The 57,671-nt window shown below is 71.3% G+C and carries 39 protein-coding genes and 1 pseudogene (1 of these 40 cut by a window edge); 27 read left to right on the forward strand and 13 right to left on the reverse strand.

The genetic code is table 11. From position 1 onward, the window contains the following. The first annotated feature begins 98 nt into the window (after positions 1-98). From treS to F0L46_RS06055, 4 genes are all read left to right on the forward strand, one after another. Positions 99-3,365 (forward strand): maltose alpha-D-glucosyltransferase, encoded by a 3,267-nt coding sequence (treS, locus tag F0L46_RS06040; protein ID WP_149816154.1) that lies wholly within the window; start codon positions 99-101, stop codon positions 3,363-3,365. Next, positions 3,362-5,800, forward strand: coding sequence for a 1,4-alpha-glucan branching protein GlgB (gene glgB / locus F0L46_RS06045; RefSeq protein ID WP_240539886.1), 2,439 nt, complete (start codon positions 3,362-3,364; stop codon positions 5,798-5,800). Before treS ends, glgB begins: the two co-directional genes overlap by 4 nt. Before the next feature lie 219 nt (positions 5,801-6,019). Then, positions 6,020-6,832 carry an SDR family oxidoreductase gene (locus F0L46_RS06050; protein WP_149816155.1) on the forward strand — a complete coding sequence of 271 codons (813 nt, stop codon included), beginning with the start codon at positions 6,020-6,022 and terminating at the stop codon, positions 6,830-6,832. A 141-nt stretch (positions 6,833-6,973) separates the two neighbouring features. Further along, positions 6,974-8,422, forward strand: coding sequence for an MFS transporter (locus tag F0L46_RS06055; RefSeq protein ID WP_240539887.1), 1,449 nt, complete (start codon positions 6,974-6,976; stop codon positions 8,420-8,422). Between the two features lie 39 nt (positions 8,423-8,461). On the opposite strand, the gene glgA is transcribed toward F0L46_RS06055, so the two are convergent. Next, positions 8,462-9,973, reverse strand: coding sequence for a glycogen synthase GlgA (gene glgA / locus F0L46_RS06060; protein ID WP_149816157.1), 1,512 nt, complete (start codon positions 9,971-9,973; stop codon positions 8,462-8,464). 220 nt (positions 9,974-10,193) lie between these two features. Then, complete coding sequence (locus F0L46_RS06065) at positions 10,194-12,686, reverse strand: glycogen/starch/alpha-glucan phosphorylase (RefSeq protein WP_149816158.1); 2,493 nt, start codon at positions 12,684-12,686, stop codon at positions 10,194-10,196. Positions 12,687-12,998: 312 nt separating this feature from the next. Between F0L46_RS06065 and F0L46_RS06070 the strand changes: the two genes are divergently transcribed. Further along, positions 12,999-13,955 carry a 1-phosphofructokinase family hexose kinase gene (locus tag F0L46_RS06070; RefSeq protein ID WP_149816159.1) on the forward strand — a complete coding sequence of 319 codons (957 nt, stop codon included), beginning with the start codon at positions 12,999-13,001 and terminating at the stop codon, positions 13,953-13,955. 210 nt (positions 13,956-14,165) lie between these two features. On the opposite strand, the gene F0L46_RS06075 is transcribed toward F0L46_RS06070, so the two are convergent. The 3 genes from F0L46_RS06075 to F0L46_RS06085 all read right to left on the reverse strand — a co-directional run bounded on the left by F0L46_RS06075 (position 14,166) and on the right by F0L46_RS06085 (position 16,496). Beyond that, positions 14,166-14,453 (reverse strand): acylphosphatase, encoded by a 288-nt coding sequence (locus F0L46_RS06075; protein ID WP_149816160.1) that lies wholly within the window; start codon positions 14,451-14,453, stop codon positions 14,166-14,168. Between the two features lie 304 nt (positions 14,454-14,757). Next, positions 14,758-15,258 carry a gamma-glutamylcyclotransferase gene (locus F0L46_RS06080; RefSeq protein WP_149816161.1) on the reverse strand — a complete coding sequence of 167 codons (501 nt, stop codon included), beginning with the start codon at positions 15,256-15,258 and terminating at the stop codon, positions 14,758-14,760. Next, on the reverse strand, positions 15,258-16,496 hold the full coding sequence (locus F0L46_RS06085; RefSeq protein WP_149816162.1) for an SAM-dependent methyltransferase: 1,239 nt from the start codon (positions 16,494-16,496) through the stop codon (positions 15,258-15,260). The genes F0L46_RS06080 and F0L46_RS06085 overlap by 1 nt, the downstream gene beginning before the upstream one ends. Positions 16,497-16,621: 125 nt before the next feature. Between F0L46_RS06085 and F0L46_RS06090 the strand changes: the two genes are divergently transcribed. The 6 genes from F0L46_RS06090 (at position 16,622) to F0L46_RS06120 (ending at position 21,981) form a co-directional block, all read left to right on the forward strand. After that, a complete protein-coding gene (locus F0L46_RS06090; protein ID WP_149816163.1) occupies positions 16,622-17,008 on the forward strand; it encodes a YsnF/AvaK domain-containing protein in 387 nt (128 codons plus the stop codon). Positions 17,009-17,137: 129 nt separating this feature from the next. Then, positions 17,138-17,521 (forward strand): hypothetical protein, encoded by a 384-nt coding sequence (locus F0L46_RS06095; RefSeq protein WP_149816164.1) that lies wholly within the window; start codon positions 17,138-17,140, stop codon positions 17,519-17,521. Positions 17,522-17,566: 45 nt separating this feature from the next. Beyond that, positions 17,567-18,748, forward strand: a complete 1,182-nt coding sequence (locus F0L46_RS26790; protein WP_240539888.1) for a YsnF/AvaK domain-containing protein — start codon at positions 17,567-17,569, stop codon at positions 18,746-18,748. A gap of 317 nt (positions 18,749-19,065) precedes the next feature. Then, the gene (dctP, locus tag F0L46_RS06110; protein WP_149816165.1) at positions 19,066-20,052 is read left to right on the forward strand and encodes a TRAP transporter substrate-binding protein DctP; all 987 of its coding nucleotides are present in this window, start codon (positions 19,066-19,068) and stop codon (positions 20,050-20,052) included. Positions 20,053-20,086: 34 nt separating this feature from the next. Further along, positions 20,087-20,683 carry a TRAP transporter small permease gene (locus tag F0L46_RS06115; protein WP_149816166.1) on the forward strand — a complete coding sequence of 199 codons (597 nt, stop codon included), beginning with the start codon at positions 20,087-20,089 and terminating at the stop codon, positions 20,681-20,683. Next, on the forward strand, positions 20,680-21,981 hold the full coding sequence (locus tag F0L46_RS06120; RefSeq protein WP_149816167.1) for a TRAP transporter large permease: 1,302 nt from the start codon (positions 20,680-20,682) through the stop codon (positions 21,979-21,981). The genes F0L46_RS06115 and F0L46_RS06120 overlap by 4 nt, the downstream gene beginning before the upstream one ends. On the opposite strand, the gene F0L46_RS06125 is transcribed toward F0L46_RS06120, so the two are convergent. Beyond that, entirely contained in the window at positions 21,978-22,865 is an 888-nt protein-coding gene (locus F0L46_RS06125; protein ID WP_149816168.1) for a hydroxymethylglutaryl-CoA lyase, read from the reverse strand. The two genes, F0L46_RS06120 and F0L46_RS06125, sit on opposite strands and share 4 nt — an antisense overlap. 13 nt (positions 22,866-22,878) lie before the next feature. Further along, on the reverse strand, positions 22,879-24,882 hold the full coding sequence (locus tag F0L46_RS06130) for an acetyl-CoA carboxylase biotin carboxylase subunit (RefSeq protein ID WP_149816169.1): 2,004 nt from the start codon (positions 24,880-24,882) through the stop codon (positions 22,879-22,881). A 273-nt stretch (positions 24,883-25,155) separates the two neighbouring features. On the opposite strand from F0L46_RS06130, the gene F0L46_RS06135 reads away from it, so the two are divergent. Both F0L46_RS06135 and F0L46_RS06140 read left to right on the forward strand, forming a co-directional pair. Further along, positions 25,156-26,076: a ring-cleaving dioxygenase gene (locus F0L46_RS06135; RefSeq protein ID WP_149816170.1), complete on the forward strand. Its 921-nt coding sequence runs from the start codon at positions 25,156-25,158 to the stop codon at positions 26,074-26,076. A 66-nt stretch (positions 26,077-26,142) separates the two neighbouring features. Further along, positions 26,143-26,751: an alpha/beta hydrolase gene (locus F0L46_RS06140; protein ID WP_210247611.1), complete on the forward strand. Its 609-nt coding sequence runs from the start codon at positions 26,143-26,145 to the stop codon at positions 26,749-26,751. A gap of 168 nt (positions 26,752-26,919) precedes the next feature. Here F0L46_RS06140 and F0L46_RS06145 read toward each other — a convergent pair whose 3' ends face one another. The 4 genes from F0L46_RS06145 to F0L46_RS06160 form a co-directional block, all read right to left on the reverse strand. After that, positions 26,920-28,824, reverse strand: coding sequence for a TRAP transporter large permease (locus F0L46_RS06145; protein ID WP_149816172.1), 1,905 nt, complete (start codon positions 28,822-28,824; stop codon positions 26,920-26,922). A 36-nt stretch (positions 28,825-28,860) separates the two neighbouring features. Beyond that, positions 28,861-29,508, reverse strand: coding sequence for a TRAP transporter small permease subunit (locus tag F0L46_RS06150; protein ID WP_149816173.1), 648 nt, complete (start codon positions 29,506-29,508; stop codon positions 28,861-28,863). A 131-nt stretch (positions 29,509-29,639) separates the two neighbouring features. Next, on the reverse strand, positions 29,640-30,836 hold the full coding sequence (locus F0L46_RS06155) for a multidrug effflux MFS transporter (protein ID WP_149816174.1): 1,197 nt from the start codon (positions 30,834-30,836) through the stop codon (positions 29,640-29,642). Continuing rightward, positions 30,833-31,720: a DMT family transporter gene (locus tag F0L46_RS06160; RefSeq protein ID WP_149816175.1), complete on the reverse strand. Its 888-nt coding sequence runs from the start codon at positions 31,718-31,720 to the stop codon at positions 30,833-30,835. Before F0L46_RS06160 ends, F0L46_RS06155 begins: the two co-directional genes overlap by 4 nt. A 159-nt stretch (positions 31,721-31,879) precedes the next feature. Here F0L46_RS06160 and F0L46_RS06165 point away from each other — a divergent pair, with 159 nt between their 5' ends. Together F0L46_RS06165 and asnB are read left to right on the forward strand one after the other, a co-directional pair. Next, positions 31,880-33,622, forward strand: coding sequence for a methyl-accepting chemotaxis protein (locus F0L46_RS06165; protein WP_149816176.1), 1,743 nt, complete (start codon positions 31,880-31,882; stop codon positions 33,620-33,622). A 132-nt stretch (positions 33,623-33,754) separates the two neighbouring features. Next, positions 33,755-35,575, forward strand: a complete 1,821-nt coding sequence (asnB, locus tag F0L46_RS06170) for an asparagine synthase (glutamine-hydrolyzing) (protein ID WP_149816177.1) — start codon at positions 33,755-33,757, stop codon at positions 35,573-35,575. A 2,002-nt stretch (positions 35,576-37,577) separates the two neighbouring features. Here the strand turns inward: asnB and F0L46_RS27585 are convergent. Further along, positions 37,578-38,456: pseudogene (locus tag F0L46_RS27585) on the reverse strand (ABC transporter transmembrane domain-containing protein); the annotation flags it as partial. A gap of 178 nt (positions 38,457-38,634) precedes the next feature. On the opposite strand from F0L46_RS27585, the gene F0L46_RS06180 reads away from it, so the two are divergent. The 11 genes from F0L46_RS06180 to F0L46_RS06230 all read left to right on the forward strand — a co-directional run bounded on the left by F0L46_RS06180 (position 38,635) and on the right by F0L46_RS06230 (position 53,374). Next, positions 38,635-39,906: a glycosyltransferase family protein gene (locus F0L46_RS06180; protein ID WP_149816179.1), complete on the forward strand. Its 1,272-nt coding sequence runs from the start codon at positions 38,635-38,637 to the stop codon at positions 39,904-39,906. A gap of 4 nt (positions 39,907-39,910) precedes the next feature. After that, positions 39,911-41,173 (forward strand): glycosyltransferase, encoded by a 1,263-nt coding sequence (locus tag F0L46_RS06185; protein WP_149816180.1) that lies wholly within the window; start codon positions 39,911-39,913, stop codon positions 41,171-41,173. Further along, the gene (locus F0L46_RS06190) at positions 41,170-42,294 is read left to right on the forward strand and encodes a glycosyltransferase family 4 protein (protein WP_149816181.1); all 1,125 of its coding nucleotides are present in this window, start codon (positions 41,170-41,172) and stop codon (positions 42,292-42,294) included. Before F0L46_RS06185 ends, F0L46_RS06190 begins: the two co-directional genes overlap by 4 nt. Next, positions 42,285-44,204 (forward strand): glycosyltransferase, encoded by a 1,920-nt coding sequence (locus F0L46_RS06195; RefSeq protein WP_210247612.1) that lies wholly within the window; start codon positions 42,285-42,287, stop codon positions 44,202-44,204. Before F0L46_RS06190 ends, F0L46_RS06195 begins: the two co-directional genes overlap by 10 nt. Further along, on the forward strand, positions 44,204-46,057 hold the full coding sequence (locus F0L46_RS06200) for an ABC transporter ATP-binding protein (RefSeq protein WP_188311871.1): 1,854 nt from the start codon (positions 44,204-44,206) through the stop codon (positions 46,055-46,057). The genes F0L46_RS06195 and F0L46_RS06200 overlap by 1 nt, the downstream gene beginning before the upstream one ends. Then, positions 46,057-46,935, forward strand: coding sequence for a hypothetical protein (locus F0L46_RS06205; protein WP_149816183.1), 879 nt, complete (start codon positions 46,057-46,059; stop codon positions 46,933-46,935). The genes F0L46_RS06200 and F0L46_RS06205 overlap by 1 nt, the downstream gene beginning before the upstream one ends. Further along, a complete protein-coding gene (locus F0L46_RS06210; protein WP_149816184.1) occupies positions 46,916-48,838 on the forward strand; it encodes an ABC transporter substrate-binding protein in 1,923 nt (640 codons plus the stop codon). The genes F0L46_RS06205 and F0L46_RS06210 overlap by 20 nt, the downstream gene beginning before the upstream one ends. Next, the gene (locus tag F0L46_RS06215) at positions 48,835-49,857 is read left to right on the forward strand and encodes an ABC transporter permease (RefSeq protein WP_149816185.1); all 1,023 of its coding nucleotides are present in this window, start codon (positions 48,835-48,837) and stop codon (positions 49,855-49,857) included. Before F0L46_RS06210 ends, F0L46_RS06215 begins: the two co-directional genes overlap by 4 nt. Then, positions 49,854-51,011 carry an ABC transporter permease gene (locus F0L46_RS06220; protein WP_149816186.1) on the forward strand — a complete coding sequence of 386 codons (1,158 nt, stop codon included), beginning with the start codon at positions 49,854-49,856 and terminating at the stop codon, positions 51,009-51,011. Before F0L46_RS06215 ends, F0L46_RS06220 begins: the two co-directional genes overlap by 4 nt. Before the next feature lie 16 nt (positions 51,012-51,027). Next, complete coding sequence (locus tag F0L46_RS06225) at positions 51,028-52,386, forward strand: nucleotide sugar dehydrogenase (RefSeq protein ID WP_149816187.1); 1,359 nt, start codon at positions 51,028-51,030, stop codon at positions 52,384-52,386. Between the two features lie 85 nt (positions 52,387-52,471). Next, positions 52,472-53,374, forward strand: a complete 903-nt coding sequence (locus F0L46_RS06230) for a LysR family transcriptional regulator (protein ID WP_240539889.1) — start codon at positions 52,472-52,474, stop codon at positions 53,372-53,374. Here the strand turns inward: F0L46_RS06230 and F0L46_RS06235 are convergent. After that, positions 53,356-54,573, reverse strand: coding sequence for an MFS transporter (locus tag F0L46_RS06235; RefSeq protein WP_149816189.1), 1,218 nt, complete (start codon positions 54,571-54,573; stop codon positions 53,356-53,358). The genes F0L46_RS06230 and F0L46_RS06235 overlap by 19 nt on opposite strands. A gap of 393 nt (positions 54,574-54,966) precedes the next feature. Between F0L46_RS06235 and F0L46_RS06240 the strand changes: the two genes are divergently transcribed. Next, positions 54,967-57,671: the 5' portion of an ATP-binding protein gene (locus F0L46_RS06240; protein WP_149816190.1), read on the forward strand. It continues 151 nt past the right edge of the window; 2,705 of the gene's 2,856 nt are visible here — the first part of the coding sequence; the start codon lies at positions 54,967-54,969; its stop codon lies off the right edge, out of view.

Below are 57,671 nucleotides of genomic sequence, written 5' to 3' on the forward strand. Positions count from 1 at the left end.
GGATCCCCGTGGTACCCCCTCACCCCCGGCCCCTCTCCCCATGGGAGAGGGGAGACGCGGCTCACCCCGTCCTTCCGCCCTCACAGCCTGAGACGCCCATGATCGACCGCAGCGACGCGCAATGGTATCGCGACGCCATCATCTACCAGATCCACGTGAAGTCGTTCTTCGACTCGAACGACGACGGGGTCGGCGACTTCGCGGGCGTGACGGCGAAGCTCGATTACGTGAAGGATCTCGGCGTCAACGCCATCTGGCTGATGCCCTTCTATCCCTCGCCGCTGAAGGACGACGGGTACGACATCGCGGACTACCGGGGCATCAACCCGGCCTACGGCTCGATGCGCGACTTCAAGCGCTTCGTGAAGGAGGCGCATGACCGGGGCCTGAGGGTCATCACCGAGCTCGTGATCAACCACACCTCCGACCAGCACCCCTGGTTCCAGAAGGCGCGGCTGGCGCGCCCGGGCTCGGCGGCGCGGGACTTCTATGTCTGGTCCGACACGGACGAGAAGTACGAGGACACCCGCATCATCTTCCTCGATACGGAAGCCTCGAACTGGACCTGGGATTCGACTGCCAAAGCCTATTTCTGGCACCGCTTCTACAGCCACCAGCCCGACCTCAACTTCGACAATCCCCGGGTGCTGGAGGCCGTCACGGAGACGATGCGCTACTGGCTCGACATGGGGGTCGACGGGTTGCGCCTCGACGCGATCCCCTACCTCATCGAGCGCGAGGGCACGAACTGCGAGAACCTTCCGGAGACCCACACGGTCATCAAGGCGATCCGCTCGGCGCTGGACGAGAACTATCACGACCGCATGCTGCTCGCGGAGGCCAACCAATGGCCCGAGGAGACGGCGCAATATTTCGGCGACGGGGACGAATGCCACATGGCGTTCCACTTCCCCCTGATGCCGCGCATGTACATGGCGGTGGCGCAGGAGGACCGGCACCCGATCACCGACATCATGCGCCAGACGCCGGAAATCCCGGAGGGCTGCCAATGGGCGATCTTCCTGCGCAACCATGACGAGCTCACCCTCGAGATGGTCACCGACAAGGAGCGCGACTATCTCTGGTCGTTCTATGCCGGCGACCGGCGCGCCCGCATCAATCTCGGCATCCGCCGCCGCCTCGCGCCGCTTCTGGAGAACGACCGGCGCAAGATCGAGCTCTTGAACTCGCTCCTCCTCTCCATGCCCGGCACGCCCGTGCTCTATTACGGCGACGAGATCGGCATGGGGGACAACATCTATCTCGGCGACCGCGACGGCGTGCGCACCCCGATGCAATGGTCGCCCGACCGCAACGGCGGCTTCTCGCGCTCCGACCCCGCCCGCCTGTTCCTCCCCGCGATCCAGGACCCGATCTACGGCTTCGACGCCGTGAACGTGGAATCGCAGCTGCGCGCGCCCGCGAGCCTGCTCAACTGGACGCGGCGGATGATCTCGCTGCGCCGCGCGAGCCTCGCCTTCAGCCGCGGCACCTTGCGCTTCCTCTACCCCCAGAACCGCAAGGTGCTCGCCTATATCCGCGAGCACGAGGACGAGCGCATCCTGTGCGTGGTGAACCTCTCCCGCGCCCCCCAGGCCGTGGAGCTCGACCTCGCCGACATGAAGGGCAGCTCCCTCGTCGAGATGACGGGCGGGTCCGTGTTCCCGCCCATCGGCGACCTGCCCTACCTCCTCACGCTGCCGGCTTACGGCTTTCTCTGGTTCAAGCTCGCCGCCGTGCCCCACGAGGAGAACCGCTTCGGCCCGGCCCTCTCGCCGGAGCTCTTCACCCTTGTGCTCACGGGCAAGCCCGAGACCATCCTCCAGGGGCGCGAGCGCACGGCCTTCGAGCGGACCATCGTGCCGCGCTTCATCGCGAGCCGGCGCTGGTTCGCGGGCAAGGGCTCGCCGCTGAAGAACGTGCGCGTCCTCGACTTCGCCTCCATGAAGAACCGGAGCGGGGGCGACGCCTTCCTGCTGCCCCGCGTCGAGGTGGAGCTCGGCAACGGCGAGCGCCACGCCTATTTCGCGCCGCTCGCCGTGGAGGAAGGGCGCGAGGAGGAGTCGATCCTCGCCTACGCGGTGGCCCGCGTGCGGCGCGGCCGCCAGCTCGGCCTCCTGTTCGGCGCCGCCTCCTCCCCGGAATTCGCGCTGTCGGCGCTCAAAGCCATGCGGGCGGGCGACGAGATCGCCACCGACGGCGGCGGGCGCATCCGCTTCACGGCCACGAGCCGGCTTGCCGAGATGCCGGACGTCGACGCCGAGGAGATCCGGCGCATGGGGGCGGAGCAGAGCAACACCTCCATCGCCTTCGACCAGAGCATGATCCTGAAGCTCTTCCGCCGTCTCCAGCCCGGCATCCAGCCGGAGATCGAGGTGGGGCGCTTCCTCACGGAGGTGGCGGGCTTCGCCAACGCGCCGGAGCTGCTCGGCGTCATGGAGCACGAGGACGCGGACGGCACCCGCACCGGGCTTGCCGTGCTCCAGCGCTTCGTGCGCAACCAGGGCGACGCCTGGTCCTACACCCTCGACACGCTCCGCCGCGAGCTCGACCACCTGGCGCTCATCCCCGACGACGGCGGGACGCCGCTGAGCGAGGTGTTCGCCACCTATCTCGTCTATGCCCGCATCCTCGGCCAGCGCACGGGCGAGCTGCACCGGGCTCTGGCGACGCCGACCGACGACGAGGCCTTCCGCGCCGAGCCGATGACGGGGGCCGATCTCACCGCGGTCGCGGCCGACGCGCGGGCGCAAGCGGAACGCGCCTTCAAGGCGCTGACGGGCGTTCGGGGGCGCGTCCCCGACGAGACGGCGGCGGCGATCGACGCCCTCCTGGAGCGCCGCGACGAGTGCCTCGCCCTCGTCGACCGGCTTGCGGGCGCGGTGCCCGACGCCATGAAGATCCGCATCCACGGCGACTACCATCTCGGCCAGGTGCTCATCGTCCAGGACGACGTGATGATCGTCGACTTCGAGGGCGAGCCCTCGCGCAGCACGGAGCAGCGCCGCGCCAAGGGCTCCCCCTTGCGCGACGTCGCCGGCATCCTGCGTTCCTTCGCCTACGCGGCCGAAACCGGCGCCCGGGAGGTCGGCACGCGCTTTGGCGAGACGGAGGCGGTGCGCGTCCAGGCTGCGGCCGCGACCTGGCGCGAGCTTGCGGGCGAGGCCTTTTTGAGGGCCTATGAGGAGGCGGCCGCCGGCTCGCCCGGCTGGGTGGCCGACGAGGCGGCGCGTGCGCGGCTGCTGCGCCTGCACCTGCTCGGCAAGGCGCTCTACGAGATCAACTACGAGGCGGACAATCGCCCCGATTGGATCCAGACACCGGTCCACGGAGTCTTGTCGATCCTGAACGAGGAGACCGCATGAGCGACGAGAACGATCTGAAGAAGATGGACGAGTCGCGCAGCCCCCGCGTCGGCGCCAAGGCAAGCCAGGCCGCCGCCCTCCTGGCGACCGTCGCGGAGAGCGCGGCGACGCCCGTGCCGTCGGCCGGCGACACCGTCGAGCCCCCGGTGCCGGATACGACCCTCACGCCGCCGATCCTGGAGGTGCGCCCGCCGGCGCAAGGTCCGCGCGGGCGCCGCGGCGGCCGCGTGGAGCGCGTCACGGGCGCCGTGCAGCCCGACGCCATCGCGGCGATCCTGGCCGCGCGCCACGGCGACCCCTTCGCGGTGCTCGGCCCCCACCAGATCGAGCCCGGCACCTGGGAGGTGCGCGCCTTCTTCCCCGGCGCGCAGGGCATCACGATCGTCGGCTGGCACGACGAGACGGCTTTGGGCACCATGGAGCGCGCCCACCCGGAGGGCTTCTTCGTCGGCCGCATCCCGTCCAAGGAGCGGCCGGGCTACCGCTTCCGGATCGAGTATCCGCTGGCCACCCGGGTCGTGCACGACATCTACGGCTTCGGCGACATCCTCACCCCTGCCGAGCTGAACCAGGTCCGGGAGGTGGGCTCGGACGCCACCTACCGCGTGCTCGGGGCGCAGCGACGCAACGTCGGCGGGGCGGAGGGCTTCCTCTTCGCCGTCTGGGCGCCCAACGCGCGCCGCGTCAGCGTGGTCGGCGACTTCAACGACTGGGACGGACGGCGCAACCCCATGCGCCTTCGCCACGACGGCGGCATCTGGGAATTGTTCATCCCCGACCTCGTCGAGCGCATGAACTACAAGTACGAGATCGTCGGTGCGGGCGGCGACATCCTGCCCCTCAAGGCCGATCCCGTGGCCTTCGCGGCCGAGCATCCGCCGGCGACGAGCTCGGTGCTCACGGGCGCGCCGGACTACGCCTGGCGCGACGCCGCCTGGATGGCGGGCCGGGGCACGCACGATCCCCGCAAGACGCCGATCTCGATCTACGAGTGCCATCTGGGCTCGTGGGCGCGGGTGCCCGAGGAGGGCAACCGCTATCTCACCTATCGCGAGCTCGCCGAGCGGTTGATCCCTTACGTGAAGGAGCTCGGCTTCTCTCATATCGAGCTCCTTCCCATCACCGAGTTCCCCTTCGACGGCTCCTGGGGCTACCAGCCGATCTCGCTCTTCGCGCCGACCTCGCGGCACGGGAGCCCGGAGGACTTCAAGGAGTTCGTGGAGGCCGCCCACGCGGCGGGCATCGGCATCATCCTCGACTGGGTGCCGGGCCACTTCCCCAACGACGCGCACGGCTTCGCCTATTTCGACGGGACGCACCTCTACGAGCACGCCGACCCGCGCCAGGGCTTCCACCAGGATTGGGGCACCTACATCTACAATTACGGGCGCCAGGAGGTCTCGGCCTTCCTCGTCTCCAATGCCCGCTTCTGGCTCGAGCGCTACCACCTCGACGGGCTTCGCGTGGATGCCGTGGCCTCCATGCTCTACCTCGACTACTCGCGAAAGCACGGCGAGTGGGTGCCCAACCGCTATGGCGGCAACGAGAACCTCGAGGCGATCGACTTCCTGCGCAAGATGAACGAGGCGGCCTACGCCCATTCGCCGGGCGCCATCACGGTGGCCGAGGAATCCACCGCCTGGCCCGGCGTCTCGCACCCGACCTATACGGGCGGCCTCGGCTTCGGCTTCAAGTGGAACATGGGGTGGATGCACGACACCCTGCGCTTCATCGGCAAGGAGCCCGTGCACCGGCGCTACCACCACCACGACCTCACCTTCGGCCTGCTCTACGCCTTCTCGGAGAACTTCGTGCTGCCGCTCTCCCACGACGAGGTGGTGCACGGGAAGGGCTCGATCCTGGGCCGCATGCCCGGCGACCAATGGCAGCGCTTCGCGAACCTGCGGGCCTATTACGGCTTCATGTGGGGGCATCCGGGCAAGAAGCTCATCTTCATGGGCGCCGAGTTCGGCCAGGAGCGGGAGTGGAACCACGACGCGGGCCTCGACTGGGACAGCCTCGACGATCCGCTGCACGCGGGCGTGAAGGGCCTCATCGGCGACCTCAACGCCGCCTACCGCGCCATCCCGGCGCTCCACGAGCGCGACTGCGACGCGGAGGGCTTCCGCTGGCTGGTGTCGGACGACGCCGAGAACAACGTCATCGCCTGGGCCCGTCACGGGCTCGAGGACAGCCTCGCGGTGGTCGTCTCGAACTTCACCCCCGTGGTACGGGAGGGCTACCGCATCGGCGTGCCGGAGCCCGGCTTCTACCGCGAGGCCGTCAACACGGATGCCGGCATCTATGGCGGCTCCAACGTCGGCAATCTCGGCGGCGTGCAAGCCGAGCCGACCCCGAGCCACGGCCAGCCGTATTCGCTGACCCTCACGCTGCCGCCGCTCGCGACGCTGATCCTGGAACGGACGGAGGGGTGATGGATTTCACCTCTCCCCGCCGGGCGGGGAGATGGCTTCGGCTGCGGACCGGCAGCCGAAGCAAGCCCGAAGGGCGAGGGTGAGGGGGTCTGGACACGACCGCTCGACCGTCCAAGCCCCCTCACCCTTGCGCTGCCGCGCTCGTCGCAGGCCCCGGCGAGGGGGCCTGCGACCCTCTCCCCGCACGGCGGGGAGAGGTGAACCTCGCTGGAGCCGCCCATGTCCCCTCCCGTCCTCGACCTCAAAGGCCAGCCCGCCCTCGTCACGGGCGCCTCCTCCGGCATTGGGCTTGCCGTCGCGAAGGGCCTCGCCCGCGCCGGGGCGCGTGTGGCCGTGAACTACCACTCGGACCGGGAGGGCGGCGAGCGGATTGCCCGCGCGATCACGGACGAGGGCGGCACGGCGATCGCGGTGGGCGGCGACGTCTCGCGGGAGGAGGACGTCGAGCGCATCGTGGCCGAGACCGTCGCGGCCTTCGGCACGCTCCACATCCTCGTCGCTAATGCCGGCCTACAGCGCGACGCGGCCTTCCACGAGATGAGCCTCGACGACTGGCGCCGGGTGATCGACGTCAACCTCACGGGCCAGTTCCTGTGCGCCCGCGCGGCGGTGCGCGAATTCCTGCGCCGGGGCCGCGAGCCGGAGGTGAGCCGGGCGCTGGGCAAGATCGTCTGCATCTCCTCCGTCCACGAGGTCATCCCCTGGGCGGGCCACGTGAACTATGCCGCCTCCAAGGGCGGCGTGATGCTCATGATGAAGAGCCTCGCCCAGGAGGTGGCCGAGCAGGGCATTCGCGTGAACTCCATCGCGCCGGGCGCCATCCGCACCCCCATCAACCGCGAGGCCTGGGAGACGCCGCAGGCCGAGGCCGCGCTCCTGCGGCTCATTCCCTACGGCCGCGTCGGCGATCCCGACGACATCGCCAAGGCCGCAATCTGGCTCGCCTCCGACGAGAGCGACTACGTGACGGGCGCGAGCCTGTTCGTCGATGGCGGGATGACGCTCTATCCGGGCTTCCGGGACGGGGGTTGAGGGGGCTGATCTGCGGCTGTGCCGCGCGGTCTTGCGCTGGATCCCAGCCCTGCATGAAGCCGCCGCGCAGGCGGCTCCGCCCACTGGGAACTGCCAAGCCGCCCTCCCGTTCTCCCCTGAACGACCATGGGAGGAGAGCCGATGACGTCGCGGGCCACGGCCGCCGGGGCCATCGTCGAGACCGACATTCCGGCCCGGCTCGACCGGCTGCCCTGGAGCCGATTCCATATGCTCGTGGTGGCGGCGCTGGGGATCACGTGGATCCTCGACGGGCTGGAGGTGACGCTCGCGGGAGCCGTGTCGGGCGCCCTCAAGGAGAGCCCGGCGCTCCAGTTCACCAACACCGATATCGGGCTCGCGGCCTCCGCCTATCTGGCCGGCGCGGTGCTCGGCGCCGTGTTCTTCGGCTGGCTCACGGATTGGCTCGGGCGCAAGAAGCTCTTCTTCATCACGCTGTTCGTCTATCTCGCGGCGACGGCTGCGACGGCGTTCTCCTGGAACATCTGGAGCTTCTGCTTCTTCCGCTTCCTCACGGGAGCGGGGATCGGCGGCGAGTACACGGCCATCAACTCGACGATCCAGGAGCTCATCCCGGCCCGGGTGCGCGGCTGGACGGACCTCGTCATCAACGGGAGCTTCTGGGTGGGCGCGGCGGTCGGCGCTGGCGGCACGGTGATCCTGCTCGATCCCACCATCATCAACCCGGATTACGGCTGGCGCCTCGCCTTCTTCATCGGGGCGGTCCTCGGCCTCGTGATCCTGTTCATGCGCCTGTGGATCCCCGAGAGCCCGCGATGGCTCATGACGCATGGACGCGCCGAGGAGGCGGAGCGGATCGTGGCGGGGATCGAGCGCCGCGTGATCGCGGAAGGGCATACCCTTGCCGAGGGGCCGTTCGAGACGGTGCGCCTTCGCGCCCGCACCCATACGCCGTTGATCGAGGTGTTCGACACGCTCTTCCACCGGCACCGCTCCCGGGCGCTGGTGGGCCTCGCTCTCATGGCGAGCCAGGCCTTCTTCTACAACGCGATCTTCTTCACCTACGCCCTCGTGCTCACCGACTTCTACGGCGTGGCCTCGGACCGGATCGGCCTGTTCCTGCTGCCTTTCGCGCTCGGCAATTTCCTCGGGCCGCTCATCCTGGGCCGGCTCTTCGACACGGTGGGCCGGCGCCAGATGATCGCCTTCACCTATGCGATGTCGGGCATCCTGCTCACCGTGACGGGATACCTGTTCCAGCAGGACGTGCTGACCGCGACGACGCTGACGCTCTGCTGGATGGTGGTGTTCTTCTTCGCCTCGGCGGCGGCGAGCTCGGCCTATCTCACGGTGAGCGAGACCTTCCCCCTGGAGATCCGGGCGCTCGCCATCGCGGTGTTCTACGCCTTCGGGACGGGGCTCGGCGGGGTCGCGGGGCCGTGGGTGTTCGGGGCGCTCATCGAGAGCGGCAGCCGCACCAGCGTGTTCGGCGGCTACGTGTTCGGCGCCGTCCTGATGCTCGTCGCCGCCGTCATCGCCGGCCGCTGGGGCGTGGCGGCTGAGCGAAAGTCGCTGGAGCACGTGGCGCGGCCGCTCGCGGCGGCGGACTAGCGCCGCCTCCCCTCCCCCATGGGCGAGCGGGAACGCGCCCTAGCGCGCCGCCATCAGGCGCCCATACACGTCCTTGTAGCCGAGCGCCGACTGGCTCCAGCCGAAGGAGCGGGCCATGGCGGCGCGGCGCATGGCGGTGAGCTTGGAGCCCGAGCCGAAGGTCTCCATGCCGCGGCGCACGGCGTCGAGGAGGCCGCCGACGGACGGCTCGCGGAACAGGAAGCCCGTGACCCCGTCCTCGATCGTGTCGGCGAGCCCGCCCGTGCGGTGGGCGATGGGCAGGGAGCCGTAGCGCTGGGCGTACATCTGCGACAGGCCGCAGGGCTCGAAGCGCGAGGGCATGAGCAGGAAGTCGCTGCCGGCGAACATGCGCCGGGCCTCCGTCTCGTCGAAGCCGATGCGCACCCCGACGGAGCCCGCATGCTGCTGCGCGAGCCCGCGCAGCGCCTCCTCGAACCGGCCCTCGCCGCGTCCCGTCACCACGATCTGCCCGCCCTGCGCCACGATGGTCTCGGCCGCCGCGATGGCGAGGTCGACGCCCTTCTGGTGCACGAGGCGCGAGACGACCGCGAAGAGGGGCCCACGCGACACGGCGAGCCCGAAGGCCTCGCGGACATGGTCGGCGTTGGCTTGGCGGCCGTCCCAGTCGTCGGCGTCGAAGGGCGAGGCGAGGTGCGGGCAGGTCGCCGGATCCCAGCTCTCGTCGATGCCGTTGAGGATGCCCGAGAGGCAGCCCTGGTCGGCCTTGGCGCGCAGCAGGCCGTCGAGACCGCAGCCGAATTCCGGCGTCAGGATCTCCTGGGCGTAGGTGTCGCTCACCGTCGTGACGTGCGAGGCGTAGAAGATGCCCGCCTTGAGGAAGGACAGCTTGCCGTAGAACTCCACGCCGTCGATCTGGAACGCGCTGTCGGGCACGCCCAGAGGCGAGAGGCGCTCGGCGCCGAACAGGCCCTGGTAGGCGAGGTTGTGGATGGTGAGGATGCTCGGCGTGCGCTGCCCGCGCCAGGCGAGATAGGCGGCGGCGAGCCCGGAGGGCCAGTCGTTGAGGTGGAGGAGCGTCGGGCGCCACAGCGCCTCGCCGCGACCGCAGGCGATGTCGGCGGCGGCGAGCCCTAAGCGAGCGAAGCGGACGTCGTTGTCGTGCCAGTCGACGCCGTCGCGGTCGCCGTAGGGCGAGCCTTCGCGGTCGTAGAGGTCGGCACAGAGCAGGACGTAGACCGTGAGGCCGTCCTCCGTGTCGATGCGCCCGAGATCGCAGGCCGGAAGGCCAAAGGCGGCGGGCAGGCGGGCCACCACGGGGATGTCGGGATGGGCCTCCAGGATGGCGCGGTAGCCCGGGATGAGAACGCGCACGTCGTAGTGCTGGCGCAGCGTGCGCGGGAGCGCCGCCGACACCTCGCCGAGCCCGCCGGCCTTCACGTAGTCGGCCATCTCCGACGTGACGTAGAGGATCGGTTGACGTGCGTTCTCGTTCGCCTCGATGCCGCCCGCGGACGCATGCGCCCGGAGCGGCAGAGCCGCGCCGCAAGCCGTAGCCTGGATTGTCGCCATGTGATGTTTCGAGAGCGCCGCTGCCCCAAGGGCCCTGCCGCGCTCGAGCGGGACCGCACCCCTAACGCGCGCGCGACCCATTGGTTTCAGCTCGGCCGTAGAAAATTTTTGCGGTGCGGCAGAATATCTCGCATCTGCGAGGAAGGGTGAACGTTCGGTGAAGATCCCCGCCCCGTGCGGATGCGAAAAGGCCGCCCGGAGGCGGCCTCGTTCGCGTCGCTCAGCCCCGCAGCGGCACCCGCCAGATCTCCTCGGCATATTCGCGGATCGTGCGGTCGGAGGAGAACCAGCCGATGCGGGCCGTGTTGAGGATGCTCATGCGCCACCACGCCGCCGGATCGCGCCACAGGGCGTCGACCGCGCGCTGGGCGTTCCAGTACGAGTCGAAGTCGGCGGTGACGAGGTAGCGGTCGTTGTGGGTGAGCGCGTCGACGATCGGCCGGAAGCGCCCCGTGTCCTCGGGCGAGAACAGGCCCGACGACAGCGCCTCCATCACGCCGTGGAGCCGCGGCGAGGCCGCGATGGCGCCTTCCCCCTTCGCCCCGCCCCCGCGCAGCCGCACCTCGACCTCCTCGGTGGTGAGGCCGAAGATGAAGATGTTGTCGGCCCCCACATGGTCGCGGATCTCGACGTTGGCGCCGTCCAGCGTTCCGACGGTGATGGCGCCGTTGAGGGCGAACTTCATGTTGCCCGTGCCGGATGCCTCCATGCCGGCCGTGGAGATCTGCTCCGAGAGGTCGGCTGCCGGGATGATGCTCTCGGCGAGGCTCACGTTGTAGTTCGGCAGGAAGGCCACCTTCAGGCGCCCCGCCACCACGGGGTCGGCGTTCACGGTGCGGGCCACGTCGTTGGCGAGCTTGATAATGAGCTTCGCTTGCGCGTAGCTCGCCGCCGCCTTGCCGGCGAACACCTTCACCCGGGGCACGTGGTCGGCCTCGGGCTCGGCGCGGATCGCCTGGTAGAGGGCGATCGTCTCGAGGATGTTGAGGAGCTGGCGCTTGTACTCGTGGATGCGCTTGATGTGCACGTCGAACAGGGCCGAGGGGTCGAGCGCCACGCCGATGCGCTCGCGGGCAAGCCGCGCGAGCGCCTCCTTGTTGGCGCGCCGCTGGGCCTCGAAGCGCGCCTGGAAGGCGGGATCCTCGCTCAGGGGCACGAGGCCCTGGAGGGCCGCGGGATCGTCGAGCACACGCTCGCCAAGCGTCTCGACGAGGAGCCGGGTCAGGGCCGGGTTGGCCTGCTGCAGCCAGCGGCGGAAGGTGATGCCGTTGGTCTTGTTGGTGATCCGGTCAGGGTAGAGGGCGTGCAGGTCCTTGAACACGGTCCGGCGCATGAGGTCCGTGTGCAGCGCCGAGACGCCGTTGACCTTGTGGGCGCCAAGGAACGCCAGGTGGCCCATGCGCACCCGCCGGCCGTTGCTCTCGTCGATGAGGGAGATCCGGGGCAGGAGCTCGTCCGTCATCCGGCCGGCCTTCGACAGGCTCTCCAGGTGCAGAAGGTTGATGAGGTAGATGATCTGCATGTGGCGCGGCAGGAGCCGCTCCATGAGGCCCACCGGCCAGGTCTCCAGCGCCTCGGGCAGGAGGGTGTGGTTGGTGTAGTTCAGGGTGCCCCGGGTGATCGCCCAGGCGGGCTCCCAGGCCATGCCGTGCTCGTCCACGAGAAGCCGCATCAGCTCCGCCACCGCGATCGCCGGGTGGGTGTCGTTGAGCTGGATCGCCGCGTGGTCCGCGAGCGTCGCGAGGTCGCCATAGACCCGCACGTGGCGGACGATGAGGTCCTGGAGCGAGGCGGAGGTGAAGAAATATTCCTGCCGCAGGCGCAGCTCCTGGCCGGCGGGCGTGGCGTCGCTCGGGTAGAGGATGCGCGAGATCGCCTCGGCCCGGGAGCGGTGGGCGATGGCGCCCACATAGTCGCCGAGGTTGAAGGTTTCGAGCTCGATGGGGTCGGGCGCGCGGGCCGACCACAGGCGCAGCGCGTCGACGTGCCGCCCGCGCCAGCCCACCACGGGGGTGTCGTAGGCGACCGCGAGGATCGTCTCGGCGGCGTGCCACACGGCGCGGCTCGTGCCGTCGGGCTGGGGCGCCAGCTCTACGGCGCCGCCGAAGCGGATCGGGAACACCACCTCGGCCCGCTCGAACTCCCACGGATTGCCGAAGGACAGCCAGTCCTCGGGCACCTCGCGCTGCCAGCCCTCGGACACGATCTGGCGGAAGAGGCCGTAATCGTAGCGGATGCCGTAGCCGATCGCCGGGATACCGAGGCTCGCCGAGCTCTCCATGAAGCAGGCCGCGAGGCGCCCAAGGCCCCCGTTGCCGAGCGCCGCGTCGGGCTCCACGGCCCGCACCGCGTCGAGGTCGACGCCAAGATCGGCGAGCGCCTCCCGGGCGACCTCGGTGAGCCCGAGATTGCCGAGCGTGTCGGAGAGCAGGCGCCCGATGAGGAATTCCAGCGAGAGATAATAGACGCGCTTGCGCTGCCCCGAATCGGCTTCCCGGTTCGAGGCGGTCCAGCGGTCGACGATGCGGTCGCGCACCGCGAGCGCGGTCGCCACGAACCAGTCGTGGTCGCGGGCGCTGCCCGCCTCGCGGCCGACCGCGTAGGTGAGCTTGTCGAGGATGGCCTCGCGGAAGGCCTCGACGGCGGGATCCGGCTGCCTGGATTGGCGGCGCACGCGCACCGCGGCCTCGTCTCGGTTGTACACTGCGCTCATCCTCGTCGCTGCGGCCTGTGGAGCGGGTGAGCTCCACGCGCCTCGCATGGTCATGCCAGAATGGACCACAGAGATTGACGCTCTCTGACGCCCGGCGATCACGGTCAACCGATCCGATGCCCCCGGCAGGATTTCACTCCGGCCCATGTTGCACCTTAGACCACATTCCCAATACCGCAGATGAACGAAAGCGGCTCGTAGGATTCGTGCGGATCTCGTTAGGACATGCGGCAAGAAGGTTCGGCGGTCGAGCGAACCCGCCGCGCCCGGCGCCGTTCCCCGGGGCGAAGCGCCGGCTTCTGCGAGGACGCCATGACCCGAATCGCCACCCTGACCCTGAACCCGTCCATCGACGGGGCCAGCGAGGCGGATGCCGTGCGCCCGATCCACAAGGTGCGCACCACGAACGAGCGCTACGATCCGGGCGGCGGCGGAATCAACGTGGCCCGCGTGATCCACGCGCTCGGCGGCGAGGCCACCGCCCTCTATCTCGCGGGCGGCGCCACGGGCGCGGTGCTCGACGAGCTTCTCGAGGGCCGCGGGATCGCGCGCCGGCGCATCGAGATCGCGGACCAGACCCGGGTGAGCCACGCCGTCTTCGAGCGCTCCACGGGCTTCGAGTACCGCTTCACGCCGGAGGGGCCGGAGATCCGCGAATCGGAGTGGCGCGCCTGCCTCACGGCGATCGAGGCGACCCCGTGCGACTATCTCGTGGCGAGCGGCAGCCTGCCGCGCGGGGTGCCGGCGGGCTTCTATGTCGAGGTAGGGCGCATCGCGGCGCGCCGGGGCACGCGCTTCGTCGTCGACACCTCGGGCGAGGCCCTGCGGGCGGTGCTGGCGGAGGGCGGGCTCCACCTCGTGAAGCCGAGCCTCGGCGACCTGGAAAGCGCGGTCGGCCGGCGCCTGCGCGAGCCCGGCGAGGAGGACGCCGCCGCCCTGTCGCTGGTGGAGAGCCGGGCCGCCGAGATCGTCGCCGTCACCATGGGCCACGAGGGCGCCCTGCTCGCGACCCAGGCGGGCGCCCTCTACCTGCCGGCGCCCGACGTGCCGGTGCAGAGCGCGGTGGGCGCGGGCGACAGCTTCCTCGCGGCCCTGGTGCTCCGCCTCTCGCAAGGGCGCCCCCTGGAGGAGGCGTTCCGCTGGGCGGTGGCGGCCGGCACGGCGGCAGTGCTCACCCCGGGGACGGAGCTGTGCCACCGGGCGGACGTGGAGCGGATCTATGGGGCGGTGGCGGCGCCTGTGGCGCGGCCGGTGCAGCGGAGCGCTTGAGCGATTAGGCGAGGGCCCAAGGAGGCCATTCCTTCACCCTCCCCCCTCGTCCTGAGGTGCCCTGCGTAAGCCCGGCCTCGAAGGGCGCTCCAGGGGTCTCCCTCCGGCTCACGCCAGTGGTGCGTGCTTCGAGACGGCCTGCGCCGCAGGCCTCCTCAGCATGAGGGGGTGAAGGTGCCCTGGTTTGGGGTGAGAGAGGGGCAGCCCCCCTCACGCCGTCGGCCGCTCCTCGAAGGCGCCCTCCCCGGCCGAGGCCGGATCGGTGTCGGCGACCTCCATGGAATCGACCCGCGCCATCATCGGCCCCGCCCCGCAGGCCTTGAGCATCATGTCGACGGCGTCCGGCGCGCCCGCGAACACTATCTCGACCCCGCCGTCGCCAAGGTTGCGCACCCAGCCGCTCAAGGACCGAAGCTCCGCCTGATGCCGCGTCCACGCGCGGAACCCGACGCCCTGAACACGGCCGCGAACGATGACGTGGACGGCTTTGGGGGGCATGGGGCCTCCTGAGGGCGGATCACTCGGCGGGGAAGTGTACCACACTCCCCTCTCCCGGATGGGAGAGGGGTCGGGGGCGAGGGTGCACGCCGGGACGGGCGCACCACAGGTCCGTGCTCCCACCGTCATTCCCGGGCTTGTCCTTCGACAGGCTCAGGATGAGGCCGGGGACCCAGGCGCCGAATGGATGGCCGGGTCAAGCCCGGCCATGAAAAGCGAGAGGGATTGGGCGCGAGTTGGTCTGAGCTGGCCACCCTCACCCGCTGGCACCGTGCGCATCCCTCTCCCATCCGGGAGAGGGGAGTCAGCCCCTGGTCAGGCGCACCGTGCTGCCAGGCGCGGCTTGCGTCGGGCGGACTTTCGGACGAGGCGCGTCGCCTCCCGTCTCGCCAGCATAGACCCCCAGCTCGCGCAGGTACTCCGCCGGGAGGCCGATCTCGCGGGCTGCGGCGAGCACGCCCTCCATGTAGCCCGGGCGCGGCGGGCCGGGCTGGTGCGAGCGGGCGATGTAGAGCACCGCCTTGCGGGGGCCTGATTCCGTCAGCACCGGCTGGACGAGCTTGGCGTAGAGGCCCGTGTGCAGGCTCTCGAATCGGTCGAGGGCGGGCATGTCGGCGAGCGCGAGGTCCCACAGAAGGCCCCAGACGGCGCGGCGCGGGTCGCGCGCCACCGTGGCGTAGCCCTCGCTCATGATCATGAAGCGGTGGCGCACGAGGCGGGCGGGGCCGAGGGGCTTCGAGGCGGGGCAGCGGGCCCGCATGGCGGCCCGGTCCATGTTGGCGCCGTAGGCGAAGTAGAGCGGCATCAGTACCCGATCTCCCGCTCCCGCTCGATCAGCGCCCTTTCGTTGTCGGTGATGAAGTCGCGGATCACCGGCACCGCGTCGCGGGTCTCGGCGAGGAGAAGCTGGAAGACCATGTTCGAGCCGTGCAGGAAGCCGAGCTCGACGGCCACGAGGTAGAACTCCCACATCCGGGCGAAGCGCTCGCCCATCTGCTCCACCACCTCGGCCCGGCGCGCCATGAAGCGCTCGCGCCAGTGCTTGATCGTCCAATAATAGTGGAGCCGCAGGATCTCGCAGTCCGCCACCCACACCCCCGTGCGCTCGGTGGAGGCGAACACCTCCGAGAGGGCCGGCACGTAGCCGCCCGGGAAGATGTACTTGCGGATGAAGGGCGCCGTGGAGCCGGGGGGCGACATGCGGCCGATCGCGTGGATCATGGCGAAGCCGCCGGGCTTCAGGAGCCGCTTCACGGAGCGGAAATACTCGTCGAAATAGGCGACGCCCACATGCTCCATCATGCCCACCGACACGACCCGGTCGAAGGTTCCCTTGAGCTCGCGATAGTCCTGCTCGACGAAGGTGATGCCGCCCGTGGCCCCCGCCTCCTCGGCCTTGCGCCGGGAGGCCGCGAGCTGCTCCGGCGACACGTTGATCGCGGTCACGTGCACGCCGCACACCTTGGCGAGGTAGATGGCGAGCCCGCCCCAGCCTGAGCCGATCTCGGCCACGCTCATCCCGGGCTTGAGGTCGAGCTTCGCCGCGATGTGGCGGAACTTCGCGACCTGGGCGTCCTCCAGGCTCTGGTCCGGCGTCTGGAAGTAGGCGCAGGAATAGGCCATCCGCTCGTCGAGCCACAGGGCGTAGAACGAGCCCGGATGGTCGTAGTGCCCGCGCACGTTCTCGGCGGCCTTGCCCAAGGGGTTCGCCTGGTGCAGGCGGCGCATGGAGCGCCAGGCCTGGCGGAGCGCCGCCTGGACCGGGTGGGAGCCCAGCCCCTTGCGGTTCACGGAGAACAGCTGGAGCAGGTCGTAGACCGTGGAGCCCTCCTCGAAGCTGAGGCGGCCGTCCATGTAGGCCTCCGCCGTCTTGAGCTCCGGGTTGAGGAAGATCTCCCGCTCCACCTTGTCGTCGGCGAGCCGCATCGTCACGAGCGGCCCGTCCTGCCCCGACCCGAAGGACTGAACCGATCCGTCGTGGTCGATCACGGTGAGCCGGCCATTGGAGACGAAGCGGCGCAGGAGGTGGGGCAGAAGGATCATGAGGGGTCCCTTGTGGCGGCGGGACGATGGAGGCAACCGCCCCCGATAGGCAAGCCGAAATCCGCCGCCCGCCGGAACCATCGCCCGGACCGGCTTTTATCCCCCTTGCGAACCGGAGACCCGCCATGGCTCGAGACGACGACAAGCCCGACGAGATCGTCGAGCGCATCCCCATCGTCGAGGAGCGCGCGACCATCGGGAAGCGCGCCGTCGAGGGCGGGCGCGTGCGGGTCCATTCCCGGGTGGAGGAGCGCCAGGAGCTCCTGCGCGAGACCCTGTCTCACGAGGAGGTCACCGTCGAGCGCGTGCCGATCGACCGGGAGGTCACCGAGGCGCCGGCGATCCGCGAGGAGAATGGGGTCACGATCGTGCCCGTCGTCGAGGAGATCCTCGTGGTGGAGCGGCGCCTTCGCCTGAAGGAAGAGCTTCACATCAAGAAGGTGCAGCGCACCGAGGAGGTCGAGGTTCCGGTCACGGTTCGCTCGACCCGCGCCACGGTCGAGCGCGAGTAAAGGCCAAGCTTCCGCGCCCGAGCTTCGTGTCAGGACAGAATACCGCACCTTTTCCTATGATCGTGGGAACAGATGGTCGCGCAAGTCTTTGTCTGAGCGGGTTCCCCATTGCTTAAGGAGGCACAACCGATGCAGCGTAGCATCTTGACGCTTGCCGCTCTCGCGGCTCTCGCCGTTCCGGCTCTCGCTCAGACCACCGTCACCGGCCAGCCGGCCCAGCCCGGCAACAACTCGGCGCAGCAGCAGGGCCAGTCGGCCGTCAGCCGCCCGAACACCGACGCCATGCCCCAGGGCGGGACCACCGGGTCCGTGAACATGAACGCCAAGCTCGAGCCTGGCGCGAACAGCTTCACCGAGGGCCAGGTCCGCTCGCGCCTCCAGGAGGCCGGGTTCAAGGACATCCAGGGCCTGCAGAAGGGCGAGAACGGCATCTGGCGCGCCCAGGTCCAGCACATGGGTCAGCAGATGACCGTGGGCCTGGACTACAAGGGCAACGTCGGAATGGTCCAGTAAGGCGTCGCCTCCGCACTCAATTCCCATTCCCGAAAGGACTTTCCGATGAAAACCGTTACCGCTCTCTTCGACCGCTACCAGGACGCCGCCGAGGCCGTACGCCGCATCGAGGCGCTGGGCGTTCCGCATGACCACGTGAGCATCGTCTCCAACGACGAGTCCCACAAGGAGCACTACGGCAAGGACCACGACACCGACGGCGCGGGCGCCGGCACGGGCGCGACGCTCGGCACGGTGCTCGGCGGCGGCGCCGGCCTTCTCGCCGGCCTCGGCGTGATGGCGATCCCGGGCGTCGGCCCGGTCGTGGCGGCCGGCTGGCTCGTCTCCACCCTCGTCGGCGCGGGCGCCGGTGCGGCGGTCGGCGGCCTCGTGGGCTCGCTCACCGATGCCGGCCTCTCGCACGAGGACGCCCATGCCTATGCCGAGGGCGTCCGCCGCGGCGGCACGCTCGTCTCGGTGCGCACCGAGGACGCCATGGCGACCCGCGTCGCCGACATCCTCGACGACGAGGGCACCGTCGACATGGACCGCCGCGAGACCGAGTGGCGCTCGTCCGGCTGGTCCGGCCAGTTCACCCACGCCGACGCCGACCGGACCAAGACCGGCATGGGCACCTCCGGCATGGGCCTGACGGGCACCACCACGGATCGCGGCACGGCGTCGGGCACCAGCGGCTCGGGGCTCGGCGGCGCGGTCGCCTCGGCGGCGTCCCGCATGATGGGCGGCTCCTCCGACACCGCCCGCTCGACCACCGGCACCACCGCCGGCATGGGCGCCACGGGGGCCCGCACGGGCATGACCGGCAACGAGGAGCACATCCCGATCGTCGAGGAGGAGCTCCATGTCGGCAAGCGTGAGGTCAACCGCGGCCGCGTGCGCGTCCACTCGCACGTGATCGAGCGTCCGGTCGAGGAGCAGGTCCGCCTGCGCCAGGAGCACGTGGACGTCGAGCGCCGTCCCGTGAACCGTCCGATCACCGGCGAGGAGAACTTGTTCCAGGATCGCACCATCGAGGCGACGGAGCGCAACGAGCAGGCCGTGGTCTCCAAGGAGGCCCGGGTCGTCGAGGAGGTCGTGGTCCGCAAGAACGCGACCGAGGAGGTCCAGAACGTGCGCGACACGGTCCGCCGCACCGAGGTCGAGGTCGACCGCGACGCGGATGCCGACCGCACCGGCACGACGGGCACCACGGGCACGTCCGGCACCACCCGCCGCGACGGCTTCTAAGCCCTCATCCATCTGACTTGACGCGAGCGCCGGCCCCCAGGGCCGGCGCTTTCTTGCGTTCAGGGGGCCGCCGCCGCTTGCTTGACACCCCCAGGGCCTGGCGCCACGGTACACGAAAGAGCCGGCTCCGCCGGCCGCATCAGGGACGGGATCATGCAGCCGGGGGACGGGGATCAGCGCCTTGAGGCCATGCCCGTGCCGCCGGCCGTCTCCCGCACCCGGATCTACAGGATCCCGAGCCGACCGGATCCGGCGTGCCACGCCCCGCGAGCGCGTGGCACGACCCCAATGATCGGCACCCACAAGGAGGACCCCGCATGACGCCGTTCCGCCGCCTCGGCCTCGCCGCCCTGGCCATCGCGCTGACGACCACCCTTGCCCAGGCCCAGAGCGTGATGCGCCTGAGCCATCCGGTCCCCACGGGCCACCACATCCACAAGCTCCTCGAGGGCTTCGCCGCGGACGTGAAGGGGGCGACGAACGGCGCCGTCGAGGTGCAGATCTTCCCCGCCGAGCAGGCCGCCAAAGCGAACGAGAACCACCCGTCCGTGGCCCGCGGCGGCATCGAGGCGGCCTCCTCGACGAACTTCCAGTGGGGCAACACCATCCCGGAGATGAACGTCACCGTCATCCCGTACTACTTCACGGACCTGAAGAAGATCCGGAACTGGTTCGACAGCCCCGCGGCGAAGCTCCTGGAGGCGAAGCTGGAGCAGCGCGGCGTGAAGAACATCATGTGGCTCTACACCACGCGCTCCACGGTGTTCACGGCCAACAAGCCGCTGCTGAAGCCCGACGACTTCAAGGGCGTGAAGATCCGCGGCCTCAACCGCCTCGCCGACACGGCGCTGACCGCCATCGGCGCCGCGCCTTCCGCCATGGCGGCGCCGGAGGTCTACCAGGCCCTGCAATCGGGGGTGCTCGACGCGGCGCTCACCGACGTCTCGGCGGGCGTGAGCCGCCGCTTCTTCGAGGTGCAGAAGTTCGGCACCGTGACGCCCTATTTCATGGTCTGGTACCACGTCTACGTGAACCCGGCCTGGTGGAACAAGCTCTCGCCCGAGCACCGCGAGGCGGTCCAGAAGGCCGCCCGCAAGACCGAGCTCGCCGCCTTCGACCTGACGGAAGCCACCGCCGCCGCGGCCGTGGACGAGCTCAAGAAGCGGGGCATGAACCTGCACGTGAACTCCGCGGCCGACGACGAGACGTGGAAGAAGTCCATGCAGAAGCCCGTCCTCGACGAGTTCCTGAAGGCCGCGCCCAGCGACGGCCAGAAGCTCCTCGACGCCATCGACAAGCTCTGATCCGGCTCGCCGCCGGCAGCCTGGGGGACAGCCCATGCAAGACCAGCCCGGCGGCGGCAACGCCGCCGCTCCCGCGGACGCCGAGCGCCCCGCCGCGCGCGTCCTGCGGGTGATCGAAGGGGCGGTCTCCCTGCTGACCCGGGGGGCGCTCGCGCTCTCGGGCGGTCTCCTCCTCGCGATCCTGGGGCTCATCGCCTATTCGGTGATCTGGCGCTACCTCTTCAACGCGCCCAAGCCCTGGGTCGACGAGGTGGCGGGCTGGCTTCTCGTGGCGTCGGTGATGCTGGCGTTGCCGGAGGTGCAGCGGCGCAACGACCACATCGGCATCGACTTCCTCCACCAGCGGCTGCGCGACAGGCCCGCCGCGCGCCTCGTCCTCGGCTTCGGCGTCTTCACCGTGCTCGTCTCCAGCGCCATCCTCGTGCGCGAGGGGGTCACGATGGTCGAGTTCACGCAGATGCTCGGCATCCTCTCCAACCAGATCCCGGAGGTGCCGCTCTGGGCCGTCCAGGCCTTCGTGCCCCTGGGCTTCGGCCTCATGGCCCTTGTGGCGCTGGTGCAGCTCGCCTGCCTGTCGCTCGGCATCCTGCCGCATGCCATGCGCGATTCGCTCCATGGAGAGGTCGCGTGACCTTCCTCATCGTGCTCGCGGCGCTCATCGCCGTCCTGTTCCTCGGCATGCCGATGTTCGCGGGCATGTTCGTGTTCTCGGTCGCCATCATGGCGGTGGCGAAGGGCACGCTCGGCGCCATGGGCGAGTTCGTGTTCGGAAACGTAAACTCGTACCTGCTCGTCGCCATCCCGCTCTTCATGCTCATGGCGGAGTTCATGGTGCGGGGGAAGGTCGTGGACGACCTCTACGACTGCGCCCACACCCTGGTGCGGCACCTGCCGGGGGGCCTCGCCATCGCGACCGTGGGCGCCTGCGCGATCTTCGCCGCGATCTCGGGCTCGAGCGTCGCCACCGCGCTCACCATCGGCTCCATCGCGATCCCGCAGATGCTGCGCTACAATTACAGCCGCAGCACCACCTTCGGCACCGTGGCGGCGGGGGGCACGCTCGGCATCCTGATCCCGCCCTCGCTCCCCATGGTGCTCTACGCCTTCGTGGCCGAGACCTCCATCGGCGCCCTGTTCATGGCGGGCGTGCTGCCGGGCCTGATGCTCGCCGCGATGTTCGCTGGCTATGCCGTGATCGTCGAGACGCGGCACGAGCGCACCCTCGGCCCCGCCTATGCCCGCCCCGTCCGCGCCACGGGGCCTGAGATCCTCTCGGCGTTGCGCCGCTCGGCCTGGGCCCTCACCCTGCCGCCCTTCGTGCTCGGGGGCATGTATTTCGGGATCTTCACCGCCACCGAAGCCGCCGCCATGGGGGCGCTCTACGCGCTCTTCGTGGGCGGGGTCGTCTATCGCAACCTCACGCCGGCGGTCCTGTGGGACTGCGTGCTCAACGCCTGCCGCACGAGCGCGATGCTGCTCCTCATCGTGATCGGCGCGGGCGTCTTCGGGCACATGCTGACGCTCCTGCGCATCCCGCAGGCGGTGGTGGAGCTCGTCACGCAATACGACGTGTCGGTCTACACCTTCCTCGCCGCCGTGATGGTGATCCTGATCCTGCTCGGCCTCGTGCTGGAATCGCTCTCGATCATCCTCATCACGACGCCGATCCTCGTCCCCGTGCTGGCGCATCTCGGCATCGACAAGGTCTGGTACGGGGTGCTTCTCACCATCACCCTGGAGATGGCGCTGATCTCGCCGCCGGTCGCCCTGAACCTCGTGGTGATCAAGTCGCTCACCAAGGCGCCGAGCCTGGAGATCGACAAGGCGGCGGTGCCCTACATGATCCTGATGCTGCTCGCGATCGTGATCCTGATCGCCGTCCCCGGCATCGCCCTGTGGCTGCCGCGCACCATGAACCTGGTGGACTAGGAGGCGGGGAGCGGCGGCACCCGGGCCGGCGCCCCGAAGGTCGCCGCGATCCGCCCGGCCCCGGCGAGCGCCGCCGCGTCGAGCCCCGTGGCGATTCCGCGTGCCTCGAACAAAGCCGCCACGGCCTCCGTCGAGACGTTGCCCGCAGCTCCCGGCGCATAGGGGCAGCCGCCGAGACCCGCGAGCGCCCCGTCGAACACCCGGCATCCGGCCTCGTAGGCCGCCTCGATATTGGCGAGCCCCCGCCCGAGCGTGTCGTGTGCATGGAAGCCGAAGACGAGCCCCGGATAGCGCGCGGCCGCCGCGCCGAACAGGGCGCGGGCCTCGTCGGGAACGGCGTGGCCGATCGTGTCGGCGAGCACCGCCTCGCGCAGCGCCCCGCTCTCCGCCGCGCGGTCGAGGATGCGGAACACGGCCTCGTGCGGGGTCGGGCCGTCGAAGGCGCAGTGGAAGGCGGTGGCGATCGCGAGGCGCAGATGCACGCCGTCCGCCCGCGCATCCGCCAAGACGGGCATCAGCTCGGCGAGCGAAGCCTCGACGGTGCGGCGAAGATTGGCGCCGTTGTGCCCCTCCGAAGCCGACACAACCCAGACCACCTCCGGCGCGCCCGCCGCGAGGGCGAGGTCGAAGCCCCTGCGGTTGGGCACCAGCACCGAGGGGCGCAAGGCCGGTCGGGCTGTCGCCGCCGCGAGCACATCCGCGGTGTCGGCGAAGCCCGGCATCAGGCGCGGGCTGACGAAGGAGCCCACCTCCAGGCGCCGCACGCCCGCGGCCTCGGCGGCGTCGAGCAGCGCGAGCTTGCGGTCGAGCGGCACGGGCGCGGCGAGAAGCTGCAATCCGTCGCGGAGCGTAACGTCCAGGATCTCGACGGCGGGCCCGGTCATGGGCGGGCGCGCGTCAGGCGAATTCGAGGATGACGGCGTCGACGGCGAGGCTGTCGCCCTCCTTGGCGTGGATCTTCGACACCGTGCCGTCGCGCTCGGCGCGCAGCAGGTTCTCCATCTTCATCGCCTCGACCACCGCCAGCGGCTCGCCCGCCTTGACCTCCTGGCCCTCCGCCACGGCGATGGACTTCACGAGGCCCGGCATGGGGCAGAGGAGCTGCTTGCCGGTGTCGGCCGCGACCTTCTCGGGCATCAGCGCCGCAAGCTCCGCCTCGCGCCGCGTATAGACCCGGGCCATGGCGCCCGCGCCCGCATGGGAGAGCGAGAAGCCGTTGAGGATCGGGCGCACCTGCACGGCGATCGCGGCACCGCCCACCGTGCCGGTCCAGACCGGGTTGCCAGGCCGCCACGCGCTCTCGACCGGCCACGCGGTGCCGTCCTCGAAGGCCACCGCGATCCCGCCGTCCACGTCCTCCACGGTTACGTCGTAACGGTCGGCGCCGAGCATCACGGCGCGCTGGCGGTCGAAGCGCACGGGCATGCCCGGGCGCATCTGGCCCGAGATGCGGCGCTTGCGCTCGTTGTGGTGATGGTCCACCGCCGCCGCGACCGCCGCCATGCGCCGCGCGATCTCGCCGGCGGGCGCCGGCGCGTGGAAGCCCTCCGGGAACTCCTCGGCGATGAAGCCCGTGGAGAGGCGCCCCTCACGCCAGCGCGGATGCGCCATGAGGGCGGCGAGGAAAGGTATGTTGTGGCGGATGCCGTCGATGGCGAAGGCGTCGAGCGCCCGCCCTTGCGCCTCGATCGCCGCCTCGCGGGTCGGCGCGTGGGTGACGAGCTTGGCGATCATCGGGTCGTAATAGATCGAGATCTCGCCGCCCTCGCCCACGCCCGTGTCGTTGCGCACCGTGACCCCGCCCTGCGTGCCTTCCGCCGGCGCGCGGTAGGTGACGAGGCGGCCCGTGGAGGGCAGGAAGTTGCGGGTCGGGTCCTCGGCATAGATGCGGCTTTCCACCGACCAGCCGTCGAGCCGCACGTCCGCCTGCGCCAGCCGGAGCCGCTCGCCCGCCGCGACCCGGATCATCTCCTCCACGAGGTCGATGCCCGTGATCATCTCCGTGACCGGGTGCTCCACCTGGAGGCGGGTGTTCATCTCGAGGAAGTAGAAGGAGCGGTCCTGGCCCGCCACGAACTCGACCGTGCCGGCCGAATCGTAGCCCACGGCCTTCGCCAGCGCGACCGCCTGCTCGCCCATGGCTCGCCGGGTCGCCTCGTCGAGGAGGGGGCTTGGCGCCTCCTCGATCACCTTCTGGTTACGGCGCTGGATCGAGCACTCGCGCTCGCCGAGATAGATCACGTTGCCGTGCTTGTCGCCGAGCACCTGGATCTCGATGTGGCGCGGGTCGGTGATGAACTTCTCGATGAAGACCCGGTCGTCGCCGAACGAGCTCGCGGCTTCCGATTTCGCGCGGGCGAAGCCCTCCGCCACCTCGTCGGCCGACATGGCGATGCGCATGCCCTTGCCGCCGCCGCCCGCCGAGGCCTTGATCATCACGGGGTAGCCGATGTCGTCGGCGATGCGGACCGCGTGCTCGGGGCTGTCGATCACGCCGAGGAAGCCCGGTACCGTCGAGACGTTCGCGGCGGCCGCCGCCTTCTTCGACTCGATCTTGTCGCCCATGGCCGCGATGGCGTGCGGGTTGGGACCGATGAAGGTGATGCCGGCCTCGGCCAGCGCCTTCGGGAAGGCCTCGCGCTCGGAGAGGAAGCCGTAGCCCGGATGCACGGCTTGCGCCCCAGTCTTGCGGCAGGCCTCCACGATCCGCTCGATCACGAGATAGGACTGCGCCGCGGTCGCGGGGCCGATATGCACCGCCTCGTCCGCCATCTCGACATGGAGCGCGTCGCGGTCGGCGTCGGAATAGACCGCCACCGTCCTGATGCCCATCCGCCGCGCGGTCTTGATGACGCGGCAGGCGATCTCGCCACGATTGGCGATGAGGATCTTGTCGAACATGGAGCCCTGCTGGCGAGGCGAACGTAAGGGGACGGCCACGGTACTTAGCCGAGCCCTTCCCCGGCGACAACCGAACGGCATGTGGAATGGCGGGGATGCCGGATGGGCAGCGCCGCCGGGCTCTGGCGGCGCTCGTGGAACCGCCGGAGCAGCCATGCAACGAACAAGACCAGACCGTGACGATAGCTTGCAGCGATGCAAACCGTGCTTTCTCGACTTCCGTCCCCCGCCGGCCCTCCCATCTGAGCCGTAGTCGCTCTCAGGAGACCAGCCATGCCCCGCCTTCCCGGCATCCACCACGTCACCGCCATCGCCTCCGACCCCAAGCGGAATCTCGACTTCTACACCCGCACCCTCGGCCTGAGGCTCGTGAAGAAGACCGTGAACTTCGACGATCCGAGCGCCTACCACTTCTATTACGGCGACGAGGCGGGGCAGCCCGGCACGATCCTCACGTTCTTCCCCTGGCCCGGCGCCCGGCAGGGGCGGAACGGCCTCGGCTTCACGCACGAGACCGTGTTCCGCGTGCCCGAGAGCGCGCTGGCGTTCTGGACCGGCCGCCTCGTCGAGCACGGCGTGGCGCACGACGCCTCCGAGCAGCGCTTCGGCCGCAAGGTTCTGCCGTTCCAGGACCCCGACGGCCTGCGGCTCGCGATCGTCGGCGTTCCGGAAGCGGGTGCGCAGCCGGGCCGGGCCGCGGGCGACATCCCGGCGGAGGCCGCCATCCGCGGCTTCGACGGCGTGACGTTGCTCGTCGGCGAGGAGGCTCCCACGGCCGCCGTGCTCACCGAGGCCATGGGCTTCACGCCCGCCGGCCGCGACGGCGCCCTCGCGCGCTTCACCTCGCCGGGCGGGACCGTGGACCTGCGGGTCGCGCCAGGCTTCCCGCGCGGGGCGTCGGGGGCGGGCACCGTCCACCACGTGGCCTTCCGCGCCGGCGACGACGCGGAGCAGGCCGCCATGGGCGAACGGCTCGCGGCGCTCGGCCTCCAGGCCACGGAGCAGAAGGACCGGACCTATTTCCGGTCGATCTATGCCCGCGAGCCCGGCGGCGTGCTGTTCGAGATCGCCACCGACGTTCCGGGCTTCGCCGTTGACGAGGCTTTGGGCGCACTCGGCACCATGCTCAAGCTCCCGCCCCAGTACGAGGCGCATCGCGCCATGATCGAGGCCGCTCTTCCGGCCCTGGACTGACGCCACGACGCGCGGGCTCCCCGGCCCGCGCGTCCTCCCCTGCCCTCCCCAATCCGCGAGGCCATGATGACCGAGCTCTCCCATATCCACCGCTTCGAGCCCGCCGCCGACTCCGCCCGGCCCCCGCTCCTGCTCCTTCATGGCACGGGCGGTGACGAGAGCGATCTGCTGGCGCTCGGGCGCACCGTCGCGCCGGGCGCCGCCCTGCTGTCGCCGCGCGGACGGGTGCTGGAGAACGGCATGCCGCGCTTCTTCCGGCGCTTCGCGGAGGGGCGCTTCGACGAGGCGGACGTGATCGCGCGCGCCGCCGAGCTCGCGGGCTTCATCGCTGAGGCGCGCGAGGCCTATGGTCTCGCGGCCCCGGTGGCGCTGGGCTACTCGAACGGCGCCAACATCGCGGCGGCCCTGCTGCTGCTCCACCCGGAGGCGCTCGCGGGTGCGGTGCTGCTGCGGCCGATGACGCCCCTGTCGCGCCCGCCCGCCGCGGATCTCGCCGGCACACCCGTGCTGCTGGTGTCGGGCGCCATGGACCCGATCGCGACGCCTGCCAGCGTCGCGCCCCTCGTCGAGACGCTGCGCGCGAGCGGCGCGGCGGTGCGCCACGAGACGCTGCCGGCGGGGCACGGCCTGACCTCGGCCGATCTCAAGCTGGCGGGCGAGGCGCTGGCGGGCTGAGGCGCTCCGGAGATCGCCGGACAGCTGTCGAGGCGTGGTGGGTGCCCCGAGACGCCCGCCTGCGGCGGGCTCCTCAGCGTGAGGCGCCTGGAGAGCACGCCCCGGCTCCTGAAAAAGGATCGGCCCTCCCCTCTGGTCGAGGTGGAGGGCCGATGCGTGTCGCGAGGCCTACTGGATCTTCGGCGGGCCGAGGTCGAGGGCCGGAAGCCCCGGGAGGCCGCCGCCTCCGCCGCCCGGCGCATCGAGCCCCGGGATGCTCAGGTTGTCGAGCTGGCGCTGCACCGCGGCCGGGTCGACCTGAGTCGCCGACGACTTGTAGTGCATCACCATGCCCGGGAAGATGATCACGAGCGCCACCATGATGCACTGGATCACCACGAAGGGGATGGCACCGTAGTAGATCTGGCCCGTGGTCACAGGATCCATGCGCCGCCCCGTCACCCGGTCGATATAGGGCTCCTTCGGCGCCACGGAGCGCAGGTAGAACAGGGCGAAGCCGAAGGGCGGGTGCATGAAGCTCGTCTGCATGTTCACGCCCAGGATGACGCCGAACCAGATGAGGTCGATGCCGAGCTTCTCCGCCGCCGGCCCGAGCAGCGGGATGATGATGAAGGCGAGCTCGAAGAAGTCGAGGAAGAACGCCAGCAGGAACACCATCACGTTCACGACGATCAGGAAGCCCGTCGAGCCGCCCGGGAGCGAGGTGAGGAGGTGCTCCACCCAGACGTGCCCGTTCACGCCGTAGAAGGTGAGAGAGAACACGCGGGCGCCGATGAGGATGAAGAGCACGAAGGCGGAGAGCTTCGCCGTCGCCTCGGTGGCCTGGCGCACGAGGTTGAAGTTGAAGCGCTTCGGGTTGTTGTCGAGGACGCGCTTGATCGCGGCCAGGATGATGGCGCCGAGGGCCCCCATGGCGCCGCCCTCCGTCGGCGTCGCGACGCCGATGAAGATCGTGCCGAGCACGAGGAAGATGAGCAGGAGCGGCGGCACCATGACGAAGGTGACCTGCTCGGCCATTTGCGACATGAGGCGAAGGCCCGAGAAGCGCTCCACGAGGCCGACCACCAGGGCATAGGCCGCCGCCGCGGCGAGCATCTCGACGAGCACGAGCCAGGTGACGCCGGCTCCCCGCCCGAGCAGGTAGATGTAGAGGCCGACGAGCGCCGCGAGGATCACGCCCGAGACGATCACGCGCCGGGCGCCGAGGAAGCGGTTCATCAGGGCGCAGAACAGCGCAACCACGACCGCGACCGAGATGAGCAGGATCACGAAATCCGCGCCGGCGCGGATGCCGGTCTGCAGCATCACGTAATAGCCCACCAGCCCCGAGAAGAGGGCGAGCACGCCGAGCTGCCAGACGCCACGGGCGCCGTTGGGCTCGCGGAAGCCGATGTCCTCCTTCGGCAGGCCGGGGCCCGCGTCCTTGAAGATCATCGTGGTGAGGAAGACGTAGCCCGAATAGAGCGCGGTGAGCACGAGGCCGGGAATGAAGGCGCCCTCGTACATGTCGCCCACCGAGCGGCCGAGCTGGTCGGCGAGCACGATGAGGACGAGGGAGGGCGGGATGATCTGGGCGAGCGTGCCCGACGCCGCGATCACGCCAGAGGCGAGGCGCCGGTCGTAGCCGTAGCGCAGCATGATGGGCAGCGAGATGAGGCCCATGGAGATCACGGAGGCCGCGACCACGCCCGTGGTGGCGGCGAGCAGCGCGCCCACGAAGATCACCGCGTAGGCGAGACCGCCGCGCAGGGTGCCGAAGAGCTGCCCGATCGTGTCGAGGAGGTCCTCGGCCATGCCGGAGCGTTCGAGCACCAATCCCATGAAGGTGAAGAACGGGATCGCGAGCAGCGTCTCGTTCGCCATCGTGTTGTAGATGCGTTCGGGCAAGGCCTGGAGCAGGGGCCAGGAGAGCGTGATGGAGCCCCCCGAGAGCGGCGCGAGCTCGACGGCGATGACGAAGAACAGCAGGCCGTTCGCGGCGAGCGCGAACGCGACGGGGTATCCCAGGAGCAGGAACACCACGAGCGCCGCGAACATGATCGGCGCCATGTTCTGGGCGAGGAAAGCAGCCATGGGAGAGGGGCTCCGGAGAGGGACCGCTACGAGGGATCAGAGCTTGTCGGTGGCGGGCTTCTCGCCCGGGAGATCGGCTTGGGTCACGAGCAGGCGCTCGGCTTCCTGCGCTTCGAGAAGGCGCGCAGCCTCGGCCTCGGCAGCCGCGGCATGGCCGCCGCCCGCCGCCGCATGGTCCTCGAGATCGCCGCGCATGATGGCGACGCGCTTGATGAGCTCGGAGAGACCCTGGAAGGCGAGCAGGATGAAGCCCGCCAGGATGAGGATCTTCGAGGGCCAGATGATGAGGCCGCCCGCGTTGGTCGAGACCTCGCCCGAGCGCACCGAGTTCACCACGAAAGGCCACGAGGTGTAGAGCATCACGGCGAGGAACGGGGCGAGGAAAAGGAGATGCCCGATCACGTCCATCCTGTCCCGCGCGCGCTTCGAGAAGCGGCTGGAGATGATGTCGATGCGGATGTGCTCGTTCGCCTTGAGCGTCCAGGCGGCGCACAGCATGAACACGGCGCCGAAGAGGTACCATTGCAGCTCGAGCCAGGCGTTCGACGAGGTGCCGAACACCTTGCGGATGATGGCGTTCACCGCCGACACCACGACCGCAACCACGATGGCCCAGGCGGTGATGCGGCCGATCCACTCGTTCAGCGCGTCGATGGCGCGGCTCAGTCCAAGGAGACCCGTCAAGATCCGCTCCTCCACACTACGCCGGCGGGCGAACCCGACCCCGGCGCATGGGTGATATGCTCTAGTGCCATAAGAGTAGCGCGGGTGGTATCCGAAGCCCGGCTGCTAGACAAGAGCGGCAAAGCGTTATGCTAGGCTTTTCGACGAAGGGCTAATCTGAAGGACAGAAGCCCCAGGGCGACGCTGGCGAACATCGCAACCACCAGTATAGGCGGCCAGGCCGGAACCATCGCCCCCATGAGGGCTGCCATCCCGGCGCCGATCCCGAGCTGGGTCGAGCCCAGGATGCCGGCGGCGGTGCCCGCGAGCTCCGGGCGGGCCGACAAGGCCGAGGCCGTGGCGCCGGGAATGGTCATGCCGTTGCCCACCGAGTTGCCGATGAGCGGCAGGAACAGGGTAGCCGGGGTCCAGGGCAGCAGGAAGGCGAGCACGAGGGCGACGCCGACGCAGACCAGCGAGACCAGGGTGCCGTAGGAGACGAGGCGCTCGCCCCCGAGCCGGCGCCCGAACCGCCCGGTGATGAAGTTGCCCACCATGTAGCCGCCCGCCACGCCGACGAAATAGACGCCGTAGACGTCCGCCGACCGGCCCATCACGTCGACGACCACGTAGGGCGCTCCCGCGATGAAGGCGAAGAAGGCGGCGGAGTTCGCGGCGAGCGAGAGCGTGTAGCCCACGAAGGTCCGGTCGCGCACGAGCACCGGAAAGCCGCCCGCGATGTCGGCGAACGAGCCCCGGCCCCGGTGCGGCGCCGTCTCGGGCAGGAGCGGAACCGCGGCGAGGCCCACCGCGAGGGTGAGGACCGCGCAGGCGGCGAAGATCGAGCGCCAGCCGAAATGCGCGTCGAGGAAGCCGCCGACGAGCGGCGCCAGCATGGGCGCCACCACCATCCCCATGGTGATGTAGCCGATGAGGCTCGCCGATTCCGCCGCCGACGCCGTGTCCCGCACCATGGCGCGCGACAGCGCGAAGCACGTGCCGCCCCCCGCCGCCTGGACGACGCGGGCCACCAGCAGCGCCTCGATGCTCGTCGCGAAAGCGCCGAGAACCGAGCCCGCGAGAAACAGCACGATGGCGGCGAGCACGCAGGGGCGGCGCCCGACGCGGTCGGAGACCGGGCCCACCACGAGTTGCGTCACGGCGACGGAGACGAGGTAGAACGTGAGGGTGAGCTGGATCGTGGCGTAATCGGTGCGCAGCGCCCGGCTCAAGGCTGGGGTCGCCGGGGCGAGCACGTTCAGCGCGAAGGGCTGGAGCATGGAGATGGCGATGAGGATCGGGAGCGGCGGACGCCGCCTCGCGATCGCGGCAGGGGTCTCGACCGTCACGTCGCGGCCTCCGCGAGGCGCCGGCGCGCCTGCTCGCGATGGATGGTGTAGAGGCCGCTTCCCGCGATGAGCCCGATGCCGGCGCCGGCCAGGAGATCCGGCAACTCGCCGAACAAGAGATAGCCGAGCCCGATCGCCATCGCCACGATGGTGTAGCGGAACGGCGAGACCACCGCGACGTCGGCGCGCCGGAAGGCCACGATGATGCAGAGGTTTCCCGCCGTCACGAAGGCCGCCGCCGCGGCGAGCAGGGCGATCTGGCCCGTCCCCAGCGGCTGCCAGACCTCCGGGATGCCGATCACGGCGCCCGAGAGCCCCACCGTCGTGGTGGTGGACAGCGTCACCACGCTGGAGGGCACGTGCCCGCCGATGCGCCGGGTGATGAGGTCGCGTACCGCGACGCCCGCCGCCGAGAGGAGCGCCACGAGGGCGTAGACGTCGAAGCGGGCGGGGTCGGGCTTCACCACGAGGAGCACGCCGCAGAACCCAACCCCGATGGCGCTCCAGCGCCGCCAGCCCACCCGCTCCAGCCCGAAGGCCACGGCGATGAGGGTCATGATGATGGGCGTCGCCTGGAGGATCGCCGTGATGTTGGCGAGCGGCAGGAAGGCGAGGCTCGTGATGTAGAGGAACGCCACCAACGCCTCGAGCCCCGCGCGGGCGAGCACCACGGGCTGGCGCAGCCCCCGCAGGCCCGCCGCCTCGCGCATGGAGAGGACGAGCCCCATGGCGAGCACCGTGGCGAAGAGGCCGCGCACGGTCATGATCTGGCCGGTCGGCAGGGTGGCGGTCGCGAGCTTGAGCAGGGCATCGTTCGTGACGAACAGCGCCATGGCGGCGCACATCGCCAGAATGCCCAGGCGGTTCTCGCCGGGGGCGGTCACGGGCGGCTCCGGGTGATCGGGCGCCCTCGTTACGCCGGATGAGGCGCGCCGTCGAGACCGGCGGGGCTCGGCGGGCGGGGGTCTGGAAAATCACCTATCATTAGGCTGACGTTAAGGCATCGGCCCCAAAGATGCCCTGACCAATAAACAGGCATTCCCATGCGTCAGATCTCCCTGTCTGCCCTGCGGCGGAAAAGCCCCCCGGTCGAAGCAGCCGAGGGCCTGGTCCAGGCGATCCCGGTCGAGACGCAAGCCGCCCCCGCCCGCCTCGACGGCGAGACCATCGATACCCTGGAGGCCGACGTCCTCAAGGCGATCGGCGCCGTCTCCGAGGCGATCGACGTGTCCAGCGACCGGGTGGGCGACGCCAAGGCCGATCTCGGCCACATCCAGGCCTGCCTTACGGCGCTCGCCGAGGCGGGCCGGGGCGCCTCGGAGCAGACCACCGCGCTCGCCGCCTCCACGGAGGAGCTCGCCGTCACCTCCGGCGAGATCACGGGGGCCATGACGCTCGCCACCGACCGCATCGGCGACGCCGTGGTCTGCGCCCGCGACGCCAATACCCTCATCGCCGAGCTCGCCCGCGCCACGGACGAGATCGTCGGCATCGTCGACACGATCGCCGCGGTGGCGCGCCAGACCAATCTTCTCGCCCTCAACGCCACGATCGAGGCGGCCCGGGCCGGCGCGGCGGGGCGGGGCTTTGCCGTCGTCGCCTCGGAGGTGAAGTCGCTCTCCGTCGAGACGGGGAACGCCGCCAACGACATCCGCACCCGGATCGCCCGCCTGCGCGAGAGCGCCGGCTCGTCGATCCAGGCGGTGGAGACCGTGGTGTCCCGCATCCAGGAGGTCGCGCCCGTGTTCGAGCGCGTCCAGGCGGCCGTCGACGGCCAGAGCGCCGCGATTCGCGACCTCGCCTCGCGGGCGAGCGACTCGTCGGATTTCGTGGCGCAGGTGAGCGCCCAGGCGCTCGAGGCGGACGCGGCGGCGAGCGACGCGGCGGCCCGTGCCGGGGAGGCGACCCAGGCGGCGGCGCAGGCCACGGGCCTCGCCAAGGCGCTCGGCCAGCGCTTCGTCGCGGTGATCCGCGCCAACGAGGTGGGCGACCGGCGGGCGCACGACCGCTTCCCGAGCGAGCTTCGCGTCGCCGTCCGCGGCACCACGACCCGCACCATCGACATCGGCCTGGGCGGCGTGCTCGTCGCGGCGCCCGAGGGCCTGCACGCCGCCGCGGGCGAGGTCCTCGATCTCGACGTGGAGCGGCTCGGCCCCGTGCGGGCCCGGGTCGTCGCCCGCAGCTCCATGGGGCTCCATTGCAGCTTCCAGGGTCTCGACGCGGAGACTGGCGAGCGCGTGGCCCGCACCGTCGGCGGCGTCGAGGCCGAGTACCGGCCGCTCATCGACGTGGCCCGGGGCGCCGCCGAGCGCACCTCGCAAGCCTTCGAGGCGGCGCTCCGCGACGGGCGCCTCACCCGCGAGGCCCTGTTCGACACCGACTATCGGGCTCTTCCGGGCACGGACCCGCAGCAATTCGAGACGGGGGCCATCCGCGTCCTGGAGGACATCCTGCCGGGGATCCTGGAGCCGCTGCTCGTCTCCGACAACCGGATGATCTTCTGCATCGCGGTGGACCGGAACGGCTACGTGCCCGTCCACAACCGCCGCGTCTCGCAGGCGCAGCGCCCGGGCGATCCGGTGTGGAACGCCGCGAACTGCCGCAACAAGCGCGTCTTCGACGACCGCGCCGGCATCGCGGCGGCCCGCTCCACCCGGCCCTTCCTGGTCCAGGCCTATGCCCGCGACATGGGCGGCGGCAACATGGTCATGCTGCGCGAGGTCGACGCGCCGATCCGCGTCGCAGGACGCCATTGGGGCGGCTTCCGCACCGCCTACCGGCTCTAGACGCCCCCGCGATCCTGCTCCGCCGGGCGCGATCTTGCGGTCGCGGCGGCGCCTGCGCTTGACGCGGAGCCCTCCTTCCGGTCGAGCTTGCGCGACGAGGCGGCGAGACCCGCCTCGTCGGAGGGTTCCCCCATGTGCGGCGTCCTGGCTTGGGTGTCCCGGCGCGGGCCGATCGACCCGGACCGGCTCGCGGCGGGGCTCGCCGTCATCGGCCACCGCGGACCGGACGGATCGGGCACGCTGATCCTCCCGGCGCAAGACGGCCTGCCCGCCATCGGCCTCGCCCATGCGCGTCTTGCCATCCTCGACCCGACAGCCCGGGCGGGCCAGCCCTTCCGGCGGGACGGCGACGCGCTCTGCTACAACGGCGAGCTCTACAATTTCCGCGAGCTCGCCGCCGGCCTCCCCCTGTCCACTTCCGGCGATACCGAGGTCCTGCTGGCCCTGCTGCGCGAGCGCGGGGTCGAGGCGCTGGCGGACGCGCGCGGCATGTGGGCGTTCGTCTGGCTCGACAGCCGGCGCCGCCGCCTCGTCGCGGCCCGGGACCGCTACGGCAAGAAGCCGCTCTTCTACGCCGCCGACCGGGACGGGATCGTGCTCGCCTCCGAGCCTGCCGCGATCCGGGCCGTGCGGGGCGGAGCCTTGCGGCTCACCGACGACGCGCTCGGCACCTACCTCGCCGAGGGCTGGCTCCTGCCCGACCCCAACGGCTCGACGCATCTAGAGGGCCTGCGCGAGGTCCGCCCAGGCCACGCGCTCATGGTCGACCTCGAGACGGGGGCGATCACCGAGGCGCCGGTCGAGGGCCTGTGGCCCCCCTCCCCTCCCGCGGGCGATCTCTCCGAGCACCTCGCCGCGGCGGTGTCCGATCGCCTGGTCTCCGACCGGCCGATCGGCCTCCTCCTCTCCGGTGGCGTGGATTCGAGCCTCATCCTTTCCGTGCTGGCCGCGCGCGGCTGGCTCGACCGGGTGACGTGCTTCACGGGCGACGCCGGCAAGAGCGACGACGCCACTTACGCCCGCGCCTGCATCGCGGCGACGGGGGCACGGGCGGTGGAGATCCCACTCGACTACGGAGCCCAGGGAACCGACAGCTTCCTCGCCGTGTGCCGGGCCCAGGCGAAGCCCTCCCCGCTCATCGGCAACGTGCTCGCGCTGCCCAGTCTCTACCGCGCCATCGCGGATCGCGGGGTGCGGGTGGTCCTCGACGGGACAGGCGCCGACGAGGTGTTCGGGGGCTATTGGACGCGCTACGCGGGGTTCGCCATGCGCGACGCCGCGCGAGCGGACGACGCGGCCTGGCTTGCGGGCGTGCGGGCCGGCGGCATGCTCCCGGCGCCGCTCGCCGCGATGTCGGACGGGGCGCTCGCCCGCGACGCGCTCCCGCTCCCCGGCATCCACGCGATGCCCGAGCCCGAGCGGGCCGCGCTGAGCCGGGAGGGCGCCGCTCTCCTCGCGGCCGCGCGGGCGGGGGATCCGCTGGTCGGCTTCAGGGGCGGCCTGGAGGATGCCCTCGTCCTCGATTCCCGCGCAGGCCGCCTACAGGAATGGCTGTGGCAGAACGACCGCAACGCCATGGCCGCGGGCGTGGAGAACCGCAGCCCCTTCCTCGACCACCGCCTCCTCGCCTACGCGGCGACGCCCTACCACGCCAAGATGGCCGGCCGCGAGAACAAGCGGGAACTCAGGGCCCTGTTCGACCGCTTCACACCCCTGCCCACCGCCCGCCGCTTCGAGAAGCAGGGCTTCCGCTGGGTCTACGGGCGCTTCCTGCGCGCCAACCGGCCATGGATCGCCGACCTCGTCTCCGGCTCCCGCCTCGCGCGCCGCGTCTGCGACATGGACGCGGTGACGCGCGCGATCCTCGACGATCCCGACGCCGACGCCCGCGCCCTCGTCCAGCGCCTCCTGGTGCTCGCGGGCCTGGAGGCGTCGGGCGCGATCGATGCGTGAGGGGATCGATGAGGGGCCTGGCATCATCCTGCTCCCACTTTCACCCTCGTCCTGAGGTGCCCCGCAACGCGGGGCCTCGAAAGGGGCTCCAGAAGTCTCCGGAGGGCTGCGGAAGGGTGGTGCGTGCTTCGAGACGCGCCCTTCGAGCGCTCCTCAGCATGAGGGGCAGCGAATCGCCCCCAGCCAGCCTCCAAAGAACCTACTGCGCCGCCGCGAGCGGGGGGGACTGCGCCACAGGCGGGGCCTCGACCGTCTCCAGGACGGCGCTCCCGCCCTTGAAGCGCAGCGCCAGCGGCAGCTTGACGGCGGCGGCCGTGGGCACGACGGCGATCAGGGTGCGGTCGGCCATCATGCCCCGGATGAGGGGCCGGATCGCCGCGGCCGCATTCTCGCCGAAGGGCGCGAGCGAACCGTCGATGACGAGGATCGCCGGGCGCTTGATGAGGACGCGGGCGAGGTTGACGGCGGCGCGCTGGGGCGGCGTGAGGAAGCGCCCGTTGGGGCCGACCTGCCGGTCGAGCCCCGCCCGCTCGATGTCGGGCACGAGCCCCGTCTCGGCCGCCACCTCCTCGATGAGGCGGGTCACCACGTCCTGCGCCTCCGCGACGCTCTGGTTCACGCGCCCGAAGAGGAGGTTGCACTTGAGGGGCGCCGCTGGGACATAGGCGTCGTTCTCGTAGAACTCGACGCCCGGGTCCGGCCGCGCGGCGAGGAGCGCCCGCACTTCCCGGCGCACCTCCACGACCCGGTGGCGGATCTCGTCGTCGAGGAGACCGAGGCGGTGGCGGGGCTCCAGGTAGAGGAGCGAGAGGGCCACGAGGCGCAGGCGCTCGTCGAGGGCGAGCCGCGCGCCCCGGTCGCGCCGCGCCACCATCGCCTTGAACTCGGCGATCTCGTCGGCGGGCAGGAGCGAGTAGCGTTCCACCAGCGCGTGGCTCGGCGGCAATCCCTCGAACAGGCCTGCCATGAAGGCGGCAAGCCGCGCCCCGATGACCTCCAGATCGTCGAGGAGGCCCGTGCGCACGAGGATGCGCCGCACGCCGGGATCGTCGATGAGCCCGCGGCCGGCGAGCGCCGGCCCCGTCGGGGCGCCGAACAGGATGTTCTCGCCGAGGCTCGCATGGAGGTTGAAGCGCTCCCAGTCGAAGGGCGCCACGAGGTGGGCCTGCCCCCGCTCGACGAGATGCTCGCGCAGGGCGTGCCGGGCCTCGACGATCCGCTCCGGGAAGCCCGCCCAGCGCCGGCCGTCCACCGTGCTGGCGAGCCCGAACGCGAAAAGCTCCTTCTTGAAGCCCAGCGATCGCAGGAGGTGGACGAGGGTCTCGTCGAGCCGGTCCGTGCTGTCGAGCCCCGCGAGGCTCGCGTCGACCCACTCGTCGTCGATCGTGTCGGTGGCGTTGCCCGTGCGCAGGGCCTCCTCCAGCCGGCGCGCGGCATCCGGGCCCGGCCGGGAGAGCCGGCGCACGACCCGGCGGCGCAGGCCGTAGGTGAGGTTGTCGCGCAGGGTGCCGGAGATCAGCATCGGGTCCGCCCCCGCATAGGCGACGAGGCGGCTCCCCGACAGCGGCGGCAGGTCGGCGAGCTCCACCCCGTCGAGGAGCACGGAGCCGTCGCGCGGGCGCGCCCTCTGGCCGACCATCCGGGCGAACGCGCTCGCCGCCGGCCCGTCCGACGCCACGAGGGCGACGTGGGCGGGCAGCGCGATGTCGAGGGTCACACCGTCGATGACGAGCGCGCCGGTCTGGTCCACGACGTGGAGGTCGCGCAGCGAGAGCGTTCCGGGCGCCTCGGCCGGATCGTCCGTGTCGTCCGGGGCTCGCGCCGGCAGGAGGCGGTCGGGGCCGAAGAAGGCGATGACCTGCTCGTACTTGATCTGCACGTCCTGGCGCTGCTGGTCCCAGTCGATGAGCTCCTTGAGCGGCGGCGGCAGCTCGCGATAGGCCGCGATGACGGCGACGAGCTGGCCGATATTGAGGGTTCCCTGTAGAGCCAGATAGCCGCCCACCGCGAAGAACAGGAACGGCGTGACCTGCGCCAGGAAGTTGTTGAGGAACTTGACCAGGAACTTCCGCTGGTAGATCCGCAGGCGCAGGTCGAACAGCCGGTGCAGGCGGCCCGAGAACTCCGCCTGCTCCCAGCCCGCGGTCTCGTGCACCCGCACCAGCTCCAGGCTCTCGATCGTCTCGCTGATCCGCCCCGCGAGCTGCCGCGATTCGAGCTGGCGCTCGCGGCCCAAGCGCAGGAGCTCGCGGCGCAGGCGCGGGATGACCGTGAACTGGGCGGCGATCACCCCCGCCGTCATGAGGCCGAGCCAGAGGTTCTGGACGAAGATGAAGGCGAGCGCCGTCAGCGCCTGGACCGACAGGAGGGCAGGCTGGATGAAGGCCTCGCCGACGAACCCGCCGATGGGCTCCACCTCGTCCTTCACGACGGTGGCCGCCTCCGCCCCCTTCACCGAGCGCAGGCTGTCGGGGCTGAAGCGCAGGGTGAAGCCGAACAGCTCGTAGCGCATGCGCCGCAGCATGCGCTCGCCGAGCACCCCCTTGGCGAGGTTGATCCAGTACTTGAAGGCACCGTTCACGACGACGAGGGCGAGATAGAGCCCCGCCAGGGTGAACAGGAGCTGCGACTGCGACAGCGCCACGCCGTCGGTGAGCCAGATCGGGCCGCCCAGCCAGCCGGGCAGCGGGATCGTGAGCGCGAGCGCCGTCACGGCGGGGCTCGCCGCGAAGGGCGTGCCGAGGATCGCCTCGTTCACGATGCGGCGCGGCAGGTCGAGCGACGCGAAATAGAAGGGCGTCGACAGGACGACGACCGCCAGCACCGTGAGCTGCTCGCGCCGGGTGTGGCGCCAGACGTAGCGGAAGAGGTTTCGTTCCATCCGACCTTGAGTGTATCATTCCCGGCGGCAGATCGAAATCGATCGGCTGCGGCGCCCGCCGAATCCGCAAGGACGCGCGCATCGCAGCAAGATCAGGCAAAACGAGCAGTCCCGCACTGCGTACAGTTCCGCTCCCGTCCCCTGCACGGGCCACGACACCGCGCCCCGGAATGACCGCATGTCGGATACCATCCTCGCCGGCTCCCACTTCGCCCAAGGCGCGCGTCCGACGCCCCGGGGCGGCGACGGGTCGCATCGTGTCCTGATCTACAGCCACGACACCTACGGCCTCGGCCACCTGCGCCGGGCGCGGGCCATCGCCAACGCCCTCGTGGCGGGGCGCTCCGACACCTCCGTGCTGATCCTTTCGGGCTCGCCCGTGGCCGGGAGCTTCGATTTCGGCAAGCGGGTCGATTTCGTGCGCATCCCCGGCGTGCGCAAGCTGTCGAACGGCGAGTACGAGTGCCCGAACCTCGACCTCTCCATCGACGAGGCGACGCGGCTGCGGGAGGCGATCATCCTGCAGACCGCCCGCTCCTTCCGGCCGGACCTGTTCATCGTCGACAAGGAGCCCACGGGCTTTCGCGGCGAGATCCTGCCGACCCTGTCGCATCTCGCCGGCACCGGCGCACGCCTCGTGCTCGGCCTGCGCGACGTGCTCGACGAGCCGGAGGTCGTTCGCGACGAATGGCAGCGCAAGGGCGCCTTCGACGTCCTCGACCTCTACGACGAGATGTGGATCTACGGCCTCCAGGAGATCTACGAGCCGCTGGCCGCCCTGCCGCTCACGCCGGCCCAGTGCGAGCGCATCCACTACACGGGCTACCTGCGCCGCGAGCTGCCCCGGCGGCGGACGGGCTCCTCCGAGGCCAGGGGCGCGGGCGCGCCCTTCGTCCTCGTCACCACGGGCGGCGGCGGGGACGGGGGCGACCTCGTCGACTGGGTGATCTCGGCCTACGAGACCGACCCGACCCTCGACCAATCGGCCCTCATCGTCTTCGGGCCGTTCCTCGACCGGGAGCGGCGGGCCGCCTTCCAGACCCGCATCGGCGCGATCTCCGCCCTCGACGCCATCACCTTCGACGCCAAGATCGAGCACCTGATGCGTCGCGCCCAGGCGGTGGTTGCGATGGGCGGGTACAACACGTTCTGCGAGATCCTGTCCCTCGACAAGCCGGCCCTCATCGTACCCCGGCGCACGCCCCGCCTGGAGCAGTCGATCCGCGCGCTGGCCGCCGACCGCCTCGGCCTGGTTGGCATGCTGGAGGACGCGGACGGGGTGCGCGATCCGGCCGAGATGGCGCGGGCGCTACGCGCCCTGCCGACGCGGGCTCCCCCGTCCAAGGTCGTGGTCCCGGGCCTCCTCGACGGGCTCGACGCCATCCGCTCCCGCTTCGAGGCGCACGTGCAGGCCCGGCGCGCGCCCCGCCCCTTGCGCGCCGCGGAGTGAACCCATGACCGCCGATCCGCAGCGAGGGCGCGTCGCGATCGTCCTGAAGGGATATCCGCGCTTGTCGGAGACCTTCGTGGCGCAGGAGCTCGAAGGCCTGGAGGCGCGCGGCCTCTCCCTCGAGATCTGGTCCCTGCGCCGCCCGACCGACCGGATCGAGCACCCGCTCCACGGCCGCATCCGCGCCCGGCGACACTACCTGCCGGAATATCTTTACCGCGAGCCCGGCCGGGTCGCCCGCGCCGCCGTGAGCGCGCTGCGCCGCCCGGGGCTCGTAGCGCTGCTGCGCGTCTTCGCCCGCGATCTTGTTCGCGATCCGAGCCCCGGAAGGCTGCGGCGCTTAGGCCAGGCCTTCGTGCTCGCCCGCGAGCTCGGCCCCGCGGCCCGGCACATCCACGTCCATTTCTTGCACACGCCGGGCTCGGTGGCGCGCTACGCGGCCCTTCTCACCGGGCGGAGCTGGAGCTTCTCGGCCCACGCCAAGGACATCTGGACGCTCCCCGACTGGGAGAAGCGCGAGAAGATCGCGGCGAGCGACTGGGGCGTGACCTGTACGGCTCAGGGGTATGCCCACCTGGAGGCGCTCGCGGAGCGCGGCAAGGTCCGCCTCGTCTATCACGGCCTCGATCTCTCGCGCTTTCCCCCGCCGCCGCAGGCGCGTGCGCCGCGCGACGGGCGGGATCCCGCCGATCCGGTGCGCATCGTGACGGTGGGGCGGGCGGTGGCCAAGAAGGGCTTCGACGATCTCCTCTGGGCGCTCGAGGCGCTTCCCAAAGGCCTCGACTGGCGCTGCACCCATGTGGGCGGGGGCGAGCTGCTGCGCTCGCTCAAGGAGCAGGCGGAGGCCCGGGGCCTCGCTGACCGCGTCACGTTCCGCGGGCCGCTCGGCCAGGACGAGGTCGTGGCGCTCCTGCGCGAGAGCGATCTCTTCGTCCTGCCCTCGAAGGAGGCGCGCTCAGGCGACCGGGACGGGCTCCCGAACGTGCTCATGGAGGCGGCCTCGCAGAGGCTCGCGATCCTCGCGACCGACTTCGCAGGGATCCCCGAGTTCATCCGCCCCGAACGCGAGGGCGTTCTCGTGCCCCCGGGCGATCGCGCCGCCCTTGCCCGCGCCATGGCGGCGCTCGCGGCCGATCCGGCCAGGCGGGCGGCGCTCGGGGCTGCGGCCCATGCCCGGCTGGTGGAGAGCTTTTCGGCGGGGGCGGGTCTCGACGAGCTCGCGACGCGGCTGCACGCGAGCCTCGGCGCGGAGGCCGTCATCCCATGAAGGTGCCCTCGCCCGTCGCGTTCTACCCGCCCCTCAAGAGCCCACGCCATCCCACGCCCTCCGGCGACCGGACGATGGCGCGTCTGCTCATGGCGGCCCTGGAGCGGGCGGGCGCGCGGCCCGAGCTCATGAGCGAGCTTCGCACCTTCGAGCCGGCGGGCGATCCGCGGCGGCAGGCGGAGCTGCGGGAGGCAGGCCTGCGCGAGGCGGAGCGGATCGTGGCGCAGGTCGGGGCAAGGCCTCCGGCTGAGCGCCCCCGCGCCTGGTTCACCTACCACGTCTATTATAAGGCGCCCGACTGGATCGGCCCCGCCGTCGCGGGGGCGCTCGGCATTCCCTATCTCGTCGCCGAGGGCTCGCGGGCGGGCAAGCGCGCCGGCGGCCCCTGGGCGATCGGCCACGAGGGCGCGGAAGCCGCGCTCGACCGGGCCGACGCGATCCTCGTGCTCACGGGCGCCGACCGCGAGGCGCTGGAGCGCCACCGGCCGGCGGGCCAGCGCCTGGTCGACCTGCCTCCTTTCCTCGACACGGCCCCCTGGACGCCCCGCGTCGGCCCCCGCCCCGCCGGACCCGCACGCCTCGTCACGGTGGCGATGATGCGCCACGGCGACAAGCTCGCCTCTTATCGGCTGCTCGCGGCGGCGCTGGGCGGATCGGCCCGCGACTGGACCCTCGACGTGATCGGGGACGGGGAGGCCCGGCCCGAGGTCGAGGCGGCTTTCGCCGGCTTTGGGACACGCGTTCGCTTCCTGGGGCGTCGCGACGATCGGAGCGCGCTCGCGGCGGAGCTCCGGCGCGCCGACCTGTTCGTCTGGCCCGCCGTGAACGAGGCCTATGGTCTCGCGCTGCTGGAGGCCCAGGCCTGCGGCGTGCCGGTGCTCGCGGGCGCCTTCGGCGGCGTGGCCGACGTGGTGCGCGACGGCCATACGGGCCTCCTCGTCCGGCCCGGGGACGCCGGGGCCTTCACCCGCGCCCTCGACAGCCTTCTCGCCGATCCGGACCGCCTCGCCGCCCTCTCCCGGCGGGCGGCGGCCTTCGTCCATGGCGAGCGCGGCCTCGGGTCCGCCGCGGCGCGGCTCGCGGGGGCGCTCGAGGGCGTCAGGGAGGCAGCATGCGCCTGAGCGTCGCCATCGCGGTCACCCATCTGCTCGGCGTCGGCCACCTCGCCCGGGCCGCCGCGATCGGCCGGGCGCTCGCGCAGAGGGGCCATGCCGTCACGCTCGTCTCCGGGGGCATGCCCGCGCCTCTCGTCGACGTCACGGGGCTGAACCTCATGCAGCTCCCGCCCGTGCGGGTCGCGGGTACCGCTTTCACCACGCTCCTGGCGCCGGACGGAACGCCCGCGGACGCGGCGCGGCTGGAGGAACGGCGGCGCATCCTCGCCGAGACGGTGCGGGCCCTGGCGCCGGACGTGCTCGTGACGGAGCTCTTCCCCTTCGGCCGCCGGGTGCTCGCGGACGAGTTCCTCGCCACGATCGACGCCGCCCGCGCCGCTCGCCCCGACGGCCTGGTCCTCGCCTCAGTCCGCGACGTGCTCGCGGCGCCAGGCAAGCCTGCGCGGGTCGGCCAGACGCACGAGCGCGTCGCGCGCCTCTATGACGGCGTGCTCGTCCACGGCGATCCCGCCCTCCTTCCCCTCGACCGGTCCTGGCCCGTGGACGAGACCCTGCGCCCGCGCCTGATCTATACGGGCTACGTGGCCGACAGCCGCGCCGCCGGGACAGGCGGGAGCCGCACGGGCGAGATCCTCGTGTCGGGCGGCGGCAGCGCCGCGAGCCTGCCGCTCTACCGCGCGGCGCTCGGTGCGGCAGCCCGCGTCGACCGGCCCTGGCGGATCCTCGTGGGTCACGGCGTCGATGCCGACAGCTTCGCGGCGCTCCGCGCCGCCGCACCGGCCAACGCGGTCGTCGAGCGGGCGCGGCCGGACTTCCCGGCGCTGCTGGCGGGCGCGGCTCTCTCGGTCAGCCAAGCGGGCTACAACACCGCGGTCGATCTCCTGCGCACCGGCACTCCCGCCGTGCTCGTGCCCTTCGCGGCGGGGCGGGAGACCGAGCAGACGCTGCGGGCCGAAGCCCTGGCGGCGGCAGGCCTCGCGGTGAGCCTCGCGGAGGCGGACCTCTCGCCCGAGACCCTCGCCGAGGCCGTCACGGCGGCGCTCACCCGGGCGCCCTCCCCCGCTCCCGCGATCCCCCTCGACGGCGCCGAGCGGACCGCGCGGATCGTCGAGGACCTCGCCCGGCGCCCCGCCGCACCCGCGATCCGCCGCCCCGGCCACGACTGGCGCCCCCTCGACGAGGCCCTGCGCCGCCGTGCAGATGACGGCGTGCCCGTCGCCATCTGGTGGCGCGACGACGATGCGGTCGCGGCGACCCCGGCCCTCGAACGGCTCCTCACGACGAGCCGGCACCTCGCCTGGCCCGTGGGCCTTGCCGTGGTGCCGGCGCTCCTGGAGCCCTCACTGGCCGAGCACCTGGCGTCCGAGCCGGAGGTCGACGTGCTGGTCCACGGCCTGCGGCACCGCAACCATGCCCCGGCCGGCGCCAAAAAGTCCGAGTTCGGCGCCGACCGGCCGCTCTCCGCGCTCCTGCGCGACACGGTGCGGGCGCTGCGCCTCACCCGGGCGGCCTTCCCGCATGCCGTCGTGCCCGTCTTCGTGCCGCCCTGGAACCGCATCGATCCGGCCCTCGCGCAGCGCTGCGCCGATCTCGGCTTCCACGCCGTCTCGACGTTCCGCCGCGCCGCGCCGCACGGCCCCGGCCTGCTGCCCCTGGAGACCCATCTCGACCCTGTCGACTGGCGCGGGGGACGCGGACTCGTCGACCCCGACCACCTCATCCGGGGCCTCGCGGCCGACATCGCCGATGCCTGGACGCCGCTTGGAGTCCTGACGCACCATCTGGCGCAGGACGAGGCGACATGGGCCTTCGTGGAGACGCTTCTCGACCGGCTCGCCGCGTCGCCGGCCGTGATCCGCACCTCGGCGCGGGCCGTGCTGCGGCCGGCGGGCGAACGCATGCTGGAGGCCGTGTGATGGCCCCTCTCCTGCGGGTCCAGGATCTCGCCGTCACCTTCACGACCGCCTCGGGCGAGGTGCGGGCCGTCGACGGGGTCTCGTTCGACGTGGCGCGCGGGCGCACGGTGGCGCTCGTCGGCGAATCGGGCTCCGGCAAGTCCGTGACGGCGCAGGCGATCCTGCGCCTCCTCCCGAAAAGCGCCCGCATCGTCGGCGGCTCGATGCTGTTCTCGGAAACGCCCGGCGCCATCCCCCTGGACCTTGCGCGCCTCGACCCCAGCAGCGGCACCCTGCGCCGTCTGCGCGGCGGGCGCATCGCCATGGTCTTCCAGGATCCGATGACGTCCCTCTCCCCCCTCCACACGGTGGGCGACCAGGTGTCGGAGGCTCTGCTCGCGCACGAGCCTGTCTCGCGCAAGGAGGCGCTGGAGCGGGCCCGCGCCGCCCTGGAGCGGGTCGGCTTTCCCGATCCCGCCCGGGCTCTCGATACCTATCCCTTCGAGCTCTCCGGGGGCCTGCGCCAGCGCGCCATGATCGCCATGGCCCTCATCACGCGCCCGGCCCTCCTCATCGCCGACGAGCCCACCACCGCGCTCGACATGACCACCCAAGCCGGGATCCTCGACTTGATCCGGGATCTCCAGGCCGACACCGGGATGGCCGTGCTCATGATCACCCACGATCTCGGCGTGGTGGCGAACGTGGCCGACGAGGTGGTCGTGCTCTATCGCGGGCGTGTCATGGAGGCGGGCGGGCGCAACGCGCTCTTCCGCCACCCGCGCCATCCTTATTTCAAGGCGCTGCTGCACGCGGTGCCGCGCTTCCACATGGAGCCCGGCGAGCGCCTCACGCCGATCCGCGACGTCCGCCCGCCCCTGCCCGAGCGCCGCGAGCCCGCGCCTGCCGGCGCCGGCCCGGTTCTGGCGGTCTGCGACGTGCGCAAGACCTACACCCTGCGCGCCGGCCTGTTCAGCGGCACGACGCGCCTGGTCCACGCGGTGAACGGCGTCTCCCTCCATCTCATGCCGGGGGAGACCCTCGGCCTCGTCGGCGAGTCCGGCAGCGGCAAGACCACCCTGATCCGCATGGTCCTGCGCTCCCTCGATCCCGATTCCGGCACGATCGCCTACGACGACGGCACCGGGCCCGCCGACGTGCACCGGCTGTCGGGCGAGGCGCTGGCGCGCTTCCGCCGCGCGGTGGGCTTCGTCTTCCAGGACCCGTACTCGTCGCTCAACCCGCGCATGACGGCCCTGGAGATCGTCACCGAGCCCCTGCGCATCGGCGGCGCCGGCCGCGAGGCGCGCTACCGGCGGGCCAAGGCGCTCATGGACATGGTGGGCCTGCCGCGATCGAGCCTCGGGCGCTATCCCCACGCCTTCTCCGGCGGCCAGCGCCAGCGCCTCGGGATCGCGCGGGCGCTCGCGCTGGAGCCGCGCATCCTCATCTGCGACGAGCCCGTCTCGGCCCTCGACGTCTCGGTCCAGGCCCAGATCCTGAACCTCCTGCGCGACCTTCAGGGGGCGCTCGGCCTGTCCTGCCTCTTCGTGTCCCACAATCTCGCGGTGGTCGACTACATGGCCGAGCGGATCTGCGTCATGTGCCGCGGCCTCGTGGTCGAGGAGGCGCCCCGCGCGGCGCTCTTCCGCAACCCCGTCCACCCCTATACCCGGACGCTGCTCGCCGCCGTGCCCGAGCCCGACCCCGACCATCCTCTCGACTTCGCCGCGTTGCGCCGCGACCGCCTGTCCGATCCCCGCACCTGGCCCGCGCCGTTTACGCTCGCGCCCGGCGAGGCCGGGGTGATGCACGAGATCGAGCCCGGCCACCGGGTGCGCCGGACCGCCAAAGACCGCCAGGAGGCCGCCTGATGACCACGATCTTCGCCCGCCCAGCTCCCCGCCCGAGCGCGCCCCTGGAGCGGCTGCGCCGGCGCCTGCTGGAGCCCTTCTTCACGAGGCTCGGCTACGATCTCGTGCCGGCGGTGCCCGAGTGGGAGCACCGGCCCCTGTCGCGCCGCGAGGTGGACCGGCTCGTCACGGCCGCCGCGCGGGGGCTTTCAGCCGATATGGCGGCGGCAGGGCTCACGCCGCGGGAGGCGCCGGAGGCGACGGTCGCCGCGTTCCTCGATCTCATCCGCACCTGCCCGGTACGCCAGAAGCGCGGCGGGAACGGCTTCAACGGCGCGCTCCAGGTCTATGCCGTCGTACGAGCCCTCCAGCCGAGCGTAATCGTGGAATCCGGCGTGTTCCGCGGCCTCACCACGTGGCTCATGCGCCAGGCCGCGCCCGACGCCACGATCCTGTGCTTCGACCCGAATCTCGGGAACCTGCACTACCGCGATCCGGCCGCGCGCTACTCGACGGACGACTGGTCGAGCGCCGACCTCTCGGGTCTCGACACGGCGGACGCGCTCGCCTTCTTCGACGACCATATCAGCCAAGCCCGCCGTATCCTCGAGTCCTCCGACCGGGGCTTCCGCCGCGTCCTGTTCGACGACAACGCCGCCGCCCACCGCATCCACGGCCATGGCGGGCCGGCCCACCCGACCTTGAGCATGGTGCTCGACGACGATCCCGGCGAGCCGATCCGCTGGCGGCGCAACGGGCGCGAGTTCGCCTACGTGCCCGATCCCGCCCTGCTCGCCGAGGCGCGGTCCCGCATCGCGCTCGCCCACGATTTTGACGACCTCCATGCCGCCACGGGCTACTCGCCCGCAAGGATCAGCTATGTGGCGCTTCGCGCTTGAACTCGCGCTCGGTCTGGCGCTCGGCCTCGCCGCCCTCCCGGCGGCGGCCCTCGACGCGGTCGAGACGCCCTCGCTCGCGGCGCGGGTCGCGCGCGGGGAGCTGCCGCCCGTCGCCGCGCGCCTGCCCGCCGAGCCCCTCGTGGTCGATCCCGAGGCGAGCGGGCGCACGTTCGGCCGGCCGGGCGGCAGCCTCGTGACGCTCGCGCCCCGCGCCCGCGACATCCGCTACGTCTCGACATTCTCCTATGCGCGGCTCGTCGGCTACGACGAGGCGCTGCATCTCGGGCCCGACATCCTGGCGCGGGTGGACGACGAGGCGGGCCGGGTCTTCACGCTCCATCTGCGCCCGGGCCACCGCTGGTCCGACGGGCATCCCTTCACGGCGGAGGACTTCCGCTACTTCTGGGAGGACGTCGCGACAAACCGGGAGCTCACCCCCGGCGGCGTGCCCGATTTCCTCCTCGTCGACGGGCGCCCGCCGCGCTTCGAGGTGATCGACGAGCGCACAATCCGCTATGCCTGGGACGCTCCCAACCCGCGCTTCCTGCCGGCGCTCGCCGCGCCCCGCGATCCCTACATCTACCGCCCGGCCCACTACCTGAAGCGCTATCACGCGGTCTACACCGACCCGGACGCCCTGCTCCAGAAGGCCCGGCGCCAGAAGCTCGCCTCGTGGGCGGCCCTGCATAACCGGGTCGACGACATGAACGAGGGATCGAACCTCGACATGCCGACGCTCAATCCCTGGCGGATCGCGACGCCCGCCCCCGCGTCCCGCTTCGTCTTCGAGCGCAACCCATACTACCACCGGGTCGACACGCGCGGCCAACAGCTGCCCTATATCGACCGGATCGTCGTGGACGTCGCGGCCGCGGGGCTCTTCGCGGCGAAGGCCAATGCGGGCGAGGCGGACCTGCTCGCCCGCGGCCTCTCGATCCTCGACGTGCCGATCCTCAAGGAGGGCGAGCGGGCGCGCGGCTACCGCACGCTCCTGTGGCGCAACGCCCGCGGCTCGGAGCTCGCCCTCTACCCGAACCTCAACGTGGTCGACCCCGTCTGGCGCGCGCTCAACCGCGACGTCCGCTTCCGCCGCGCCCTGTCGCTCGGCATCGACCGGCGCACCCTCAACAACGCCCTGTTCTTCGGGCTCGGCGTCGAGGGGGCCAACACGGTGCTGGAGGGCTCGGCGCTGCATACGCCCGATCTTCGCACCACGAACGCCACCTACGACCCCGCCGAGGCCCGCCGCCTCCTCGACGCGGCGGGCCTGAACCGTCGCGACGGCAGCGGGACCCGCCTCCTCTCCGACGGACGCCCCCTGGAGATCGTCGTCGAGACCGACGGCGACGCGCCCCTCGTGGTGGATGGGCTCACCCTCATCGCGGAGTTCTGGCGCGAGATCGGCATCCGCCTGATCGTGAAGCCGCAGGACCGCACGGTGCTGCGCAACCGCATCTATGCGGGGCACACCGTGCTTTCGGCGGGGCCCGGCCTCGACAACGCGACGCCCACGCCCGTGATGGTTCCCGTCGAGCTCGCGCCCATGCGCCAGGACACCTGGTCCTGGCCGAAATGGGGGCAATATGCCGAGACGCGGGGCGGCGCCGGCGAGGCCGTCGACATGCCCGAGGCGATGGCGCTCCAGGAGTCCTTCGGCCGCTGGGCGGCGAGCGCGGACGAGGCCGGCAAGGCCGCCGCCTGGCGCGACATGCTCGAGAACCACGCCCGGAACGTCTGGACGATCGGCACCGTCGCCGGCGCCCCGCATCCGATCGTGGTGCGCTCAGGCCTGGAAAACCTGCCGCGCCGGGGCGACTGGGCCTGGGAGCCCACCGCGATGCTCGGGGTCTACCGCCTCGACGAGCTCTATTGGAGCCGCCCGGCGGACGGGAGGCCCTCGTGATCCGCTACCTCCTGCGCCGCCTCCTCGGCATGGCGGCGACCCTCCTCCTGATCTCCGCCCTCGTCTTCCTCATCATCAAGCTCCCCCCCGGCGACTTCCTCACGAACCAGATCCAGGAGCTGCGAGGCCAGGGCGAGGCGGCCTCCGTGGCGCGCGCCGAGTTCCTGATGCGCCAATACGGGCTCGACCGGCCGGTGGTGGAGCAGTACCTCGCCTGGGTCGGGCTGATGCCGGGCCCGGCGGGCTTCTCGGGCCTCCTCCAGGGCGACTGGGGGTGGTCCTTCGAGTTCGACCGCCCCGTGCGCGAGGTGGTGGGCGACGCCCTCTGGCTCACCCTCGTCGTCAACCTCGCGGTCCTCCTCTTCGTCCACGCGGTGGCGATCCCGATCGCGATCTACTCGGCGACGCGGCCCTACTCGCTCGGCGACACGGTGGTCACCTTCATCGGCTATGTGGGCCTTGCGACGCCGAGCTTCCTCCTCGCCCTCGTCATGCTGTTCTACGCCAATCGCTGGTTCGGCGTGTCGATCGGCGGGCTCTACGACCCGGCCTTCGAGGGCAAGCCGTGGAGCGCCGACAAGGTCCTGTCGCTCGTCTCCCACCTCGTGGTCCCGACCCTCGTCATCGGCCTGTCGGGCACCGCCGCCATGATCCGGCGCATGCGGGCGAACCTCCTCGACGAGCTCGCCAAGCCCTATTACGTGACCGCCAAGGCCAAGGGCCTGACCCGGCGGCGCGCGCTCCTGAAATACCCGTTCCGGATGTCGCTCAACCCCTTCGTGGCCGACATCGGCAACCTGCTGCCGGGCCTCGTCTCGGGCTCCGTCCTCGTCTCCCTGGTGCTCAGCCTGCCCACCGTCGGCCCGCTCCTGCTCGGCGCCCTCAAGACGCAGGACCAGTTCCTGGCGGGCTTCATCCTCATGTTCGTGGCGGCGCTCACCGTCATCGGCATGCTCGTCTCTGACCTCGCGCTCGCCTGGCTCGACCCGCGCATCCGCTTAGGGGGACGGCGGCGATGACGGCGCAGGACCGCTCGCATTATGTCGATCCCAGACCCTTCGAGCCGGGCGAGGTGGAGCCGTCGGGGCTGCACGACGAGCGCTACGACCGCGCCTCGTCCCGGCGGCTGATCTGGTGGCGGTTCAAGCGGCACCGGATCGCCGTGGCCTCCCTCGTGCTCATCGGCCTGTTCTATCTCGTGGCGTTCCTGGCGGAGCCGCTCGCCCCTTACGACGAATCCCGTCGCCACGGCGATTTCATCTACGCGCCCCCGCAGGGCCTCCACCTCGTCCACGAGGGAGTGCTCCGCGGGCCCTTCGTCTACCCTTATCGCTTCGTCTTCGACCCCGAGACCTTCACCCGCGCCTACATCGTCGACCGGACCCGGCCGCAGCCTCTGCGCTATCTCTGCTCTGGCCAGGCCTACCGGTTCTGGGGGCTGTTCGAGACGCGCTTCCGCTTCGTCTGCCCTCCCGAGGACGGCACCCTGTTCGTCCTCGGCACCGACCGGCTGGGGCGCGACGTGTTCTCGCGCATCATCCACGGCACGCGCATCTCGCTCACCGTGGGGCTCATCGGTATCACGATCTCGTTCGCCCTGGGCCTCTTCTTCGGCGGCATCGCCGGCTATTTCGGCGGCTGGATCGACACCCTGGTGCAGCGGCTCATCGAGGTCATCCGCTCGCTGCCCGAGCTGCCGCTCTGGCTGGCGCTTTCGGCGGCGCTGCCGGCGAACTGGAGCCCGCTTCTCGTCTTCCTCGGCATCACGGTGATCCTCGGCCTCCTCGACTGGCCGGGGCTCGCGCGGGCCGTGCGCTCGAAGCTTCTGGCGCTGCGCGAGGAGGAGTTCGTGCGCGCGGCCGAGCTCATGGGCGCGCGCCCGAGCCGGGTCATCGCCCGTCACCTCATCCCGAACTTCATGAGCCACCTCATCGCCTCGGCGACGCTCTCGATCCCCGGGATGATCCTCGGCGAGACGGCGCTCTCCTTCCTCGGCCTCGGCCTGCGGCCCCCGGTGACGAGCTGGGGCGTGCTCCTGTCGGAGGCGCAGAACCTCGCGGCCGTGCAGCTCTATCCGTGGCTGCTCCTGCCCATGGTACCCGTCTTCCTCGTGGTGCTGGCCTTCAACTTCCTCGGCGACGGCCTGCGCGACGCGGCCGATCCCTATCATTAGGACCCGGAGCACCGTCATGAACGCCATCGCGGACAGCCAGAGCTTTCTTCAGGCCGCGCTGCTGACCCGGCTCTCCGACCGCACCGCGCGGGTGGGCGTGATCGGGCTCGGCTATGTGGGGCTGCCGCTCGCCCGGGCCCTCGTCCTCAAGGCGGGCTTCCCCGTGCTGGGCTTCGACACCGACCCGGCGAAGGTCGAGCGCCTGAACGGGGGCGGCTCCTACATCGCCCACGTCTCGCCCGACACGGTCGGCGCCATGCGGGAGGGGGAGCGCTTCTCGGCCACGGCGGATTTCGCGCGGCTCAACGAGTGCGACGTGGTGGTGATCTGCGTGCCGACCCCGCTCACCCCCCAGCGCGAGCCGGACCTGAGCTACGTCACCGACACGGCCCGCGCGATCGCGCGCAACGGGCGTCCCGGCCAGCTCGTGGTGCTGGAATCCACCACCTATCCGGGCACGACCCGAGACATCCTGGCGCCGCTCTTTCGCGAGCACGACTACCGCATCGACGAGACGCTGTTCCTCGCCTTTTCCCCTGAGCGCGAGGATCCCGGCAACCTCCAGTTCGAGACGACGACCATCCCGAAGATCGTCGGCGCCGAGGGGCCGCGAGGCCTGGAGCTCGCGGCCGCGTTCTACCGCAGCGTGGTGGCCGAGGTGGTGCCGGTCTCCTCGTCCGCCGTGGCCGAGGCGGTGAAGATCACGGAGAACATCTTCCGCTCGGTGAACATCGCGCTCGTCAACGAGCTGAAGGTGATCTTCTCGGCCATGGACATCGACGTCTGGGAGGTGATCGAGGGCGCGAAGACGAAGCCGTTCGGCTTCATGCCGTTCTATCCAGGTCCCGGCCTGGGCGGCCACTGCATCCCGATCGACCCGTTCTACCTCACCTGGAAGGCGCGCGAATACGAGACGCCGACGCGCTTCATCGAGCTCGCGGGCGAGGTCAACACCGCCATGCCGGCCTATGTGGTGGAGCGGCTGGCGCGCACGCTCGACGCCCGCTTCGGCCGGGGCCTGCGCGACGCCCGCATCCTCGTGCTCGGCGTCGCCTACAAGAAGAACGTGGACGATTCCCGCGAGAGCCCGGGGCTTCGCCTCATCGAGCTCCTGGAGGCGCGCGGCGCGCGGGTCGACTACCACGATCCCCACATCCCCGCCCTGCCCCGCACCCGCCGCCATCCCGGGCTCGCCGGCCGCCCGAGCGTCGCCCCGGAGCCCGGCTTCGCGGGACCCTACGACGCCGCCCTCGTCGTGACGGACCACGACGGGGTCGACTACGCCGACGTCGTGCGGGCCTGCCCCCTCGTGGTGGACACCCGCAACGTCTGCGCCCGCCTCGGCCTCGACGCGCCGAACGTCGTGAAGGCCTGACGACACCCGAGCAGCGGCTCGCGCTGCCGAGCCCGCCGACGCACCGCATTGGGGTCACCTGCCGTCCATGGATCGCCTCGACGCCATGTCAGTCCTGATCGCCGCCGTCGAGGAGGGCAGCCTCTCGGCGGGCGCACGGCGCCTCAACAGCCCCGTCGCCACGGTGAGCCGGAAAGTGTCGGACCTGGAGGGCCTGCTCGGCACGCGCCTTCTCGTCCGCACGAGCCGCCGGCTGGAGCTCACGGAAGCCGGCCGCGACTATATCGAGGCGGCGCGGCGCATCCTGGAGCAGGTCGGCGAGGCGGAGCGGGCGGCCGCCGGGGAATATAACGAGCCTCGGGGCGACCTCGTCGTGACGGCAGCGACCGATTTCGGCCGCCGCCACCTCCGTCCCCTGGCCACGGAGTTCCTCGCGGCCCATCCGAAGATCAACCTGCGCCTGGTGCTCGGCGACCAGAGCCTCAACCTCGTGGAGGAGCATGTCCACGTCGCGATCCGGGTGGGGCATCTGGCGGATTCGTCGCTGCTCGCCTCTCGGGTCGGCTGGGCGGGGCTCGTCGCCTGCGCCAGCCCGGCCTATCTCGCCCGCCGCCCGGCCCCGCGGACGCTGGACGAGCTGCGCGAGCACGACGGCGTGACATTCCGCAGCCTCACGCCCTTCCGGATCTGGACCTTCGAGCGTGACGGGGCGCCCCTCGTCGTGGAGCCCCGGCCGCGGCTCGTGGTGAACGACATGGCGCTCGCGGTCCAGGCCGCCCTCGACGGCGCGGGGATCGTGCGGGCGATCTCCTACAACGTGGCGGACGAGATCGCCTCCGGCGCCCTCGTCCCCGTGCTCCAGGCCTTCGCCCCCAAGCCGACGCCCATCAGCCTCGTCCATCCGGGGGTCGGCCTGGTGCCCTTGAAGGTGCGGGCCTTCTTGACCTGGATGACCCCGCGCCTGCGCGAGCGCCTCGACCGGCCTCTGCCTCACGAGGCGGCGGGCTGAGGCGCGGCGCCGGCGCCCCGCAGGGTCAGGCGGAAGGCCGCGAAGCCCGCCGCCGCCAGGCCGAGCTGCACGGCGAGCATCGGCAGGGCGGAGCCGCTCGGCAGGAGGGCGAGCATCACGCCGCCGCCGGTCGCCCCGGCCATCTGGGCGAAGCCCATGAAGCCCGCCGCCATGCCGGCCCGGTGCGGGTTGGGCAGGACCGCGCCGGCCAGCGTCGCCGGCAGGATGAGGCCGCCGCCCGTGGTCACCACCATCTGCGGGATCACGATGCCGACGAGCGCGAGGCCGGGCACGTGGTGCAGGATGGCCGCGGCGAGCGTGCCGCCCAGCATGAGGACGCCGCCGATGCGCACGACGCGCTCCGCGCCGAGGCGAGGCGTGAGGCCGCGCGCCAGATGGGTGCCGAGCACCAGCCCCGAGACGATCAGGCCGAACAAGAGCCCGTATTCCGCCCTGGTGCGCCCGAGGGTCTCGACGAAGACGAAGGACGAGCCCGCCACGAACGTGAACAGGGTGCCGTAGGAGAACGCTAGGGCCATCGCGTGGGCGCGGTAGGCGCGGCCGTCGAGAAGGTCGCGGTAGCCGGCGGCAAGCGTCGCGAGCCGCCCCGCGCCGGGGTTCGGCGCGGCGTTGCTCTCCCGGTAGAGCGCGACGGTGGCAAACGCCGTCGCCAGGGCGAGGGCGAGGACCACGGCCTGGGCGGCTCGCCAGCCCGCGCCGGTGCCCACCACCAGCCCGCCCACGACGGGGGCGATGGCGATGGTGAGGAGCGTGCCGAACATCATGAGGGCGAGGGCCGGGGCCGCGCCGTCCCGCCACACGTCGCGCACGACGGCGCGGGCCAGGACATAGGCCGCGCAGGCGCCGATGCCCTGGAGCGCCCGCAGCACCGCGAATTCGGGGATGGAGTGGGCGTAGAACAGCCCCGCCGTCGCGGCGAGGTGGAGAGCGAGACCCGCCAAGATGACGCGGCGCCGCCCGAGGCGGTCGGACAGGGGCCCGAACAGGAGCTGTCCCAGGCCGAAGGCCGCCACGAAGGCGCCGAGAGCGACGTGGATGCTGCCTGGGCGGCCGCCGAGGTCGGCTTCGATGGCGGACAGGCTCGGGAGGAGAAGCTGCGTCGAGATCTCGCCGAGCGAGCTCAGCGCCACGAGCAGGACGAGAAGCGCCCGCGACGGGGCTTGGGGATGCGTGGTCATGGATGCCTCCTGGAGGGAACGGCAGGCTGCCTGCCCGCCTCCGTCCGGCCGTCGCCCGCGGCACCGGATGGTCGGCGGCTGCGACATGGGCAAATCTGGGCCCGCCTCCGGCCATCCGGCAGCGTGCGGAACCGCGAGGCATCCTTCCACCGGGCGGGAAGATGGTCGGGCTTTCAGAGCAACCGTCCACGGGAGATCCCTGGCATGGCTGTTGCAAATTCCGGGGCGGCGCGCATGATTGCAGGCTCAGCTCCCCTCCGGATGAGAAGCCGCCATGCGCCCGATCTCGTCATGCTGCCGCCAAGAGGCCGCCCGGGCTCCCCTGGACGGAGCGCGCCGTCTCCGCTCGGCTGGCGGGTCGGGCCGGAGCGGGCGGCAGCTCGGGACCGGCTCATGAACATCTGGCTTGCCGAGAACAAGACCAAGATCTTCCGATTCGGGCCGTTCCACCTCAACACCGCGGAGCGCATCCTCCTCAAGAACGGCGAGCCGGTGGAGATCGGCGCGCGGGCCCTCGACCTCTTGAGGGCGCTCGTCTCGCGCCCGAACCAGAACCTCTCGAAGCGCGAGCTCATCGACGAGGTCTGGCCCGACGTCGTCGTCGAGGAGGGAAGCCTGCGGGTCCATATCGGGGCGCTCCGCAAGGTGCTGGGCGACGGCGAGGACGGAGCGCGCTACATCGCGACCCTCGCGGGACGCGGCTATTGCTTCGTCGCGCCTGTCGCCTTCGGCGAGGCCGAGCCGAAGGCGGCGGCGGAAGCCGCCACGGGCATCCAGCTCCCCGCGCGCCTGGGGCGGATGGTCGGCCGCAACAGCAGCGTCAACACGATCACGGCCCTCCTCGCGGATTCCCGCTTCGTGACGATCGTCGGCTCCGGCGGCGTCGGCAAGACGACGCTCGCCGTGGCGGTCGGCCACGAGATGCTGGATTCGTTCAACGGCGCGGTGGTCTTCGTGGATCTCGGCGCCCTCAACGATCCCGCCTTCGTCGCCCCCTCCGTCGCCTCCGTCCTCGGGCTCTCGGTCCAGTCCGACGACCCGACCCCGAGCCTCATCGCCTACCTCAAGGACAAGCGGATCTTCCTCGTGCTCGACAATTGCGAGCACGTCGTCGAGGCCGCCGCCACCCTCGCCATGCGGATCTTCATGGCCGCGCCGCAGGTCCACATCCTGGCAACGAGCCGGGAGGCGCTGCGGGTCGAGGGGGAACAGGTCTACAAGCTGATGCCCCTGACCGTGCCGCCGGACGATCCAGGCATCACGGCCGACACCGCGATGACCTATTCGGCGGTGCAGCTCTTCGTGGAGCGTGCGGCAGCGAGCGGCGCTAAGCTCAGCTTCACCGACGTCGAGGCTCCCGTCGTCGCGAGCATCTGCCGGAAGGTGGACGGGCTCGCCCTCGCGTTGGAGCTTGCGGCAGGGCGCGTGGGCACCTATGGCCTGCAACAGACCCTGGCGCTCCTCGACCAGCGGCTCACCATGCTCTGGCTCGGCCAGCGGACGGCCCCGCCGCGCCAGAAGACGCTGCGCGCCCTCCTCGACTGGAGCTACGAGCTCCTCTCGGACGTCGAGCGGGTGGTGCTGCGCCGGCTCGCCGTGTTCGTCGGCCCGTTCACCATCGATGCCGCCATGGCCGTCGTGACGTCCCCGTCCATCGACGAGGCCCTGGTCTTCGCGGCGCTGGACAGCCTCGTGAACAAGTCCATGCTGACCACCAATCCGGTCGGCACGACGCTGCGTTACCGGCTCTCCGAGACCACCCGGGCCTATGCCCTCGAGATCGCCGCCGACGACGCCGAGCTCGCCGGCCTCGCGGCGCGCCACGCGAGCTATTACAGCGAATGGCTCGAGCGGACGGGCGCCGAGTGGCCGAGCCTGTCGAGCGTGCCCGAGCGGGTGTCGCTCCTCTCCGATCTCGGCAACACGCGCGCGGGGCTCGAATGGTGCTTCGGCCCCAAGGGGGACGGCGCCATCGGCATTCGGCTCGCCGCCTCGGCCGCGCCCCTGTTCCTCGCGCTCTCGCTGCTCACCGAGTGCCTGCGCTGGTCGGAGCGGGCGCTGCTCGCCTACAATGGCGGCGAGCGGGAGGAGATGCAGCTCCAGGCGGCCTTCGGGATGTCGCTGATGTTCACCCGCGGCAACGGCGAGATCGCCCGCGTCGCCCTCACGAAAAGCCTCGCGATCGCGCAGCGGCGCGACGACGTCATGGGCGAGCTGCGCTCCTTGAGCCTGCTGCACATGTATTACCGCCGCATCGGCGACTACCGGGCCGCGCTGGACTGCGCCGAGCGCAGCGTCGAGCGAAGCTCCGTCCTGGCGGGTCTCGCCGAGAAGGCGCCCGCTATCGCGCTTGCCCACTCGCTCCTGGGGGTGTCCCTCTACCATATCGGCGATCTCAGCGGCGCGCGCGCGGAGCTGGAGCGGGCGCTGGAGCTCCAGCAGGGCACGCACTGGAGCAGCACCTTCCTGCTGGGCTATGACCATTACAGCCTCGCCACCTCGATCCTGGCGCGGACCCTCTGGCTGCTCGGCTACCCGCTCCAGGCCGTGGACCTCGCCCGCGAGACCCTGCGCCAATCGGCGCGGATGGATCACCCGGTCACGATGTCGATCACCCTGACCTGGGCCCTCTCCGTCTTTCTCTGGACCGGGGACCTGCGCAGCGCCGACGAGCTGTTCCGCAAGTCGATCGCGCATTCCGAGGCCCATTCGCTGACCCCGAACGTCATGCAGGGGCGCGGCTTCCGGGGCGAGCTGGCGCTGCGGCACGGCGACCTCGCGGCGGGGATCAAGCACCTCCAGGACTGCCTGAAGGAGCTGCGCGCCACCCGCTACGAGCTCCTCGCCACGCCCTTCAGCATCTCGCTCGGGCAGGGCCTCGTCCAGGCCGATCGCGCGCCCGAGGCGCTGGCCCTCATGGACGAGGCGATCGAACTCATCAAGACCACGGGCGAGCTCGTCTACATGCCGGAGCTGCTGCGGGTGAAGGCGCGAGCGCTGCGCGCGCTCAAGGCCGCCGACCTCAAGAGCGCCGAGGCGTATCTCATGCAGGCGATCGAGTGGAGCCGCCGCCAGGGAAGCCGGTCCTGGGAGCTGCG

Source organism: Salinarimonas soli, assembly GCF_008386575.1.
Classification (GTDB): Bacteria; Pseudomonadota; Alphaproteobacteria; order Rhizobiales; family Beijerinckiaceae; genus Salinarimonas_A; species Salinarimonas_A soli.

Excerpts from the sequence above, each read along its gene's own strand:
- F0L46_RS06075 (WP_149816160.1), bottom strand. The coding sequence starts at position 14,453 with ATGCCCCCCAAAGCCGTCCACGTCATCGTTCGCGGCCGTGTTCAGGGC.
- F0L46_RS06055 (WP_240539887.1), top strand. The coding sequence starts at position 6,974 with ATGACGTCGCGGGCCACGGCCGCCGGGGCCATCGTCGAGACCGACATT.
- F0L46_RS06165 (WP_149816176.1), top strand. The coding sequence starts at position 31,880 with ATGCGTCAGATCTCCCTGTCTGCCCTGCGGCGGAAAAGCCCCCCGGTC.
- F0L46_RS06205 (WP_149816183.1), top strand. The coding sequence starts at position 46,057 with ATGACCACGATCTTCGCCCGCCCAGCTCCCCGCCCGAGCGCGCCCCTG.
- F0L46_RS06200 (WP_188311871.1), top strand. The coding sequence starts at position 44,204 with ATGGCCCCTCTCCTGCGGGTCCAGGATCTCGCCGTCACCTTCACGACC.
- F0L46_RS06135 (WP_149816170.1), top strand. The coding sequence starts at position 25,156 with ATGCCCCGCCTTCCCGGCATCCACCACGTCACCGCCATCGCCTCCGAC.
- F0L46_RS06125 (WP_149816168.1), bottom strand. The coding sequence starts at position 22,865 with ATGACCGGGCCCGCCGTCGAGATCCTGGACGTTACGCTCCGCGACGGA.
- F0L46_RS06230 (WP_240539889.1), top strand. The coding sequence starts at position 52,472 with ATGTCAGTCCTGATCGCCGCCGTCGAGGAGGGCAGCCTCTCGGCGGGC.
- dctP (WP_149816165.1), top strand. The coding sequence starts at position 19,066 with ATGACGCCGTTCCGCCGCCTCGGCCTCGCCGCCCTGGCCATCGCGCTG.
- asnB (WP_149816177.1), top strand. The coding sequence starts at position 33,755 with ATGTGCGGCGTCCTGGCTTGGGTGTCCCGGCGCGGGCCGATCGACCCG.
- F0L46_RS06190 (WP_149816181.1), top strand. The coding sequence starts at position 41,170 with ATGAAGGTGCCCTCGCCCGTCGCGTTCTACCCGCCCCTCAAGAGCCCA.
- F0L46_RS06085 (WP_149816162.1), bottom strand. The coding sequence starts at position 16,496 with ATGATCCTTCTGCCCCACCTCCTGCGCCGCTTCGTCTCCAATGGCCGG.
- F0L46_RS06180 (WP_149816179.1), top strand. The coding sequence starts at position 38,635 with ATGTCGGATACCATCCTCGCCGGCTCCCACTTCGCCCAAGGCGCGCGT.
- F0L46_RS06145 (WP_149816172.1), bottom strand. The coding sequence starts at position 28,824 with ATGGCTGCTTTCCTCGCCCAGAACATGGCGCCGATCATGTTCGCGGCG.
- glgB (WP_240539886.1), top strand. The coding sequence starts at position 3,362 with ATGAGCGACGAGAACGATCTGAAGAAGATGGACGAGTCGCGCAGCCCC.
- F0L46_RS06130 (WP_149816169.1), bottom strand. The coding sequence starts at position 24,882 with ATGTTCGACAAGATCCTCATCGCCAATCGTGGCGAGATCGCCTGCCGC.
- F0L46_RS06115 (WP_149816166.1), top strand. The coding sequence starts at position 20,087 with ATGCAAGACCAGCCCGGCGGCGGCAACGCCGCCGCTCCCGCGGACGCC.
- F0L46_RS06235 (WP_149816189.1), bottom strand. The coding sequence starts at position 54,573 with ATGACCACGCATCCCCAAGCCCCGTCGCGGGCGCTTCTCGTCCTGCTC.
- F0L46_RS06195 (WP_210247612.1), top strand. The coding sequence starts at position 42,285 with ATGCGCCTGAGCGTCGCCATCGCGGTCACCCATCTGCTCGGCGTCGGC.
- F0L46_RS26790 (WP_240539888.1), top strand. The coding sequence starts at position 17,567 with ATGAAAACCGTTACCGCTCTCTTCGACCGCTACCAGGACGCCGCCGAG.
- F0L46_RS06050 (WP_149816155.1), top strand. The coding sequence starts at position 6,020 with ATGTCCCCTCCCGTCCTCGACCTCAAAGGCCAGCCCGCCCTCGTCACG.
- F0L46_RS06080 (WP_149816161.1), bottom strand. The coding sequence starts at position 15,258 with ATGCCGCTCTACTTCGCCTACGGCGCCAACATGGACCGGGCCGCCATG.
- glgA (WP_149816157.1), bottom strand. The coding sequence starts at position 9,973 with ATGGCGACAATCCAGGCTACGGCTTGCGGCGCGGCTCTGCCGCTCCGG.
- F0L46_RS06090 (WP_149816163.1), top strand. The coding sequence starts at position 16,622 with ATGGCTCGAGACGACGACAAGCCCGACGAGATCGTCGAGCGCATCCCC.
- F0L46_RS06225 (WP_149816187.1), top strand. The coding sequence starts at position 51,028 with ATGAACGCCATCGCGGACAGCCAGAGCTTTCTTCAGGCCGCGCTGCTG.
- F0L46_RS06220 (WP_149816186.1), top strand. The coding sequence starts at position 49,854 with ATGACGGCGCAGGACCGCTCGCATTATGTCGATCCCAGACCCTTCGAG.
- F0L46_RS06095 (WP_149816164.1), top strand. The coding sequence starts at position 17,138 with ATGCAGCGTAGCATCTTGACGCTTGCCGCTCTCGCGGCTCTCGCCGTT.
- F0L46_RS06140 (WP_210247611.1), top strand. The coding sequence starts at position 26,143 with ATGACCGAGCTCTCCCATATCCACCGCTTCGAGCCCGCCGCCGACTCC.
- F0L46_RS06185 (WP_149816180.1), top strand. The coding sequence starts at position 39,911 with ATGACCGCCGATCCGCAGCGAGGGCGCGTCGCGATCGTCCTGAAGGGA.
- F0L46_RS06065 (WP_149816158.1), bottom strand. The coding sequence starts at position 12,686 with ATGAGCGCAGTGTACAACCGAGACGAGGCCGCGGTGCGCGTGCGCCGC.
- treS (WP_149816154.1), top strand. The coding sequence starts at position 99 with ATGATCGACCGCAGCGACGCGCAATGGTATCGCGACGCCATCATCTAC.
- F0L46_RS06070 (WP_149816159.1), top strand. The coding sequence starts at position 12,999 with ATGACCCGAATCGCCACCCTGACCCTGAACCCGTCCATCGACGGGGCC.
- F0L46_RS06210 (WP_149816184.1), top strand. The coding sequence starts at position 46,916 with ATGTGGCGCTTCGCGCTTGAACTCGCGCTCGGTCTGGCGCTCGGCCTC.